The organism is Oceanobacillus sp. FSL K6-0118 (genome assembly GCF_038006665.1).
GTDB classification, from domain to species: domain Bacteria; phylum Bacillota; class Bacilli; order Bacillales; family Amphibacillaceae; genus Oceanobacillus; species Oceanobacillus caeni.
The window spans coordinates 2,619,628-2,677,298 of the sequence record NZ_JBBOVR010000001.1 but is presented as its reverse complement, the minus strand read 5'-3'; the positions used below and the strand labels follow the sequence as shown (position 1 = coordinate 2,677,298).

Genomic DNA, 57,671 nt, shown 5'->3' with positions numbered 1-57,671 from the left:
CTGGGCTACACACGTGCTACAATGGATGGTACAAAGGGCAGCGAAACCGCAAGGTCAAGCAAATCCCATAAAACCATTCTCAGTTCGGATTGTAGGCTGCAACTCGCCTACATGAAGCCGGAATCGCTAGTAATCGCGGATCAGCATGCCGCGGTGAATACGTTCCCGGGTCTTGTACACACCGCCCGTCACACCACGAGAGTTGGTAACACCCGAAGTCGGTGAGGTAACCTTTTGGAGCCAGCCGCCGAAGGTGGGACCAATGATTGGGGTGAAGTCGTAACAAGGTAGCCGTATCGGAAGGTGCGGCTGGATCACCTCCTTTCTAAGGATATACGAAAAGTGGAAGCACCCGGTTAGCGACGTACAAACTGCGCCTGGCCATGTCAGGTGGTCCGATGTTGCCGCGCAAAGCGGCGATTTTAATCGGACATTCTTCTACCGAAGGAGATAAAGGAAACACGATGAGCGAAAGCGAATCGATGTTGACTTATCGTACGGAGGTAAAGGAAGTTTGCTAGTCGCTGGGTGCTGCAGCTGGACATTACGGAACATCCAGGTTTGGATGAAACATACTGTGCTGTTTGGTTCAGTTTTGAGAGAGCAAATCTCTCTGAAACTTTGTACCTTGAAAACTAAATAAGAGTAAACAAGACATCAAATTTTAAAGCAAGGCTATATAATAGCACGCTTATTCATTGTAAACTTAGTTAAGTGAATAAGGGCGCACGGTGGATGCCTTGGCACTAGGAGCCGATGAAGGACGGGACTAACACCGATATGCCTCGGGGAGTTGTAAGTAAACATAGATCCGAGGATTTCCGAATGGGGAAACCCACTGTTCGTAATGGAACAGGACTTATGTCTGAATACATAGGGCATAAGAGGCACACCCAGGGAACTGAAACATCTCAGTACCTGGAGGAAGAGAAAGCAAATGCGATTTCCCAAGTAGCGGCGAGCGAAACGGAAACAGCCCAAACCAGAGAGCTTGCTCTCTGGGGTTGTAGGACACTCCACAAGGAGTTACAAAGAAATTCTTTAGATGAATCAACCTGGAAAGGTTAGCCAAAGAGGGTAACAGCCCTGTAATCGAAAAAGAATTTCCTCCGGAGTGGATCCTGAGTACGGCGGAACACGTGGAATTCCGTCGGAATCCGGGAGGACCATCTCCCAAGGCTAAATACTCCCTAGTGACCGATAGTGAACCAGTACCGTGAGGGAAAGGTGAAAAGCACCCCGGGAGGGGAGTGAAAGAGTACCTGAAACCGTGTGCCTACAAGTAGTCGAAGCGCGTTAATGCGTAACGGCGTACCTTTTGTAGAATGGACCGGCGAGTTACGATTGTATGCGAGGTTAAGTGGAAGACACGGAGCCGTAGCGAAAGCGAGTCTGAATAGGGCGATTTAGTATGCGGTCGTAGACCCGAAACCGTGTGATCTACCCATGTCCAGGGTGAAGGTCAGGTAACACTGACTGGAGGCCCGAACCCACGTATGTTGAAAAATGCGGGGATGAGGTGTGGGTAGGGGTGAAATGCCAATCGAACACGGAGATAGCTGGTTCTCTCCGAAATAGCTTTAGGGCTAGCCTCAAGATGATGAGTACTGGAGGTAGAGCACTGATTGGACTAGGGGCCCTCATCGGGTTACCGAATTCAGTCAAACTCCGAATGCCAGATACTTAAACTTGGGAGTCAGACTATGGGTGATAAGGTTCATAGTCGAAAGGGAAACAGCCCAGACCACCAGCTAAGGTCCCAAAGTATACGTTAAGTGGAAAAGGATGTGGAGTTGCTTAGACAACCAGGATGTTGGCTTAGAAGCAGCCACCATTTAAAGAGTGCGTAATAGCTCACTGGTCGAGTGACTCTGCGCCGAAAATGTACCGGGGCTAAACGTATCACCGAAGCTGTGGATTGTTCTTACGAACAATGGTAGGAGAGCGTTCTAAGTGCTGTGAAGTCAGACCGTGAGGACTGGTGGAGCGCTTAGAAGTGAGAATGCCGGTATGAGTAGCGAAAAAAGAGTGAGAATCTCTTTCACCGAATGCCTAAGGTTTCCTGAGGAAGGCTCGTCCTCTCAGGGTTAGTCGGGACCTAAGCCGAGGCCGAAAGGCGTAGGCGATGGACAACAGGCAGATATTCCTGTACCACCTCATGACCGTTTGAGCGATGGGGGGACGCAGTAGGATAAGGAATGCGCACGGATGGATGTGTGCGCCCAAGCAGTGAGAAAGTCAGGTAGGCAAATCCGCCTGGCCATTTCAAGCTGTGATGGGGAGGCCTTCTGGCCGAAGTTCCTGATTTCACACTGCCGAGAAAAGCCTCTAGCAAGGTCACAGGTGCCCGTACCGCAAACCGACACAGGTAGGCGAGGAGAGAATCCTAAGGTGAGCGGGAGAACTCTCGTTAAGGAACTCGGCAAAATGACCCCGTAACTTAGGGAGAAGGGGTGCTCTACGGAGTAGAGCCGCAGTGAATAGGCCCAAGCGACTGTTTAGCAAAAACACAGGTCTCTGCGAAGCCGAAAGGCGAAGTATAGGGGCTGACACCTGCCCGGTGCTGGAAGGTTAAGGGGAAGAGTTAGGGCTTTTGCCCGAAGCTTAGAACCGAAGCCCCAGTAAACGGCGGCCGTAACTATAACGGTCCTAAGGTAGCGAAATTCCTTGTCGGGTAAGTTCCGACCCGCACGAAAGGTGCAACGACTTGGGCACTGTCTCAACGAGAGACCCGGTGAAATTATACGATGCGTGAAGATGCGCATTACCCGCGACAGGACGGAAAGACCCCGTGGAGCTTTACTGTAGCCTGATATTGAATGTCTGTGCAGCTTGTACAGGATAGGTGGGAGCCTTAGAAACGTGAGCGCCAGCTTACGTGGAGGCATCCGTGGGATACCACCCTGGCTGTATGGACCTTCTAACCCAGGACCGTGATCCGGTTCGGAGACAGTGTCAGGCGGGCAGTTTGACTGGGGCGGTCGCCTCCCAAAAGGTAACGGAGGCGCCCAAAGGTTCCCTCAGAATGGTTGGAAATCATTCGCAGAGTGTAAAGGCAGAAGGGAGCTTGACTGCGAGACCTACAAGTCGAGCAGGGACGAAAGTCGGGCTTAGTGATCCGGTGGTTCCGCATGGAAGGGCCATCGCTCAACGGATAAAAGCTACCCCGGGGATAACAGGCTTATCTCCCCCAAGAGTTCACATCGACGGGGAGGTTTGGCACCTCGATGTCGGCTCATCGCATCCTGGGGCTGTAGTCGGTCCCAAGGGTTGGGCTGTTCGCCCATTAAAGCGGTACGCGAGCTGGGTTCAGAACGTCGTGAGACAGTTCGGTCCCTATCCGTCGTGGGCGTTGGAAGTTTGAGAGGAGCTGTCCTTAGTACGAGAGGACCGGGATGGACATACCGCTGGTGTACCAGTTGTTCCGCCAGGAGCATAGCTGGGTAGCTACGTATGGAAAGGATAAGTGCTGAAAGCATCTAAGCATGAAGCCCCCCTCAAGATGAGACTTCCCATCATTTTAAATGAGTAAGATCCCTCAGAGACGATGAGGTTAATAGGTTTGAGGTGGAAGCGTGGCGACACGTGGAGCTGACAAATACTAATCGATCGAGGACTTAACTAAATTCTTTTGATGTCTTGATTTACTCTTATTTAGTTTTTAAGGTATAAATCCTTAATTTAATATGAATGTCTGGTAGCGATGGCGGAGAGGTCACACCTGTTCCCATACCGAACACAGAAGTTAAGCTCTCCAGCGCCGATGGTAGTTGGGGATTCCCCCTGCGAGAGTAGGACGCCGCCAGGCAAATTTATAAAAAGCCAGGATACAAATTTATTGTATCCTGGCTTTTTATAAAGGAAAGAAAATTAAAATTTTGATCTACCACAGCATTCCTAGCTGTAGTATTTTTAATATTAGGGTCTGTTATATAGGTAAATGTTGATAATGATCCTGCTACCTCTCTGAAACCTTGATATAATCAATATTTGGAGAAGTTATCAAGGTGAGTAAGTTTAAAAGGAATGTTATTATTTTCTAACTCCTGTTTTAATACCTTACAATACGGACAACTTGTCATTATATAAATTTCAATCATAATCATTACCTCCGAACAATTTAAATTAGCAGACTATTATGTTATCATAAAGAAAAATATAGAAATTAAGGAGACTCCTTACATGAAACGATACAGTATAATTAGTTACACAGCATTAATTTTAGGTTTAACTTCCTTCCTATCGTTAACTCCGCTGGCAATATCTAGGGGTTTTTCAACCTTTTTGTTAGTTTTATCGATTAGTGGTTTAATCTTATCCCTATATGGATTATTTAAAAAAACAGAACAAAAATCCCTTTTGTTAGTAGCACTTATTACCTAAGCATGGTTCCCCACCACCATCTTATTTATAATGTGGGTAATGGTTTAAAAAAGATTTGCATCCTATTAAACTCATAAAACTCATACTACCACCCAGATTGTTTTAGTTCAATAATCAACATTTAGAATAATTAAAAGCTTAAAGTATGGTGGGTAAAGCTCTTTGTAGTATTAAGTTTACATAAAAACACAGAATATCGGTATACTATGTTAAAATTAATTAGAATATTGGGAATTATACGAAGGAAAGGGAGAAATGAACATATGAATATATTAGTGTTTGGTGCAGGGGCAGTAGGTGCTTACTTTGGTGGAAGAATGTTAGAAGCAAACTATTCTGTATCATTTTTTGTTAGAGAAAAGCGTGCAAAGCAGTTAAAAAAAGAAGGCTTAAAATTAATAAGCCCAGAAGGTGAGTTTGAAACAAAAAATGTTACCCTATATACGTCTGAGAAAGAAGTGAAAAATATTGATTTAGTTATTCTAGCAGTGAAGGGATATCATTTAGACAGTGTCATTCTACAATTAAAGTTGATTACGGAACAAACTGGAGCATTTGTGTTACCATTATTGAACGGATTTGAACATATCGATAAATTAGATCAAGCAGTTGGCAAAGAAAAAGTATTAGGTGGATTCGCATATATTTTCGCTACTTTAAATCAACAAGGTCATGTTGTTCATGGGGGAAATAGTAGTTCCATTAAATTTGGTTCACGACATGAATCTCAAATGGATGTTTGTAATCATTTAAATTCAATGAATCAGCATGTGAAAACAAATTTATTATTAGACGAAAATATCATAAAAGAGATGTGGAGAAAATATTTATTAATTACCGCTTTTTCTGGCATTACGTCTGCAACACAATTACCTTCAGGATTTACCATAAATTCAGAGGCTACATTAAATGTTTTTAAAAATATTTTAGTTGAGATGAGTTTTATTGCTAAAAAAGAAGGTGTTATCTTTGCGGAAGAGGAAATTGCTAAGATTATATCTTCATTTAAAAGATATCCAGAAAATACTACCTCTTCTATGCATCAAGATCTACGAAAAGGACTACCAATTGAAGTCAACCATTTACAAGGGGGCGCTGTCCGCTATGCTCAAAAACATAATATTACTATCCCGGTAGTTGAGACTATTTATGGAATATTAAAGCCATATGAGAATGGTAAACCTAATTAATTAACTAAAAAACGTTTGGATTAATTCCAAGCGTTTTTTTATGCGAATTTAACTAATACATCAAAGCAACTGCAAATGATGAGTAACGGAAAGAAGATTATTCTGAGGGATTCCGGTACTCATTACGGTGATTAGTGCCCCGAACGCAAAAAAAGGATTAGCAATTTGTATAATAATCATTCCATAAAAAAATAGCATACCAGTAAATTTGGTATGCTATTTTTATTCAGTGTTTTAAGGTAAACTACTTATCGCTAGTTTTGTTAGTTTTCTTTTTACGGTTAAAGGAATTAACGATGGACGCAATTGCACCATCACCTGTAACGTTCGTTGCTGTACCAAAACTATCTTGAGCTAGATATAGGGCAATCATTAGGGAAACCATTGTAGGTCCAAAACCAAGCATACTTTCAAGAAGTCCAGCAGCGGCCATAACTGCCCCACCTGGAATACCAGGTGCTGCAATCATTGTAACACCTAACATTAAAATAAATGGGAAATAAGCGCCAAATGTCTCAACTTGTCCCTGCAAGAATAAAACAGCTAAAGAACAACTAACGATAGTGATAGTACTTCCTGATAAATGTATTGTAGCAAACAGGGGTACTGTAAAATCTACTATATTGTCGTCTGCTTTAAGTTTTTTTGCATGTTTAAGTGTAACTGGAATTGTTGCTGCTGATGATTGAGTTCCTAATGCAGTAAAGTAAGCTGGTGACATTGTTTTTAACATTTTTAAAGGATTTTGCTTACTTAGTGTACCAGCAACCGTGTATTGGAAAATTAAATATAAAAAGTGAAGTATGATAATCATGACAAATACTTTTATAAATACACTTAGTATAACAGCTACTTGACCGGAATAAGTCATATTTGCGAATATCCCAAAAATATGAATAGGTAAGAGTGGGATTATAAACTTCTCAATTACTAATTGAACAATTTCTTTAAATTCAATCATCGTTTTTAGAAGGGTGTCTTGTTTAATTGCTGCCAATCCAATACCTAGGATGAAAGATATAAGAAGTGCTGTCACTACATCCATTGGTGCTGGCATCTCAACTGTTAAAAAAGGTTTACTTAATCCTTCAGATGGATCTGTAAAAGCTTTGAGTGTTTGGTTGCTAAGTATTGTTGGGTACAAGCCTTTGGCTACGAAAAAGGCGAATAAACCTGCGATGATGGTTGATAAATACGCTAAAAAGGCACTTATTCCTAATAACTTCCCAGCACCTCGACCCATTGAACCAATTCCTGGGGTTATAAAACCAATGATTATAAATGGTATAATGAAACCTAAAAAGTTTCCAAATAGTCCATTAAAAGTAGCAAACAAACGAATAAAAAACTCATTTGCAAATGAACCTATCAGGATACCTAAAACTATTGCGATAATTATACGTGGTAAAAGTCCTATCCGTTTCAAAAGTAACTCTCCTTATTTTTTAATACATACTTTTTTATTTTACTATAAAGCTCGACAAATGCATAGATATAGAATGAAAAAAACACGCCAAAATAAGGCGTGCTTTTCTAATACTACTGCATTTGTTGCTGGTTTCCACCTGTGCCGCCCATGCCACTCATAGCAGACACAAATGGAAGTACTTTTTGTACGGTTTGTCCTAAACCTTGATTTTTCTTGGTCATTGTGTAGTAAGTTGCAGCTCCTACACCGAGAGATGCTATAATTGGTAACCAGTTTTGATTTTTCATTTGCATCCTTATCACCCTTTCAAGTTGTTCAAGACAGTATTATCTTGTGACAGAATAGAGTGTTCATGCTAGGTATCATCTACCAGTTTGTCGTTGATTCTTGAGCTGCGTTCATGCCAGCAAGTCTTCCAGTAACAAACGCAGATGTAATATTATATCCTCCCGTATAACCGTGAATATCTAATATTTCACCGCAAAAGTATAGACCGTGCATCTGTTTTGATTGCATTGTGTTTGGAACAATTTCTTTTATGGATACACCTCCACCTGTTACAAATGCTTTTTCTAAAGGAAGAGACCCATTAACAGAGAAGGTAAAATGTTTCATGGCATGTACGATATCGCGGATATTCTCTTTAGAGACATTGGCACATTTTTGTTCATCACTTATTTGGTGTTGTTGTAAAATAAAGGATTGAAATCGTTCAGGTACGATTCCCTTTATTGTGTTTTTAAATGCCTTTTTCGGATTATCATGAACCAACTTAATCATATTTTGAATGATCTTTTCTTCTTTTTCATCGGGTAGAGTATCTAAAACCATTGTAACTTGATTTCTTCCACGCATCAGTTCTTTTACTACGAATTGGGAGCATCGTAAGACAGCAGGACCAGAAATACCAAAATGCGTAAATATCATATCCATACGATGACTGATGATTGGTTTATTCCGTTTGTTTAAAACAGATAGCTTAATGTCTCTTAACGATAATCCTTGTAATACTTTCGTTTGGATAAATTCCTCATTTGATGTTAGGGCTACTTCAGTTGGATATAGTTCAGTTATAGTATGTCCTGCTTTTTTTGCCCAAGCATAACCATCCCCTGTTGAGCCAGTGTGGGGTACAGCTTTTCCACCAACCGCAATTACGACCGATTTTGTTGTTATTTTGTGACCATTTTCTTTTAAGATGATCGTATGTTGATTTTCATCAAAGTGAATAGCTTCTACTGGGGAATTTAATTTTACTTCTACATGCAGTTCTTTCATTTTGTTAATAAGGGCATCTACTACGGATTTAGCAGAATTAGATTTCGGAAACATTCTTCCATGATCTTCTTCTTTCAAAGCTACACCCATTCCTTCAAAGAAATCAATGATATCGTAATTATTAAAAATAGAGAATGCACTATACAAAAATTTTCCATTCCCTGGTATATGTTTAATTACTTCTTCTTGGGGTAGACGATTTGTTACATTACATCTTCCACCGCCTGAAATAGCTAATTTCTTTCCTAACTTTTTCCCTTTTTCAAGTAACATCGTTTTAGCACCATGTTCAGCAGCTGCAATTGCAGCCATTAATCCCGAAGGACCGCCCCCGATAACTATGACATCATAATTCAACATTCTTCATTCCTTTCGGTAGTATCATATCATTACCATACGTCGTAACTCAATTCCAACTCGTTTTAATAAGATAGAAGCGAGAGGACTGCTTCAATATTTAGGACTATTTGTAACTTTTTATCAAAGAAGTTAGAAAAATCTTCACAAGTTTACGTTGTAACGTTATCAATCCTACTATGAGATGTGTTAAAATAACGTGTATGTATATCCTACTTAAAGAAAAATGAGAATCAGGTGAAAATATGTCGAATATAGTAAAAGGTGCATTTATTTTAACATTGGCATCTTTTTTATCTAAATTTTTAGGGATGATTTATGTTATCCCATTTAATGCTCTAGTAGGTACCACTGGTGGGACGCTATTTAGTTTTGCCTATACACCTTATAGTATTTTTATAAGCCTTTCTACTGTTGGAATTCCTGTAGCTGTTTCGAAATTTGTATCTAAATATAATTCATTAGGGGATTATGAAACAAGCTATAAAATGTTCAAAATAGCAAGTAAGATCATGGCGATAACAGGTATTGTCGCTTTTTTAGTGTTGTTTTTCAGTTCAGAATGGCTAGCTCACTTGATGATTACAAGTGATGATCCTGTTGGGATAACAGTTGAGGATGTTACCTTTGTAACAAGAATGGTAAGTATAGCCCTATTAATCATTCCCGTTATGAGTATTTCTCGAGGTTTCTTCCAAGGGTATGAAACAATGATGCCAACAGCAGTTTCTCAAGTGGTTGAGTCAATCATTAGGGTCTTATGCATTTTAGTCGGTTCATTCGTCATTATCAAAGTAATGGGTGGGTCTATTGTTACAGCAGTTGGTTTTTCTACTTTTGCTGCATTTATTGGTGCTCTAGCATCTTGCATTGTTTTATATATTTATTGGAAGAAAACAAAGCCAACCATCAATCAGCAGCTTGAAATGCAACAAAAGTCATATAATGTTTCAACGAAAGAGTTATTAGTAGAATTATTCCAGTATGCTGGTCCTTTTATATTGGTAGGATTGGCCATTCCATTATATCAATTAGTGGATCAGTTTACATTTGAAAGAGCAATGGTTGCTTCAGGGTTAGAGGAAATATGGGAATCGACTTATTCTTACATTAATTATTACGGGCATAAGATTGTCATTATTCCGATGACGATAGCAACAGGTCTGTCGTTATCTATATTACCTACGTTAACTAAGTCTTTTACGCAAAATGATCGAGAACTTTTAAATAATCAAATCAATCAAGCATTGCAAATTGTTTTTGTGCTTGTAATTCCTGCAGCAGCAGGAATTGCTATTTTATCTAATGAAACATATGGCGCATTATATGGACTGAATGATATTGCAGGACAACTGTTAGCTTGGTATTCACCAGTCGTCTTATTGTTTGGGTTATTCAGTGTAAGTGCAGCTATTCTACAAGGGATTAATGAACAACGTTTTGCAGTAATCAGTTTATTAGCAGGTCTACTTGTAAAAATATTATTAAATGTTCAACTAATTCATTGGTTTGGGGCAAAAGGAGCAATATTTGGAACGGCTTTAGCCTCAGGAATTGCAGTTTTGCTTAATTTGGTTCATATCAAAAAATCGATTAATTTTAGTTATAAGCAGCTTTTCAAACGTACAATACTTATTCTGATTTTTACAGCCATTATGGTAATTGCCATTTGGATAGTGAAAATAATTCTAGAATTTATTATTCCAGCGGACACTCATATGGGTGTTATCATTCATCTTATGGTTGGGGTAATGGCCGGTGGTGGAGTATATTTATATCTTGCACACATTTCTACATTACTTGAACGAGTTTTAGGAAAACGTATTTCAATAGATCTGATTAAAAGAAAGCGAAGTAGATAAGATAATATGGAGTGAATGTACGATGCGTTTAGATAAGTTATTAGCTAATATGGGTTATGGTAGTAGAAAAGATGTAAAAAGCCTACTTAAGAAAAAACAAGTATTCGTTAATGCAGTAGTAGTAAAAGAAGGTAGCAAACATGTTAACCCAGAGATAGATATCGTGGAGGTAAATGGGAAGCAAGTTGTATATAAGAAATATATTTATCTGATGATGAATAAACCACCAGGTGTTATATCAGCTACCTTTGATCATAAAGAAAAAACGGTTATTGATTTATTAACGGAAGAACATCAATATTTTGAACCATTTCCCGTAGGAAGGCTGGATAAGGATACAGAAGGCTTACTATTACTAACGAATGATGGAGAGTTAGGGCATCGTTTAACTTCCCCCAAAAAAGAGGTAGGGAAGACCTATTATGCAAAAATACAAGGAATCGTTACCGAGTTAGACGTAGAAGTTTTCAAAAAGGGAATCGTTATAGATGATGGATATCAATGTAAACCTGCCCATCTAGACATCCTTCATAGTGATGAAGTTTCGGAAGTTGAGATTACCATCACAGAAGGAAAATTCCATCAAGTTAAGAGAATGTTTGAAGCAGTTGGGAAGAAAGTGGTCTATTTAAAAAGACTCCAGATGGGAAAACTAAAGCTAGACGAAAAGTTAGCATTAGGTAAGTACCGTGAATTGAGTGAAGAGGAGCTAGCTTATTGCGAGAGCCTTACATAGGAGGAAGAAAATGGGCCAATCCCCACATTATTTCATTGCTATTCAACTATCTAAAGAATTACAAAATACTTTCGCTTTATGGCAAAATAAGTTGCAGGGTGTATTACCATATAAGCAGTGGTATAACAAAAAAGATTTGCATATTACATTGAAATTCCTAGGGGCAGTAAATGATGAAAAATTAGAAGAACTAACAACTCATTTAAAGAGAGTAGAAGAACTACCTGCTTTTAGTCTGGAAGTGGGTACATTGGGTACGTTTGGTAATCCAAAAAGTCCACGTGTACTGTGGGCTGGAGTTGAAAGGGTAGAACCATTAATTAAAGTCCAACAGATTGTTGAACAAGGTGCATTCGAAGTTGGATTTCCTAAAGAAAATAGGAATTATAGTCCCCATATAACATTAGCAAAGAAATGGAACGGCAAAATTGGTTTTTCGTATGGTGATGTTTTGGAAAAATTGAAGAAAGAATTTACTTCAAAGGCTACTATGCATGTTAGTGAAATAACCTTGTTTCAAATACATCCAAATCGTAAACAAAAGTATGAACCAATCAAGAAATATAAATTACGTTAAAATACCATAGAATTAAATAGAAGAAGGAGGTGGAGAAAACGGCGCAATTGATTAAATTACAAGACTATATATCCCGTTATGAATGGGATACATACAGATACCCAACACAGTTTATTCGTGTTAAGAAACAAAACTGGAAAAAGTTACATCGGATGTGGTCAAATCCTGATATGTACACACCAAATATAGGGCTTGAGGAAGATATTAAAGAACAATCTTCTGCTTTCGCAAAATGGAAAGCATTTATTAGAAGAAAATCTAATCAAGAACTAGAAAATCAAGTTAACCCAAGAGAGAAATTAAATGAATTACCAGAAACAGAGGAGAAGTTAAAGCATTACTTTTTAGATGAAATATTTTTGTTTCAATTGAAATGGGCAACATCAACTGTGAACCGTATTTCCTATGTTCATAAAAAATATTATACAGATCCATTATTAAAGTATCTCCTACAACGCTTTCCGGATACTTATCTACTAATGTATAACCCTGTTTTTAATGTAAAAAGTGTTCCTGTCGATTGTGAAATTCTATTGGTTTCACCAATCGGTATCGAGATTTTATACTTTTTAGAAGTAGACGAACAAGCTGTCATTATGGCAGGAAATGAAAGGGTCTGGACTATTGAAAAAAATAATGATGTTTCTAAAATTTTAAATCCCAATATTGCTTTGAAACGTACGGAACAGATCATTAATAGTATATTACTCTCGCATGAGATAGAATTTCCAGTTCATAAAACGGTTATATCTCGTACAAATTCTATTCTTTTTACAAATGAACCATATCAAACTAAAATCGTTGGAAAAAAGGAATATCCTACTTGGTTTAATAATAGGCGTAAATTAATATCAACATTAAAGAGTAATCAATTAAAAGCTGCCGAGGTTTTATTGTGTCATTGTCAATCTACCTCTGTTCAGCGTCCAGAATGGGAAGATGATATCAGTATCCAAACTATCGGTGATTTGGAAGAATGATCCTGTATCATACATCGTTAACCAACTTCCAGAAAAATAGGTTAAAAAACTTCCCTAACCGCTAAAATAATACAAAAATCAACAAAACGAATAAAAAATCTCATGAAATGGTTGTAATTTAGATTTTATACCTATAAAATATGAAAAGAAATGCTATTTTTGAAAGATGTGAATACAACATGTTGGAATGGATCGAACAAGCATTAGGAGATGGCTGGAAGTTAACAACAGCGGGGGGGTTAACTGGTGAGGCTTTCTTTGCGAAAAAAGATAATAAACAGTTATTTTTAAAACGAAATTCCTCTCCATTTTTAGCTGTTTTATCTGCTGAAGGAATTGTTCCTAAGCTTGTCTGGACGAGGCGAATGGAAAATGGTGATGTCATAACTGCACAAGAATGGTTGGAAGGACGGGAATTAAAACCAAGTGATATGAAGGATGAAAGGGTAGCTAGCCTTTTACACAAAATTCACCATTCCACTGAATTACTAGATATGTTAATGCGGATAGGAATTATACCTTTAACTTCAGATGATATATTCCAAACAATTAAACAACAAATTTCTCAATTGGATTTACTTAAAGAAAATGTAGATGTTCAAATTGCTTTAAAACATCTTGAAACATTATTACCAAAAACAAGAGGTCAAAAACTTGTTGTATGTCACAATGACCTAAATCATAATAACTTATTAATGTCCAAAAATGGAAGCTTATATTTAATCGATTGGGATAATGCAACAATTGCTGATCCCGCTTCTGATTTTGGTTTAATCTTAAAGTGGTATATTCCTAGAGACGAGTGGCGCAATTGGTTAAAAAATTATGGAATTGAGAAAGATGATCATATATTAGAAAGAATGTACTGGTATTTAATTCATGACAGCTTACATTACTTAATATGGCATTTAAAACGAAAAGAGCCCGCAAAAGTGATGGAAAGATTGCGGGATTTAAAGGAATTAAATGATCAAGTGGAAGAAATGTTCTAAATGGTTTTAGCCATTATAGCTTTGTATTTCGTATTGCACTCATCCAAGTTTCTAAATTATCTTTATTAGCTGTAATGTGATCTTCTACATTATTAGTGCCTTCACCTTGAATTCCGTAGTTATAGATCTCAGGAAGTAATTGTAGTAGCTGTTCATCTGTTATTTCTTTTTTTGCCATCATATTTTTTACTAATCGTTTAATTTGCTGATATTCTGATACTTCAGCACAACAATCTACACATTGTTCATCAAGAATGTCATGCAACAATGTTAATAAATGATTTGAATTTAGTGTCATCGGAATCACCTCATGACACTATTTTTTGTCATTTTTTATTTTCTATACTCAAAGTAAGAAACTTACTAAATAAATACAACAAAGGCATTCGTCACCCAAGGCGAATGCCAATCTTTCTAACCATTACATCCATGTAAAATATAAAAAAAGAGAGGTAAAAGAATGCGTCAACGTAATAAACCATGGGCTGATGACTTTTTAAAGGAAAATGCTCAGTTAATTATTCCGAATCCTAGCGAGTATAAAGGGAAATGGAGTACGTTATTTGGAAATAATAATCCCATTCATGTAGAGGTTGGTACTGGTAAAGGACAATTTATTGTTGGAATGGCTAAACAGTATCCTAATATCAACTTTATTGGGATTGAGCTAGCAAAAAGTATTGTCGTGACTGCTGCACAAAAAGTGTTAGAAGCTGGCTCCTCAAATGTATTATTATTAAATGAAAATGCCGGTGATTTAGTAGAAATTTTTGCAGAGAACGAGGTTTCCACTATTTATTTAAACTTCTCCGATCCATGGCCGAAAAACCGTCATGAGAAACGGAGATTAACTTACAAAGCATTTTTAGACCAATATAAAACAATATTAAAACAGTCAGGACAGGTCATATTTAAAACAGATAATCGTGGACTGTTTGAATATTCTCTTGTAAGTTTAACGGATTATAATATGAAGTTGGAAGAAGTAAATTTGGATTTACATGCTATCCAAGATGAATCAAATATCATGACTGAATACGAAGAAAGGTTCTCTGCTAAAGGTCAACCCATTTATCGATTAAAAGCTTCCTTTTAACAGTAATAGCCCAGATTTCTAGGAACAAGCTTCGTTTTCTCCTTAAAGGAATATAGTATAAATGTCTAATTCATTAGAGGAGGAAAACGATGGAAATGAGTAATAATATACGACCTAATCACTTAGCATGGCACGAAACTCTTGAAGTTCACGAATTGGTTGTGTTTCAATCCATATCACTAATGAAATTAAAAAGATTTATTAAAGAGGTTCGTGATTCAGAACTCAAGTCCATTTATGAGCATGTGATTAAAGGACTAGAAACGAACTTGAAAGAACTTCTCGAATTTTATGCGTTAGCACCAACAGAAGAATTAAGAGATAGAAATTTAGACGATGGATTTTTTTCCGGAGACTTATTGGCTTTTGCAAAGACTTCCGTACGTAATTATTCTAATGCTATTACAGAAACTGCTACACCGATTTTACGGCAAACGTTGAATAAACAATTACAACGTTCTATCCAAACTCATGAAATGGTGTTTAATTATATGTATAAAAATGGGTATTACCCTGCATATGATTTGGAAAAGTTATTAAAACATGATGTTCAACTTGCAAATAAGGCTTTAAAAATGAAATAGTAATACAAAAACCTGTAACAAAGAAGGAATTCTTCTTGATACAGGTTTTTTTGGGTCTTGATTAATTAGTTATTGCGCTTATCATTGTTGTCACGTTTGCGATTACGATTGTTGTCATCATTGTTGTTGTTATCGAAATCGTTGAACTCATTCTCGTTCGCAAATTCAACACGGTTGTTATCGTTGTTGTTATTGTTGTTATTGCGGTTGCGGTTATTATTGTTAGCCATTTTAATCGCCCCTCCTAGATAAGTATTTGATGAAATTCCTCCAACGAAAAGGGCCCTTTCTCTTTAGATATATTTCATCGACAAATTATATTCTGCCCAAAAATAAAAAAATAAACCTTTTCATTCGACAATTTATTACAATCCGCCAAAATATTAAGAGAACACTGTATTATCTACTCCGATTTTTCTTCTATAACATGAATACCCGGATAAACCATATTTAGTTGGTTAATATAATGATGGGAAAAATATAAAATAGGTTGGTGAAATGAATGTACAAACTATTGTCTCATAATGATTTAGATGGGGTCGGTTGTGGAATCTTGGCTAAACTCGCTTTTGGAAACAATGTCAAGGTTCGTTATAATTCTATTGGTAGTCTAAACAAAGAGGTTGAGTGGTTTTTAGAAAATGAAAAAGATGTATTCTTATTTATAACGGATTTATCTGTAAATGAGAAAAATGAAAACCGATTAGAGGAGTATTATAAACAAGGTGGAAAACTTCAATTAATTGACCATCATCAAACGGCACTATCATTTAATAAATATGAATGGGGTCATGTTACTGTGGAAGATGAAGAGGGGCGTTTAACTTCTGCAACAGCTTTATTTTATGAATATCTATTGAAACATAAATTTCTTGAATCATCAGAGGCTGTAAATGAATTCGTAGAACTGGTGAGGCAATACGATACTTGGGAATGGGAGAAAAATAACAACGAAAAAGCACAGCGTCTTAATTCTTTATTTTTCCTTGTTTCCATTGAAGAATTTGAAGAGGTGATGCTCGAGCGGCTCCAGTCCAATGAACATTTCTTTTTTGATGAATTTGAGGAAAAGATTCTTGATATGGAAGAAGATAAAATTGAACGATACATACGAAGAAAACGTCGTGAGTTAGTTCAGAGAAAAGTTGGAGAATTGTATGCGGGTGTAGTATATGCGGAGTCTTATCATTCAGAATTAGGAAATCAATTGGGAAAGGAATATCCTCATCTAGACTATATTGCAATTTTAAATATCGGTGGAAGGAGAATGGGTTTTCGAACCATTCATGATCATATTGATGTTTCGGAAGTTGCTGCTCGGTTTGATGGTGGGGGGCATGCGAAAGCAGCAGGATGTACAATGAATGATCTTGCATTTCGATTATTTGTGGAGGAGACGTTTGAACTTGATCCATTACATGAGGATGCGAAAAGGAATCGCTTTAACTTGAAAGAATCATCTTTTGGAACATTATATAAAACAAAATCCGATGATATTCTGTTTATCATCCAGGTAGAAGAAAACTGGGTAATTGAAAAAGATAACGTGAGGTTGGAACAACAGTTTTCTAATTTTCGACAGGCCGAGATGTATATAAAGAGAAACTTTCAAGCGTGGGTGGCAAAAGATGAAGTATTTGTACAATACTTAATGAATGAGGTTAAGAAGAAAAAAAGAGAAGAGTAAATGTAAATGGCGCTTTCCTGTTAAAAAAGGATAAGCGCCTTATTTTACCTAATCGCGGTCTTCATAATCTTTCTTAATGTAGTCTACATTATCTTCCTCAGAAAATTCTGTTTGAGGATGAGTATTCAAAACACTAAATGGTTCCTGATGGTTATATTGTTTGTATAACACCTTCTCTTTCATATAAACATGAAAAAGACCTTCACTGATTGCTATGAAAAAGGCAGCAAAACCTGATACAATTCCAATAGGTGTCGTTGGATAAATAAACATACTTGATAATGCCCAAATCCCTACAAAAGCCAAGGCAAAGTCAGCAATAGTTGCAATGAAATTGTTAAACCTTGGTAATATAAGAAGATCACCTATTATATAATTGATTCCAGTTACTAAGGCACTAATAAGAAGAATTTCACCTAATGTTGCCGTTTCAAAAATGGCTAAAAGGGAAAATAAAATAACAGAAGTTACAATAAATTTAATTCCTAATGCTTTTATATGTTTCATCATATTATCCTTTCTTTTTTTCTTAGTATTAGAAAAGGTGATAAAAAATATGCAAATAAGGAATTCTAAATGATAGGGGAGAAATCAATGAAAGATGTTATTGTTTCATGGAGCGGGGGAAAAGATAGTGCTTATGCAGTATATACCCTATTAAAAGATAAAAAATATAATATAAAAGGATTATTTTCCACTATTTCTGAGAAAGAAAAACGGCTACCGGCCCATGAGGTTAAATCGGTGTTTATTCGAGAACAAGCTAAATCAATTGGATTGCCCTACCATGAAGTAATCCTACCTGATCATCCGAGCAATGAAGTGTATGAACAATTAGTTGGTAATCAATTAAAGAAGTTTAAACAGCAAGGTATAAACACCGTTGTTTATGCTGATTTGCTTTTAGAGGACATGAAATTATATCGTGATCAGTTTATGAAGAAGTATGACGTTGAAGGGCTTTATCCTTTATGGAAAAAAGATACACTACAACATGCAAGAGATTTTGTTTCAGAAGGTTTCCGGGCAATCGTCACCACCGTTGATTTGGAAAAATTACCAGCAAAGATGATTGGAAAAGTATTGGATCACGATATGATTAATTCCTTTCCCGATTACGTTGATCCCAGTGGAGAGTTTGGGGAATTCCATACTTTTGTTTTTGATGGTCCAATGTTTAATTATCCTATTAATGTTCAAACTGGTGAATTATTTACAACAATAGATGGACGTTATCTACATATTAATATAAATAATAAAGGCATTCGCTAAAGATAAATAGCGAATGCCAAGTTTTCACAAAAATCTTGTACAGGGAAACGTTAATTTGAAGATGTCGTATTCCCATCTGTGTTTGATTGATTATTACTTTGGCTTCCAACCATAGATTGGACCTGATCAGTTACTTGTTGGACATTCGGGTTGTTTAACGTATTTTGTACCATATTAGAAACCTGTTGTGGTAATTTCTGTAAGGTACCATTTTGCATTCCTTTACTTATTCCATAAATTGCTGCACCTGCCGCACCTATCGTTAGTAGGGAAGTCATCATACTACGGTTGTTATTCATGGAATCACCCTTTGTCAATTTTAGCTTCTCTAAATGGAAGCAAACTTAGTTTGATACGAATAGTATAGGTATATACCTCTCATTGTTTACCATTTTTGTTTATCATACTTCATCATACTCATCATATATTAAACGGGTAACCTGAGTAGATTCTCCTTTTTCAACTTCTTCATTTGTAGCATTTTTTCCATAGGAATCTTCAGGGTCTATTCCAGGAGCCTGTGCAGAATTAGGAACTCGTAATTTTTGTAACTTATTTTTTTTATCCATCTTTTCTCTCTCCTAATGTAATAAATAATTTTGTTCCATTAAAGCTGTAGCAATTTGTTCTTCTGTAATAATATCATCATTAAATTCAATTTTTATTTCACCATCTTCCGTGTCAATTAAAACTCTTTCCATTCCGTCATATTCATTCAAAATCTGTTCAATTTGTTGAATAACTTGACCAGTTGTAGCCTCTTTGACAAATAAAGTTATTTCCGCCATGTATATACTCCCTTAATTGAAATAATCTATATTATTATTCCAAAATCTTATAAAAACATGTTTAAAATAAAGTAATGGTGATATAATGGAAACAAACGTTCTGTTCAAGGTGGTCTTCCTATGATAAAATTATTAAATCATTCCCTACAAACTAGGGAAAAAATAAAGATCATATATTATTCGAATGATAAAAAGTTCACGCAAAGAACCATCAAGGTTATTAAAATGAACGATTCAAATGTTCTTGCATATTGCTACATGAAGCACAGTGTAAGGGTATTTAAGTTAGACAATATTTTAGCTGTAGAATCAGTTTATCGAAAACCTGGATAATCAATTCTGTTAGAAAATTTCTTGACTTTTTGAATCGTAATTTGTATGATGAAATAAATAATAGAATCTTTAAATCGGTCCTGTGAGGCTGGTAAGGTTGAACGTGATAACCAAATTAATAAAGGCGAAATAATATATTATTATTTCGTTCTCTCTTCATGTGCACCCTTGCCAAAATTCAGGCAAGGTTTTTTGCTTCGGGAGCATACTAACCTAAGGATTCTATACAAGAGGAGAGAATAATATGTCACAACGAGAAATCCAAGTGGATGAACGTTTACCATTTTTACAAAGTTTACCGTTAAGTTTCCAACACTTGTTTGCAATGTTTGGTTCTACTGTTTTAGTTCCAATTTTATTTGGCATTGATCCCGCTACGATTCTTTTAATGAACGGTTTTGGAACAATTTTATATATTTTTATAACAAAAGGAAAAATACCAGCTTATTTAGGTTCTAGTTTTGCCTTTATCTCACCAGTAACAGCGGTATTAACAGATGGTGGGGGATATAGTGCTGCATTAGGTGGATTCTTCGTTGTTGGTTTGGTTTTAACACTTGTGGGGCTATTGGTTAAAGTTGTTGGGACAAAGTGGATCGATTTTATTTTTCCACCAGCAGCAATGGGAGCAATCGTAGCCGTTATCGGTTTAGAACTTGTCCCAACTGCAGCGGGTATGGCAGGCTTAGTAAGAGAGCCAGACGTTTCAATTGATACGACTACTATAATAGTGGCTTTACTAACTTTAGCTTTCACTATTATATATTGGGTTACGATGAGAGGATTCCTGAAAATTATTCCAATTTTACTTGGAATTGTAACAGGTTATATGATCGCAGCTATCTATGGAATAGTAGATTTCTCTGCTGTAAACGAAGCAAAATGGATTCAAATGCCAACTTATTATGGGATTGAATTTAACTGGTCTGATATTATCATTATTTTACCTGCAGCATTAGTATTAATTCCGGAACATATCGGTCACCTTGTGGTAACAGGAGATATTGTAAAAAAAGATTTAATCAAAGATCCTGGCTTGGATCGTTCTTTATTAGGAAACGGAATTTCTACGATGATATCAAGTTTCCTTGGTTCCACACCTAATACTACGTATGGTGAGAATATTGGGGTTCTTGCTATTTCTCGTGTGTACTCGACTTGGATTATTGGGGGAGCAGGATTATTAGCAATTGTACTTTCATTCTGTGGAAAGCTTGCTGCGTTAATTCAGTCTATTCCTACCCCGGTTATGGGCGGCATTTCATTACTTCTGTTTGGAATTATTGCTGTGAGTGGTCTACGGATGTTAGTTGAACAAAATGTAGATTACAATAATTCACAAAACTTAATTTTGACCTGTGTTGTGTTGGGTATCGGAATTAGTGGAGCATCTCTATCAATTGGTACAGTATCGTTATCTGGTATGGGCTTAGCAACAGTTGTTGCCATTTTATTAAGCTTGTTCTTTAGACTTCTCGATCTTCTTCATTTATCAAATGAATAAGTACACCTTTTTCAAAACTCTACAGCTATCTGTAGGGTTTTTTTGATACCTTAAAATAGATGTTAACCTATATGGTTCTGTTATATATACCTCTTACCAGTGTGAAGTGATAACCATATGATAATGAAGAAGAATAATTTTTGGAAAGAGGGAGGGAATATTATGTTTCCAAATAGACCAATGCGTCCAATGGGACCAGGTAATAGAAGGCCTTCAAGACCAATGCGTGATCCATTTTTATTTGGTAGTCCACCTAGAGAGAGAAGAGGTAATAATCAGAATTCAAATCTTAGAAATGTAATGTCTGCATTTCAAACAGAAGATGGAAATATAGATTTAGAAAAAATTATGGGGACTGCCAATCAAATTAATGGTATTTATAAACAAGTCAGTCCAATGCTTTCAAAATTTATTAAAAAGTAGGTAATAAACACTAATCCGCAAATTGAAAACACCCCGCTGGCAATTGCCAAAGCCTTTGGCGATTGCCGAGTTTTTTAATAGTTAACACTTAGAATAAATTAGTCAAATCTAGTGGCAAACTAACTTGGAAATAACTTAATGGAAAGGAAAAGGAAATGATGTTTGCTAAAAATACTAAACAACGGAAATGGGCAATGTTGCAAAGGTGGGAGGATCTATTATTTGTACATTGGGCGGTTTCACCAGAACTACTGAAGAAGCATCTGCCTCCAGGATTAGAATTAGATCTTTGGGGAGGCGACGCGTGGATAAGTATAGTCTCATTTAAAGTTAGTAAAGCACGTTTACGCTATTTACCTAGAATTCCTTACATAACACCCATGTTACAAGTAAACGTCCGTACATATGTCATGAAAAATGGAGAAAAAGGGGTCTATTTTTTTACTATAGATACCAATAAACTTTCAGCAGCTACTGGTGCTAGGTTATTTACATTACCTTATTTTAAGGCGAAAATGAAAATGAAAAGCAGGCTCGGGTTCATTACTATGATTAGTACAAGAAATAAATCGAATGCAAAATGGAAAATACGCTATAAAAAGCAAGGGATTCCTACTTATCCCAATCCAACAAGTATTGACCATTGGTTATTGGAAAGGTATGTCGCTTGGAGCTATAAATATGGAAATCTATATAGAGGAGATATTAGGCATAGTTGTTGGAAAGTACAACAAGCAGAGGTAGAAATAAAAGAAAATTCCTTATTAGCATGTTTATTAATGGAATGGAAGAAGCAACAACCGATTATTCATTTTTCCAAATCAAAAGTAGCAGTGAATTGGATTCCAAAAAAGATAGAATAAAATGGTGAAACCTTTATTAGTAAAGGTTTCACCATATTCATCTTACTAATCTAATGGAAGTCTTCTTGATACGTTGGGAAAAAGTATTTGTGACTTTACTCTTATTGTGCGTAAGTGTTCACTTGGAACAAATCGATTAAATCTACCTTTGGGTTATTTTCTTGGAACCAGTTAAGGGCAAATTCATTTTGGAAGAGAACAAGATAGTTATCATTTCGATCCCTTACGAGCATTCTACGTTCATCAAAAAGAGATTCATTGATAGGCTGTTCTGGATTTAACCAACGTGGAATTCTTTCCCCAATCGTATCGAACATTACTTCTACGTTGTATTCATTTTCCATCCGATATTTAAATACGTCATATTGCAAGTCACCGACAGCTCCTAAAATATAGGATTCCGTCCGTTTATCTCTAAACAGTTGGATGGCACCTTCCTGTACAAGCTGTTCAATTCCTTTTTTGAATTGTTTTGATTTCATCACGTTTTTTGCCGATACTTTTTTAAACAATTCGGGTGGAAATTGTGGAAGTTCATTATATTCAAAGGTATCTTTTCCTGCAATTAATGTATCACCAATTTGATAAGCATTGGGGTCGTATATTCCAATAATATCTCCCGCATACGCTTCGTCTACCGTTTCTCTAGTAGAAGCAATGATTTGTTGGGATTGTGATAATTTTAATGTTTTACCGGTTCTAGCTAGCTTTACACTCATTCCTCGCTCGAACTTACCGGAACATACTCTCAAGAATGCAATACGATCCCGGTGAGCAGGGTTCATATTAGCCTGTATTTTGAAAATAAAACCAGAAAAATTAGGGTTATCTGGTTGAACAATTCCATCTGTTGTCCTTCTAGGTTTTGGTGTAGGAGCCATATTAATAAACGTATCAAAGAATATCTCTACACCAAAAGGGGCTAATGCGCTACCGAAGAATACGGGTGTTTGTTCTCCTTTTAATACGGCTTCCATTGAAAGAGTATTGCCTGCCTCGTCAAGTAAAGCTACTTCATCTCTCGCAGCTTCAAATGTAGTATTATTAGTCAATTCTGTATGTTTGTCAAGTTCATTAAAAGGGATGATAGACTCTTCTTCATTCCCGTTATATTTTACAAATTGCTGCCCGTTGCGATCGAAAATTCCAAGAAATCCTTTTCCCATTCCGGCTGGCCAATTCATTGGATATGTTTCGATATCTAATACTTCTTCAATTTCTTCTAGTAATTCGAAAGTTTCTTTTCCTTCTCGGTCTAGTTTATTAATAAAGGTAAAAATTGGAATACCACGCATTCTACATACTTTAAATAACTTAAGGGTTTGTGCTTCAATCCCTTTCGTTGAGTCAATAATCATGACTACACTATCCACGGCTGTTAATGTTCGGTACGTATCTTCACTAAAATCCTCATGCCCTGGGGTATCAAGAATATTAACTTGAAGATCATGGTAATGAAAGTTCATTACACTTGATGTTACAGAGATACCACGTTGTTTTTCAATTTCCATCCAATCTGATGTAGCGAATTTTCCTGTTTTTTTACCTTTAACTGTACCAGCAGTTCGGATTAAATTTCCAACTTGTAGTAAACGTTCAGTTAGAGTTGTTTTTCCAGCATCCGGGTGAGAGATAATAGCAAAAGTCTTTCGTTTATTTACCTCGTTTTTAATCATATAAAAATCCCTTTCATCTTAAGAGGTTGTGGACCACACATGTTAAGTTTTTTATAAACGTCCAGCTCCAGCGCCCAGCGACTAGCGAGACTTCCTTCACCTCCGTGCGATAAAGAAGACTTGCCGATGGTGAAACCAGAGGCTTAGTCGCACTTATACCCTTGTGGTGAAAGTCAACATCGACTCACTCCGTTCGTCGTGTTTCCTTTATCTCCTACGGCTCAGTCCAGTCCGTACGTCGCTAAACGGGCGCTTCCGCTTTTGTTCTAGTTTTGCGGGATTCAAATCACATGTTAGAAACGCTCCTTCTATCATAAAATGATCACCTTAATTAATATACTACATAAAAACACAATTTGTAACGCAAGAATATACGATAAACTTTCATATGTTAAATGCTGGTAGAGACTGGGAAAGTTTTGACAATTGTTAAATTCATATGTTCATCCAAATGATTTATTGTTATAATTATTATTTGTAAAGTCTTTGTAAATTATTAGGTTTTGAGGAGGGCTAGCAAGCATGAAGATAGAGGTTAATGGAAACTCTCTAGAACTGATGATAGGTGATATTACAAAACAATCAACAGAAGCTATTGTAAACGCCGCTAATGGGACGTTAATGGGAGGCGGTGGTGTTGATGGTGCTATTCATCAGGCTGCTGGTAGCGAATTGGTAGAAGAATGTAAAAAGATTCGAGAAGAAGATTTAGATGGAAATTACCTTCGTACAGGTAAAGCTGTAATAACACAAGGATATGATCTCCCTGCGAAATTTGTAATTCATACAGTAGGACCTGTATGGGATGGTAATAACCAAGTGGCTAGTGAACAATTAGAAGAGTCTTATTTAAATTCTCTTAACTTGGCAAAGGAAAATGGAATTACTAGTATTACTTTTCCATCTATTTCAACCGGAGTGTATCGTTATCCTGTACAACTGGCTTCGGTAATAGCCCTACATACAATTGTAGAGTTCCTTCAAAATAATAGATTTGGTGATGTTACAATGACATTGTTCTCTGAAAGAGACTATCAAGTATACAAAAAAGCATTAAAAGGTGTTTTAGAAAAAATTGAACATGTAGTATAAGAACAAAGGCGTTGGGGCCGGACGTAGCTATTTCTGTATCTAAGTTATTCATAGCCATTCAAATTTTCTAATTTCATAGATAATAAAAAATCCCTTCAAATATGAGGGATTTTTTACTTTCTGATTAAAATTCCTGCCTTTTCCAATTCTATGCAGGCACTCTCTAGTTTATTTTCGTATTTTTTTCAAGAAAATGGAATATCATGCAACAAAAGTTGAAAGCTAAAAATATTTTAATATAGAAAAGGTTATGATCATTATATATTTAATTAGTGGAAAATTCAGGAAGTGCTAGCACTTCCCGAATTAGATTGTTTTTAATAGTAATTTTTTCAGTAGTGGGGCAAATTGCTCTGGTAATTCGGAAACACTTGGAATCATAAGTCTTTCTTTTCCATAAATATTTTTCATCGTTAAATCCTCTGCTTCATCAATCTCTCTATCAGCTAAAAACATACCAATTACTTCAATTCCTTGTTTCCGTGCTTCTGAAACTGCTAGATGGGTATCTACTATTCCGTTTTGGTCATAACCAGATGCAGCGGGTTCTCCGTCAGAAAAAACGAGAAGAAACTTATTTTTTTCTTGTCGAGCAACAAGGTCCTTCGTCATTACACGAATACTGAATCCATCACGATTATCTTCTTGTGGTTCAAGTTGCATAATTTTCGCACCGTTATTTTGATAGAAAGAGTCGTGATAGGTGTGAATCATATGGAAATAATTAGGTTGATAATTTTCCGTCACTTCCATTGCATCTTCCCAAAAACCGATAATAGAGTGAGGAATTTTAAATTGCTTTAAAACTTCATGAAAAAGAACGATCCCTCGTTTTGTTTCTTCCATTTTACCTTGCATCGATGCCGAACAGTCTACAAGCAAAGTAAAAACCGCATCAAATTCCTTTGATTCCAAATCTTTTTTATAAAAGACCCGCGGATGATCATCCAGTATAATCGGAAGTAATTTTTTTGACAATCGGCCGTAAACTAAATCTTTTCTTGGAGCATTCTTTTTATGTTCCATTGTTTTCTTAATCGTATTAGCAAGTTTTCTTATAAGTGGTTCAATATCTTTCCTATATTCTTTATACGTATTTATATCTTCATTGGTCGGATTGGTAGCTTCTTTCACGATTTTTACAGCGTCTTTATTTTCCTCCCCGAATTCGAATTCCCCACTTTTTCCTTGTTTAGATTCTTGTTTATCTAAAGATTCAACATCGGAGTAGTCTTTATTTTTCGATTGACCCGAAGATCCTTGAATGGTTCCCATAGCTTGGTCTGCATCTTCTGTTTCTCGTGCACCACCGCCCATAATATTTGTTTTTGTTCCAACTTCTAGTTCGAATTGAAGAAATGTTTGTTTTCTGTCACTATTTTGATTTTCACGATGCCAACTGGAAAAACGTTCATCCATATATTCATTCTTATCTTCATCCAGTTCTTCTTTGTCATCATTTTTTAATTCATCCGTGCGCGTGAGTTCATCAAATAGATTATCCTTTTCCATTTGCTCTACATGACCTATTGGGAAAATAAAATACTCATAGATGGTATCTTGATATATAGAATTTAGAGGAAACACAATTTGCTCACAAATTCGAACAATATCATACGTTGTTTTCGCTTCAAAAACTAAATAGAGATACGATTTTATTTTCTCAAGCTGATGGAGCTGTGCTTCATTAGCTCGTGGAAAACTCGGATCAGGACTATCAGCTTGAATTAATAAATAGATGAGACAAAATAATTCATCTAATGCTAATCCACGGGTTACATGAGAATTCAACTCATTTTCAAATTTATGTTTTAAGTATTTTCTCCGGATAGAAAATACCTCTTTGGTACCGGGACGTTCTTTTTTTATGATTTCCTCTAGTCTTATATCTTCAAGTAGGGCAAATAATTGGGATGAAAACTTTTTTAAATCCGTTTCCTGTACGAGCTCTAAATATTCCTTCATGGCTTTCGTACTAGAATAATGGAAAGATCCAATCGTACGGAGAAATACATCAGATTTAAAACCAGCCTCTTTATAATCTTCTTTTGCCGTATCCCACATACGACTAGCGGTTACTTTGTTGTCAATAATATCGATATACGAACCGAAACTATATTCAAATGCGGTTTTTTCATTTTCAGTTAGAACGGATGATAAATCTTGAAGTTGCATAAAAAGATCTGTATCTACCTTGCTATTATGAAAACGATACATGATTAATGCTCCTAACTAAAATAATGTTTCAGTTAAATTGTATATGAATTCACGTTCTCTTTCTTCATTCAGTTTATCGATAATGGCTCGTTGAATCGCACGTTTAGGCGGGATTACAACACTTAAATCACAAGCATCTAAAAGTGCACGGATTGAAGCAGCATCTTCTGATAATTTCCCTTGATAAACTGCTTGAATGAAGTCAGCTGATAATTTGACAAATAAATCAATGGTTTTATCGTCTTTGAGTTCGGTGTTCGTTTGAATCAATTGTTTTAATTGTTCTCCCTTGATATAAGGAACTTCAATCACTACGAAGCGGTTTTTCAATGCCTCATTCAAAGGTACAGTTCCTACATATCCCTCATTAATTGCGGCAATTACGCCAAATCCATCTTTTGCAGTTACCATCTCATTTGTAAAAGGGTTGGTTATGGTTCTCCGGTAATCAAGAACACCATTAATTAACGGTAAAGTTTCCGGCTTAGCCATATTGATTTCGTCGATGTATAGGAATGTACCATGTTTCATTGCGTTAATAACCGGACCAGGGATAAATTCGATTACTTGTTTTTCATCCTCATAAGATAAAGTTTTGAATCCTAATAAGCTTTCCGAATCCAAATCGACAGAACAGTTAACACTGAACATCGGTTGGTTAAATAGATTGGATAATGTTTCGGCGAATTTCGTTTTACCTGCCCCAGTTGGTCCTTTAAGTAAAATGTTTTTCCCCATACTTAGTGCAGTAATGGCATCTACTAATAAATCTATATTTGGTGGCATATATCCACCTTGGCGAATGAGTGTATTTAATGGATTATTGGTCTTTTTATTTTTTTCGAGAATCGCTTGAATCGATTCTGGTAACGAATAAGTTAAGTTCATGTTCATACTCCTTTCCCCAACATTGTAAGGTTTTTTTCATTCCTTGTCACTTTCCCATGCTGTATTCTTATTCTGTTGAATATTATGAAATTTGAATGTGTCTTTACAATCACCTTCTTTTCATCGAAAATAGAAAGATAGTGAAAAAAGGAGTTTTATAGATGGATCAATATCTTTCTTTTGAGGAAATACAAGATAAATGTAGTCGTTTAAGTGACGTTTATGAAATAGATGAAGATAAGTTTTATCAAATAGTTGAAAAATGGGCTAATCAAGAAACTTCTACGGAAGAAAAAATATTGAACAGTTTTATAGAATTATTACAAATGGTTAGCGAAGAAATGAGTAATATGGAGAAGGCAGTACAGATGGAAGCAACGTGTAGAATGGGGTGTGCATTTTGCTGCTATTTTCCAATTATTATTAATGAAATGGAAGCCAAAATAATGAAAAAGGCAATCGAGAATTTTCCGGAAGAAAGAAGAAATAGGATTAAACACCATTTATCTAATTATTATCAACAATACGGAGAGAAGCTAGAATCCCTAACTCAACTTGATTTTAATGAAGATAAAGACTTTAAATTGAAATATCGTCGAAGTCTTGTACCCTGTCCGCTTCTTGATACCAAAACAAATCAATGTATGGCTTATGAAATTCGTCCAATACCTTGCCGAACGTATGTAAATTATACTGATCCTGATGTTTGTGAGCAAAACGTAATGCCGAAGGAAACCGTGAGCTTTGAATTTTTATATGAACAATATATGGGAGCATTAAATGAATTTATGCAATTCCTTTATGATGAAGGAAATACAGCTTTTATTCAATATCCAGATGATGTTTATCAAACAGATTATTTAGCTAGTTGGCTACGTTCGATGTGAATATCTTGTAGTACAAGGAACCCTATAAATAAAATTACTAAAAATACAAATGCTATACGTATCGATTTTATTTTGGGGTGATGGTAAATGATAATTCGAATTATAAATAGTGTTACATTGACATTGATTATTGTTGGTGCGATTAATTGGGGAGTCATTGCCTTTTTTCAATTAGATTTTGTTGCGGCGCTTTTTGGAGGGCAAGATGCGTTTTTGTCAAGAATCGTATATGGGGTTATTGGTTTAAGTGGTCTATATTATTTAACAAAAACACTCTATCCAATTGGCATTATTCCTACGGTTGATACGATAGATGGAAATGTCAGATATAGTACAGAAGTCGCCGAGGAATATGAGGGAAATAGGAGAGAAACGGAAAAAGATGAGGAATAGCCTTTCATAAATAGAAGGCTATTTTTTTATTGTCTATTGGATTCTTAATTAAACTCTTAAAACAAGAGTGCCGGGCTCTTTAAAAAAAGTATATAATATATAGATATGTATGAACTTTGGGGGAGAAGTGATGGATCGGATTAAGAGGTATATGGTGCTTCATCAGAAAGATATTTTGCGGGATATACAGTTTCTTGTGGAAAGGGATTCTCCTTCCACGGATAAAGAATTGGTGGATGCTTGTGAACAACGTATACAAAAGTTGTTTTTAAGGTACTTTGGTTATAAAGCTGAAGAAATAAAAGAAGAAAAGTATGGAAATCATTTGCGATTTACAATGGGTAAGGGAAAAGAAACCATTCTTATTTTATCCCATTTTGATACCGTTTGGGATAAAGGAGATTTGCCCTTTAAAATAGAAGGAAATAAGGTTTATGGACCAGGCGTATTAGATATGAAAGGTGGACTTGTACAAGCAATTTGGGCATTAAAAGCGATTAAAGATTTAAAAATAAAATTAACAAAAAAAGTTGTTTTTCTTTGTACTAGTGATGAGGAGATTGGCAGTCCTACTTCAAGAAAAATTATTGAAAAAGAAGCTAAAAGCAGTAATTATGCGCTTGTAACGGAACCACCGGTATCAGGAACCGGTGCGTTAAAGACTGGGCGAAAAGGTTCAGCCAGATACTTTGTTGAGATTAAAGGGAAATCGGCTCATGCCGGAAACCATCATGAATTGGGCATTAATGCAATTGAAGAAGCGGCAAGACAAATATTATTTTTGCAATCCCTAACTAATTATTATAAAGGAACAACGGTTAATATTGGTTCCATTAAAGGCGGCGGTAAATTAAATGTTGTTCCAGACCAAGCAGTATTTGGGGTAAATGTACGGGCAAGGACGAAAGAAGAGCAAAATAGGATGGATGATTTAATTAAAAATATAAGACCAACAAGAAAGGGGATTTCGATAAAAATTCGCGGTGGGATTAGTCGGCCACCAATGGACCGAAATAAAGGAACAAAAAGATTATTTAAAATAGCTAAAAAAGTCGCAACAGACCTCGGTCTAGAATTAACAGAAGCTTATGTTGGTGGTGGTAGTGATGCTAATTTCACGGCTAATTTAGGAGTGCCAACTTTAGATGGTCTTGGGGCTATTGGTTATGGAATTCATGTAAAGGATGAACATATCCTTGCAAGTGAAATTCCAAGACGAACTGCCTTATTATGTAAACTAATTATCGAACTATAGGTAAAAAAGCAGTTTTATCGTAAAAACTGTTTTTTTATGTGGAAAAATAGATTTTCTAGAATTAGAGTGAAATATAAATGTAATAAAACTATAACAATCATGACATTTTAAAATGATATACTGTCACCATATTAATCTATTATTTTTAATATAAAAGGGAAGCAGGGGGAAAAAGTTGAATAAAAAATTAACTGCAATTACCTTAGCTACAACATTGGTTCTAGGGAATTCTTTTTTTGGTATTAAAAGCCATGCTGAATCAGAGAAAGACTTACATAGCATTCAAACAGAACGAAGTGACATCCAAGAAAATTTATCAGCTACAGAAGAAAAAATGAATGGTATTATTTCTGAAATAGACTCATTAAACAAAGATATTCAACAGGTAAATCAAGTTTTAACTGAGAAACAAGCCCTAATTGACAAAACGGATAATGATATTCACTCGACAACAGAAGAAATCAATCAACTTCAAGAGGAAATCAGTAAGTTAGAGAAGAGCATTGAAAAACGCTATAATATATTGAAAAATAGAGCTTCTTCCTATCAATTATCTGGTGGATCTGTTAATTACTTAGAAGTTATATTTGGCTCACAAGACTTCGGAGATTTTGTTAGTCGGGTATCAACAGTAAATAAAATTGTAGAATCAGATGCGACTTTAATGGAACAATTAGATAAAGATATTCAAAAAGTGGAGGAGAATCAAAAACTCTCCGTCAAGAAACTTAATGAATTGAACGAAATGAAAGCTGAACAAGAGGAAGCAATCGTCGTTGTACAAGAACAAAAAGAAAAAAGTGAGAATGGTAAAAACGCATTAGCGAATAAACAAGGTGAATTACAAGAATTAGTAACAGAACTAAAGAGTAAGGATCGTAACCTTGCGTTTCTTGAAGATGATATGAAGCAAAAAATAGCTGCTGCGGAAGAAAAGGCAAAAGAAGTTAACAAAGAGGAAAATAAACAGGTAGAAGTAACTAGTACAGATAATAGTACTAGCAAAACTAGCGTTTCCTCTAAACCAAAAGTAGAAGAAACAAATAAAGAGGAAACAAATAAAAAAGAAGAAACGAATAAAGTAGAAAAGACTACTGAAACTAGTGCATCACCTAAACCGAAAGCAGAACAAAAAGACACTGTAGAAAAGGAACCTGAAAAAAAGGTTGAAAAAGAAAAGAAAACAATAACTGTTAGTGCTACCGCGTATACTTTAGAAAGTGCGGGAGGGTCTGGAATGACTTCTACCGGAATTGATTTAAGAAAGAATCCAAATGCGAAAGTTATAGCTGTAGACCCTAGCGTGATTCCACTTGGATCTGTTGTTCATGTAGAAGGCTATGGTTATGCAATAGCAGGAGATATTGGAAGTGCCATTAAAGGAAATAAAATAGATGTCTACGTTCCAACACATGAAGCAGCAGTTAATTGGGGCGCCCGTACAGTTAAAGTAACGATTCAATAGAAAGTTAAAGAAAATATGGTATGTTATTTAAACGAAAAAACGCTTGGATATAATCCAAGCGTTTTTTATATCTAATATTTGACATCATGGCAATCACAGAGGAGAAACTCCGATTTTGTTTTAACCGTTTACTAATCTTTATTGCGCTTATTCACGGAAAACAAATTATAGTCTAAAGTGATTGTATTTCTCTTAGGGATTACATATAATCTAAATTAAATGGTCACAATTTTTTGAATAATAGGAGGCCGATGATGAAAAACGCAAAGCTTAATTGGGTGCGCTTGCCAATTACGAGATTGGAAAACTGTCGGGAATTAGGTGGTTATAGTACGAGTGAAGGACAACAGACGAAATGGCATTCTTTATTAAGATCGAGTCACGTGGGTAAATTGAATGATGAAGATATTAGCTTTTTAAAGGCTTATGGTGTGAAAACAATTATTGACCTAAGAAGAGAAGAAGAATTAGAGTTGGAACCAAATTCATTGTCTGTAAGGGGTGATTTTGATTACCATCATTCACCATTTATTACAAAGAGTATTTATGATATTACCAAATATAACAATGTAGATTCGGACTATTCAATGGGGGACTTTTACATAGAACTATTGGAACAAAAAGCAGCAGTGAAAGAAATTTTTCAAATTATTTCTGAAGCGAAGGATGGATGCATACTTTTTCATTGTCGTGTAGGTAAGGATCGTACAGGAGTTCTAGCCATGTTATTGTTAGGGTTGGCTGGTGTGGAAAAGAAGGATATTGTTGCAAATTATGAGGTATCATACTCTGAACTAGAATCCCTACATGATTTAGAACTCAATTCCTCTCGTCATTATATTTATTCCCACCGTGAATATATCTTACAGGCATATGATTATATTATCCATTACCATGGAACATTTGAGAATTACTTACTTTCTGTAGGCATATCTAATGAAGCTATCCAAAAGATTCGAAAAAGGTTCATACACTTTAATTGATACTAAAAACTACTATTCAAATAGCGAATAGTAGTTTTTTATGTTAAAATGTTTTATCATGTTTGATTCGGGGTAATATAACATGTATCGACATTTGTGCCCTTTTTTCAAATGAATCTAGTAAATAAAGATTATTGAGGTGAATGTTTTGATTGACTGGATAGAAGGAATTAATTGGACAAAATTACTTTTAGATATTGGAGTTATTGCCCTTAAATTAATTGCAATAATTATTATCTATTACATAGTGAAGTTTATAGGGAAGCGCGCTATCAAAAAGGTATTTGAAAAATCAACTAAAAAAGTAACCACCGGAAGAGCTCAAACATTGCAAGCATTATGTATCAATATATTTACATACTTCTTGTTATTTATTGTAATTGGAATTATATTTGAACTTTTTGGCTTGGACATTAAAGCATTATTAGCTGGTGCAGGTATTATTGGTCTTGCTATTGGATTTGGAGCTCAAGGTTTAGTAAGCGACGTTGTAACTGGTTTTTTTATTTTATTAGAAAAACAAATTGACGTGGATGATTATGTATCAGTTGCTGGAATTGATGGGGTTGTGGAAGAAATTGGATTAAGGACTACTAAATTAAGAGGGTCAGATGGAACGGTACATTATATCCCAAACCGGAATATAGGAACGGTAAGTAACTATTCTCGTGGAAATATGCGTGCACTAGTTGATATTAGTATTTCCTATAATGATGATATCGATAAAGCAATTCAAGTATTGCAGGATGTATGTAATCGAATTCGGGAAGAGGATGACAATATTGTGGAAGGTCCTAACGTGATTGGAGTACAGTCAATAGAATCATCAAGTGTTGTTCTACGTGTTATTGGTAAAACGAAAACAGATACACAGTTTGATGTAGAAAGGAAATTAAGAAAAGCGATGAAAGAAGCACTAGATCAAAACGGTATTACTATTTCCTAACCTTACCAATTATTAGTTCATAAAATAATTCGAGTTTCATTGGCACCTTAGGTAACTTGTCCCTAAGGTGTTTTTTCTTTCGAATTAATTCCAATAAATCGTTCAAACTAATTTTAAAAGGAGGGTTTTGAGATGAGTAAAGGTAAAAAGAAAAAGAATAAGAATAAAAAAGAACTGAACGAAATGAAAGACGATAAGAAGTATAGAACGAATCGTCCTCCAGGAAATTAATTCTTCGTATAAAAAGATTTAAAAAAAGATAGTAAGGAGCATTTATATGTCAGAGCAAAATAAGAATAGAAATAAAGATAAGGGAAAACAAAGAAACGTTATCAAGTATAATACAGAGCCTAAGCGTGAAAGAGATGACGTAGAGTTTTCTGAAGACAGCGAGTTTCTTAATTTAAACGGTAAGGAAAATAAAAGAAAACGCAAATAAAACTTGGTTTGAAGCATAAAGATGTATCATTCTTTATGCTTCTGTTTTATAGGATGAACTTTTTTAAGAATTACTCCATACTTCCTTAAATAGTAATTAAAGACTACATTCATTAGGATATTGATGTTATTTTAATAAAGGAGTAGAATGGGGATTTATATAGATCAATAAGTGGGATGGGATGAAGATGGATAAATGAAGAGTTGGCTTTATAATCGTTTGTTTATTTTTTATACTTTTGTAATTTTACTTTCATTAATCAATCATTTTTGGGGGCAGACATGGTTAGATTATATGATTGGAATATTAGCAATTCCGATGTTAATCGTTTCGTATCCTGGAGCTTCAAAGTTATTTAAGATTCTTGGTACAGCTTTTATGTTTGCAGGCATTTTTTTCTTTTATTCTGCAAATCTATCAATATATGAAATTCCGTTATTGTTAACATCCAATATGACAATGCTAGGCTTTCTTCTCGTTTTACCATGGATTAATAGCGTTGTATACGTTGGAAAATATGATAAGCAAATTAATCAGCTAATGGTAAAAAAGGTTGAAAATCTTGGAAGTCTTTATGTTAAAGGAACCTTTACAAGTTACATTTTAATGATGTTTTTAAATTTGTCAGGTATTAATATTGCACAAGAAGTATTGAAGGAGAATTTGAATAAACTAAGTAAGAAGGTAAGGGATACATTCATTTCAAAAACAACAGTACGTGCATATGTCCTTGCGTTAATATGGAGTCCAATGGAAATCATTGTTGCAATTACCGTAGGAGCTACTGGTGTTAATTATCTAAAGATTCTACCATACTTATTATTAGTATCCTTCATCGCCCTAATAGTAGATGTGATAGTGGGAAAATGGCGTTTTAAAAATATTCCTTTTGAATCACCAAAGGAAACCATACCATTACCTTCAAAAGAAATTGTTAAAAAACTAATACAATTATTTGTTGCACTATTTTTGTTTTTAGCGTTCATTTTAATGGTAAGTAATTTGTTCAATCTGAATTTTATTATTGCTGTAACATTAGTTATTTTACCTTTTTCCGCTATTTGGGCACTCCTTATTAAACGATGGTACCATTTTAAAATTTTAGGTTATAAATTATGGAAGACACAAACCAATAAAATGCAAAATTTTGTAGTCTTATTTATTTCTTTAGCTTTCTTTTCAAATAGCTTAAATGCAACTCCTGCGTTAAAAGTAATCCAACAACCGTTTATGCATTATGCAAATAGCCCTTTTATCATTTTTGTTTTAATTTTAATCACCTATTTTTTAATGTCTTTAATTGGAGTGCATCCAATAGGAGTAATAGGGGTCTTAGTAGAGATATTAGCACCTTTATTCAATATCATAAATCCAACTAGTATTGCAATCGTACTTATCGTGTCAGCACTTGCAACTTCCAGTTCAAGTTCTTATGGAATAACAGTTACTCTAACTTCTATCAATACAAACCAAAATCCATATTTAATTACATTACGTAATCTTCCTTTTACATTTATATTTGGATTTATCGGTATTTTAATCGCAATGTTAATTCTATAGTTTGGAAAATCAAAAGCTCTCATTTGGATATACTAAATAACGGATGAGTTTGTATTTTTATTTAAAGGATGATTTGACATGAACATAAGAATGGAAATAATCTATAAAACATCTAAAGGTGTAGAAGTCAGATTTTCTTCAGATGAAATGAAAATGGAAAAGGCAATTTTAATTGCTGAAGATATGGAAAAAACTGGTCGGTTAAAAGAAGTTACTTTTATCGATGTACAGGATCGGACTTGGTCATTGAAAGAACTCAAAAAGTTTTTGGAGGGAATTCAAACCGAGCCTCATCATATATCTGTATATTTTGATGGTGGATTTGATGCAAAGTCAAAGAAATCGGGGCTTGGCTGTGTTATTTATTATGAACAAGATGGTAAACATTTTCGTAAAAGAAAGAATGCATTTGTTGAAGAAATAGAAACCAATAATGAGGCTGAATATGCCGCTTTATATTTAGGATTACAAGAATTGGAAGCACTAGGTGTACATCATTTGCCAGTCAAGTTTGTGGGGGATTCTCAAGTAGTCATCAACCAGTTAAGTGGTGAGTGGCCTTGTTACGAGGAAACTTTAACGAAATGGGCCGACAGAGTAGAGGACAAAATGAAGCAAATGGGAATACACCCTGAATATGAGGCCATTTCAAGGAAACAGAATCGTGAAGCGGATCACCTAGCATCGCAAGCGTTAGAAGGGTTGGAGATTGCTAGTAATATTCAATTATAACTAAGCGGAAAGTGCAGTTGAATTTTACTGCACTTTTTACTTTAGAGACAGAAAAGTATAAAGGTGTTACCTGTCTTATAAGGGGTTCACTCAGCTTAAAGTGAATGTCGAGTTTTCTAAAGTTAAATAAAATTTGTTTGCGACAAATTAACACAAAAGTTGTATAAATGAACAGATTGTATTACCATTTAAAGTGGAAAAAAATAATACATATAGGCTTTAGTTTAAATGAAAAGGAGAATATTATGAAGATAGGTATTGATAAAATAGGATTTTACACACCTCATATATATGTGGATATGAATAAATTAGCAGTTGCAAGAAATGTGGAACCTGAGAAGTTCACCATTGGGATTGGACAAGATAAAATGGCGGTTCCTCCAATCACGCAAGACTCTGTAACACTAGGTGCCAATGCTGCTTTAGAAATTATTGATCAGGCGGATAAAGAGGCCATTGATTTTGTTATTTTTGGTACGGAAACAGGTATCGACCATTCTAAATCTGGTGCTGTTTATATTCACCACTTGTTAGGATTAAAACCGAATGCACGTTGTGTAGAGGTTAAACACGCTTGTTATGGGGCAACTGCAGGTATTCAAATGGCGAAAGGGCACGTTGCGCTAAATCCTGAAAGTAAGGTATTAGTTATTGGCTCTGATATTGCTAGATATGGTTTAAATACCGGTGGAGAATCTACTCAAGGTGCGGGTGCTGTAGCCTTATTAATTAGTGCAAATCCAAGAATCATGACATTGGAAAATAATAGTGTTTCATTAACAGCTGATATCATGGATTTTTGGCGTCCGCTATATTCAGATAAAGCACTTGTTGATGGAAAGTTTTCAAATGAACAATATATTTCATTCTTCCAAAAAGTATGGGAGAAATATAAAGAAGAAACCGGAATGGATTTGGAAGACTTCGAAGCTATGTGTTACCATTTACCATATACCAAAATGGGACTAAAAGCGATGAGAACCGTTCTGGAAGATGCATCTGAAGAAGTTCAAGAACGATTAAAAGAACATTATAGAGTTAGTACATTATATAATCGAAACGTAGGTAATATTTATACAGGTTCCTTATATTTAAGCTTACTTTCATTGCTTGAACTTAATGATGATATCAAGGCAGGTTCAAGAATTGGTATGTTTAGCTATGGTTCAGGAGCAGTTGGGGAATTTTTCTCTGGAATACTAGAAGAAAATTATAAAGAACATTTATTAGTAAAAGAACATAAAGACTTATTTGAATCTCGTAAAGAAGTAACAGTAGAAGAATACGAGCAAATATTTGAAAAAACGTTGCCAACAGATGGTAGCAACATCGAATTAGATATAAATGAAGATTCCGCTACCATTTGCTTATCAGGTTTAACGGATGATATGCGTCAATATGTAAATAAAATGAGATAAATATGAAAAAACTCTGTTTTGATAATAAGAACAGAGTTTTTTTGATAGGAGGTACCATTAATGCTTATTCATAATAAAGATGTAAAAGGTGCAATAGATTCTGAAACGCGTTGTAAGCATTATCATGACGATAATGACCGTATCGCGATTAAATTTTATTGTTGTAACGAATATTTTCCTTGCATTGCTTGCCATCATGAACATGGTTGTGGAAAACAAAAAGTATGGCCTCGTGAAAAATTCGATATGAAGGCGGTGTTATGTGGTTCGTGTGGTACGGAATTAACGATAAAAGAGTATTTAGAAAGTAAGTCCATTTGTCCGATATGTTTGAATTCCTTTAATCCTGGATGTTCGATTCATTATCATTATTATTTTGCGATGTAACTATGTTTAGTAGAAACACACGAATAATTCATGCATAAAATATAGCAGTTATTATTTAAAAAAACGTTTATTAAGAAACCTAATCCTGGAGGAGTTAATATGGCGTTTTTCCCTGCTTCGGAATATCAAGAAAGATTAACAAAAGTAAGGAACCGTATGGCTGAAAGGGGTATCGACGTATTATTAGTGACAGATCCCGCTAACATGAATTATCTAAGTGGTTATGACGCATGGTCGTTCTACGTACATCAATTGCTAGTCATTTTTATAGAAGAGGATCAGCCGTACTGGATTGGAAGGAAAATGGATGCAAGCGCTGCTTCGCATACATCTTGGCTAGATCAAAATCATATTATTCCTTATGGGGATGATTATGTTCAATCAGATTTAAAGCATCCAATGGATTTTGTAAGCGAATTCATTATGTTGAAAAATCGTGGAAATAAAAAGATTGCAGCTGAATTTGATGCGTATTATTTTACGGCAAAAAATTTCTTAAAATTAAGCGAAAACCTACCAAATGCAACATTAGTAGACGGAACAAACTTAATAAATTGGGTTCGGATCATTAAATCAGAAAACGAACTAAAATGTATAAAGAAGGCAGCAAAAATTTCAGAAATTGCAATGCAGGCAGCGTTTGATTCTATTGAAATTGGGGGAAAACAATCTGATGCTGTAGCTGCCATATCCCATGCCCAAATAAGTGGAACAGATGAATTTGGTGGAGACTATCCGGCAATTATTCCACTTTTACCAACAGGTGATAAAACTTCAGCTTGTCATTTAACATGGACGGATGAACCATTTAAACAGGGAGATCCCGTGATAATAGAGCTTTCTGGTTGTTATCAACGCTATCATTCTCCTCTTGCGCGTACAATCATACTCGGAATCCCTGATGATAGGTCGAAACATATTGCTGAAGTTGTAGTGGAAGGAATTAATACGACGTTAGATTGTATACGCCCTGGTATGACATGTGGGGAAGTAGAATTGGTATGGCGTAAGGTCATCGAAAAACATGGAATTATAAAGGATTCAAGATTAGGCTACTCGATGGGGCTAAATTATCCACCTGATTGGGGAGAACATACCGCAAGCCTAAGGGAAGGGGATCGTACCATTTTACAGCCAAATATGACATTCCATATGATTCCTGGTATATGGCTTGATGATTTTGGTATTGAAATCAGCGAATCTTTTCGAGTAACAGAAAAGGGATGTGAAGTTTTAGCGGACTTTCCTAGGGAACTTTTAGTTAAGCCTAATATCCGGCTTGCTTGATTTAGAGTTACCCGTTGCATATGGATAAAGCATCTCTCAAAGCTAAAGAGAATGCTTAGGTTAATTTTCTATGCCAAAAAAGGGAACAATTCCAACATTAATTGAAATCGTTCCCTTTAAACGTTAATTAATTATTTATTCAAGTTTTCCCATACCGTTCCATTAATTAAATTGGGCGGCTTTCTTCCGTTTAATCCTGCTTCTAAATTTTTTGCTGCTAACTCCGACATTTTTAATTCTGTTTCATACGTTGATGAACCTATATGAGGCAAAGTAACTACATTTTTTAATTTTAGTAGTTCATTATCTTGCTGAATTGGCTCCTGTTCATATACATCGAGTCCAGCTGCTAAAATCTCATTATTTTTTAAAGCGTCAATTAAATCTTGTTCAATAATAGTCCCACCGCGAGAGGCATTGATAAAAATGGCAGTATCTTTCATTAATTGGAATTCTCTTTTTCCAATAAGTCCTTTCGTTTCATTCGTTAAAGGGGTTATCAAACAAATAAAATCAGCTTCTTGTAGCAATTCATCTAATTTCATAAAAGTAGCGTGATAGTTATTTTCTGCTTCAGGTTTACGTGTGCGGCTATGGTATAAAATATCCATATTAAAACCATTGTGAGCACGTTTTGCTATTGCATTTCCAATCCGCCCCATTCCGATAATGCCCAATTTTTTATGATGAACATCTACTCCATAATGTTGTTCTGTTAATGATTCCGTCCACTGACCGGATTTAACGAAATGGTCTAATTCAGAAATCCTTCTTGCGGTTGCTAAAATTAAACCAAAGGCCATATCAGCTACTGTATCGGTTAAAATTTCTGGTGTATTGGTAGCCATAATATTTCGTTTTGTTAGTTCATTGATATCTAAATTATTGTAACCGACTGACACGTTACTAACGATTTTTAAATTAGGAGCTTTCTGAAGTAACTTTTGGTTTACAGGTAAGCCTAAACCAATTATTCCCTCCGCCTCTGACAGAGCATCCAAAAATTTAGGGTCTGTATTTGGATCAATGTTTTTAAAAAATTGTACATCATGGTTAGCTTTTAGAGCCTCTAACACAGGCTTTTCCACTCTTTCGTATGCTAAAATTTTCAAATTATATCCCCCTCAGTTGCACTTATGCAGGAAGAAAGTTTTATACTCCTAACCTGCTAAAAATAGATTGCATACGTTCAAAATAAAGGTAACGATATCATTAGTCAAGATATACTTTCTTCCTGTATTTAGTCAAGCATCTGACTCATACGTTAGTAATGAAAGGATAATGAAAATATGTGGATATAGGAGGAAAGTGTATGGATAAAACAGTACGAGAACGGGCAGTAAGACTCCCACCCCAAGATCCTGGGGAGACAAAGAAGGTAGGTTTAATTAGAGGAGATGGAAAATAAATGTTAGAGCCTTTATTCGAAAAACTTTACCTATTTTGACTTATCATTTGTGTTAAGTACTAAGTTGGAAATATAATAGGAGATAGACTTTAAATAGAAGGAATTTTAAGATTAGGAGGTTTTACCTCATGTCAAAAATGTTATGGAATGGCTCGATTATCGATCGTGATTCTCTAATCGATATTGAAGATCGAGGGTATCAATTTGGCGATGGGATATATGAAGTGATTGGTGTATATGATGGGAATTTTTTCATGTTAGAAGAACACCTAGAAAGATTGGAAAGAAGTGCAAAAGAAATAAAATTAACACTTCCACTTCATTCAAACGATTTGATAAAGAAACTTAAACAGCTTATAGAAGTCAATCAGCTAAAGGAAGGAATCGTATATTTACAAGTTACTCGAGGAACTGCAGAAAGAGGGCATCATTTTCCTTCTAACAATACAACACCTAACCTTGTAGCTTATACGAAATTGGAGGAAACGATGAAAAAAGAAGAAGATAACGGAGGGATCGCTGTCTTAACCGAAGATATCCGTTGGTTACGTTGTGATATTAAAACATTAAATCTTCTTCCAAATGTATTGGCTAAACAAAAAGCAGTTGAACATCAAGCAGTGGAGGCTATTTTTTATCGAGGAGATATTATCACAGAGGCTAGTTCTTCAAATGTGTTTATCGTGAAAGATGGGGAAGTTTATACTCATCCGGCAAACCACTATATTTTGAATGGGATTACAAGGAGAAAGGTCATTTCCATTTGTAAAGATTTACAAATTAAAGTGAATGAGGAGACATTTACAGTTCAAGATTTATTCTCCGCTGATGAAGTATTTGTCACAGCCACAAAACTAGACGTAGTTCCAATCCTTAAAGTAGATGATAAAATTATTGGTACAGGATCTCCAGGGAAGGTTGCAACAGAAATCATTCGTGCTTTTCGTAATACGATTGAAGAAATGATTGAAACGAGCAACAAATAGCTAAGGGGGTCATGATCCTGCCAAATTTAGATTCACGGGAAAATACGGTGGCGGAAATTGATTTAGCTGCTTTTCGTTATAATGTGAAACAGATTCAATCGTTATTAAATAGGCATTGTATTTTATTAGCTGTAATTAAAACAAATGCGTATGGCCATGGAATTAAAGAAATTGCGCATGAGGCAGTAAAAGCCGGTGTAGAGCGATTAGGAGTGACTACTGTTGAAGAAGGTATTTTGTTAAGGGAAAGTGGCATCACGATTCCTATTCATCTATTAAGCCCGATTAATCAATATGATGCTTTAAATGTCGTTACTCACGAATTAATAGCTTCTGTTAGCTCAAAGAATGTTACAAAGGCGATTCATGATGCCGCAATGAAGCAAGAAAAAATAGCTACTGTACATTTAAAATTAGATACTGGTTTACACCGGTTTGGTATTGAACCAAAAAAGGCTTTAGATTTTTGTGCAGCTAGTTATTTTTTATCAAATTTGTATTGGGAAGGTATTTATACACATTTTTCAAATGCCGATGAGGGTGACTGGGTTACAACAGAAACACAAAATCGCTTATTTGAAAAAACGGTAGAGTTATTAGAAGGAGAAGGATATCTTTTTCCTTTAAAACATGTAGGAGCTTCTACGATAGCAATTGAGCGTGTCGATATGTGTTGGAAAATGGTGCGCCCGGGTATTGCCCTATTCGGTTATCAACCAGATGAGCGTCAAAAGAAATTAATAGATTTGAAACCGGTTTTAACTCTTAAAACCAAAATTGTCCAATTGCATCATTTACCTTCTCATACCAAAATAGGTTATGGTGGTACTTATGTAACGAAGCAAGATGAGAAAATAGCTATCATACCTGTTGGTCATGGGGATGGTTATAAACGAGGGCTATCAAACAAGGGGTATGTTCTTGTAAGAGGAAGATTTGCTAAAATTGTGGGAACCATCTCCCTTGATCAAACATTTATTAATGTCACAAATGTACCTAATGTTCAAGAAGACGATGAAGTCATTTTGATCGGTACACAAGGAAAACATACAATTTCAGCAAGGGACATTGCAAAATGGACTCATAGTAATATAGACGAAGTATTGGCAAGTATCATGCAGCGTATAAAAAGAAAATACATTTAGAGGTTGTATTCAGGGAAAGGGAGAAGTAAGATGAAGCATTTCAATATTGCACTTATTCCTGGAGACGGAATTGGACCAGAAGTAGTAGCGGAAGGGATTAAAGTCTTAAAAGCAATTGAAGAAGCAGATAAGACAATTTCCTTCACGTTCAAAGAGTTTCCGTGGGGATGTGAATATTATTTAAAGAACGGAAAAATGATGGATGACGATGCCCTTGATATATTAAAAGACTATGATGCTATTTATCTAGGAGCTGTAGGTTACCCCGGAGTTCCTGACCATATTTCGTTAAGAGATTTATTAATTAAAATCAGAAAAGGCTTTGATCAGTATGTTAATTTACGACCTGTTGAACTTTTGCACCCGGACTTAACACCACTTAAAAACAAAACGGAAAAAGATATTGATATGCTCGTTATTAGGGAAAATAGCGAAGGGGAATATTCCGGTGCAGGTGACTGGCTTTTTAAAGATAAACCAGAAGAAGTTGTACTTCAAACAGGAGTCTTCTCAAGAAAAGGTACAGAGCGTATTATCCGTTATGCATACGAAGAAGCACGCAAATCGAACCGTACGTTAACAAGTATTAGTAAAGGAAATGCTTTAAATTATTCCATGGTATTCTGGGATCAGGTTTTTGAGGAAGTTGGAAAAGAATATCCAGATGTAAAAACATATTCTTATTTAGTGGACGCAGCTAGTTTATACTTTGTTTCACAACCAGAAAGATTTGAAGTGGTGGTAACTTCTAATTTATTTGGTGATATTGTAACGGATATTGGGGCTGCTATTACAGGTGGAATGGGGCTGGCAACAGGAGCGAATATTAATCCAGAAAGAAAATATCCTTCTATGTTTGAACCGGTACATGGTTCAGCACCAGATATTGCTGGGAAAGGTATTGCTAATCCAATTGCTGCTATTTGGTCTGTTAGTCAAATGTTAGATTTCTTTGGACTTGAGGAATGGGCCGAAGCAGTTCTTAACACAATTAAACAAATCTTAAAAGAAAATACATATCTAACACCAGATTTAGGTGGTTCCGTTTCAACGGACGAGTTAGGTAGTCATTTTGTTGAATTACTTATAAAAAATAGGGGGTAAGATAAAGCTCAGGGGAACCTCTCTGAGCTTTATTTTACTTCAATATCATATTTCTTTAATTTTTTATAAAGGGTAACGCGTGATATACCGAGTCTTTTTGCTGTAGCTGATTTATTTCCGTTCATTTGATTTAGCATTTGTTCAATTAACTGTTTTTCTTTTGGGTACGTACTGCTAGTAAAGGCATTAGATGATAATGGGGTAAAATGCCCATGCTGCAATAGTTGGTCCATATCTGTTTTGTGAATGATAGACTGATCTGACAGAATGATCATTCGTTGTGCAACATTTCTAAGTTCACGAACATTTCCTGGCCAGTGGTATTCGTTCATTACTTGTACTGCATCTTCTGCTAGGATTGGAATAGTAGATTGATATTCTGAAGCAAATTGTTGGAGAAACTGTTGACATAATTCTATGATATCATCGGTTCTTTCCCTTAATGGGGGCATTTTTATTTGGATAACATTCAAGCGATAATATAAGTCAGGGCGGAATTGTTGATTGTTCATTAAATTTTCTAGATTTTGATTGGTGGCCGCGATAAATCTTACATTTATTTTTCTTCCTTTTGTTTCACCAATTCTGTAAAGTTCGCTTTCTTGTAAGACTCGGAGTAGTTTTACTTGCATTTCAAATGGAAGTTCTCCTACTTCATCTAAAAATAATGTTCCACCTTCTGCCATTTCAATTTTTCCCGCTTTCCCTTTCTTGTCTGCACCAGTAAAAGCACCTCCTACATAGCCAAATAACTCACTTTCAAAAAGTGCACTAGGAATGGCTCCGCAATTAACAGGTATAAATGGACCATTCTTTCTACTACTGGCCTCATGGATGGCGCGTGCGCAAACTTCCTTACCAGTCCCACTTTCTCCAAGAATTAATGTAGTGGCATCCGTATTTGCCGCTTTTTTTGCTATTTGAATAGTTTCGCTTAAGGCTGCACTATTTCCAATTAATTTAGAAAAAGGTGATGTTTCATCTAAATGAAGCATCTTTTGTTTTAATTCATTTAATTCCTCAGATTTCGTGTGAAGGTTATCATTTAATCTAACAATAGAGGTAATGTCTCTTTCCAAAGAGACGGCTCCTATTAATTCTCCTCCTTCATTAAATACAGGTGAAGCATTAATTACAACGTGTTTATCATTTCGTGGACGATGGTAAGTATTTTTAACAGGTATTCTAGAATGAAGAACTTTTAAAACCATTAAATCTTCATTATGAAAAAAATTTGTAATCCTCTTGTTTAAGATTTCTGACTTTTGTATATTGTACGTTTGTACAGCAGCATCATTCCAGAAGAGAACTTCTTTATGTTGGTTAATGACAGTAATCGCATCATCCTCAGCTGATAAAATTGCCTCTAAATAAAAATGATCCATGTGATCCCTCTCTTTCAAAGAATGCCATTATTGTTAATATATTGTAAGTTCTGTTTACATATGTGTAAATAAAATTTACACTCTCCTATATATTCTTTGACGTTCGAATTAGACGCATCTTGTTTACGGGAAGGGTTACATTATTTTTCATCCCACCTAAACGGGCAGTAAGACTTCCACCTCAAACTTCAGGGGAGATCAACTGCCCGTAAAGGTTCGATAAGATTGATTAACCATCAGTAAGGATGAAGGAATTCCCTCACAAATGGAAGTTTTCTTTATAGATAAAAATAATTGGCACAGTTTTTGCATGTAATAAATGAGAGAGAAATATAAAAAGAATAAGGGAGGCTTTAATATGGTATTATCTTTTAAACATGAGCCATTTACTGATTTTAAGAATGAGACTAACCAAGAAGAATTTAAATTGGCATTGAAAAAAGTAGAAGGAGAACTTGGCAAAGATTATCCTCTCATTATTAATGGGGAAAAAATTTATACTGAAGATCAATTGGTATCTGTAAATCCCGCTAATAAGAAACAAGTTATAGGAAGGGTTGCTAAAGCTACGAAAGTACATGTGGATCAGGCATATGAAGCTACTTTAGAAGCATTTAATAGTTGGAGAAAAATATCCTTTCAAGCACGTGCGGATATCCTTTTTAAAGCAGCTGCCATCGTACGTCGTCGTAAGCATGAATTTTCTGCATGGTTAGTTTATGAAGCAGGAAAACCTTGGGATCAGGCTGATGGGGATACTGCAGAAGGTATTGACTTTTTAGAGTATTATGGAAGACAAATTTTAGAACTATCACAAGGTAAGGCGTTAAATAGTAGGGAAAATGAGCATAATTCCTATTTCTATAAACCTATGGGACCTGGTGTAGTTATTCCACCGTGGAATTTTGCGTTTGCAATTGTTTGCGGAACTACAGTTGCCCCAATTGTTGCAGGCAATCCAGTATTATTAAAACCATCTGAATATACTCCTGTAATTGCCTATAAGATGGTAGAAGTGTTAGAAGAGGCAGGACTTCCGAAAGGGGTATTAAATTTCATTCCGGGGGACCCAGTAGAATTAGGGGATTATTTAGTAGATCATAAGGAAACGAGATTTATTAACTTTACAGGTTCACGCCAGACTGGTACTAGAATCTATGAACGTGCTGCAAAAGTGCAAGAGGGGCAACAACATTTAAAACGTGTTATTGCTGAGATGGGTGGAAAGGATACTATTATCGTCGACAATAGCGCAGATTTAAATTTGGCAGCAGACGCAATTGTTCACTCAGCATTTGGCTTTTCGGGTCAGAAGTGTTCCGCCTGTTCAAGAGCGGTTGTGCACAAAGATGTTTACGATGAGGTGCTTGAGAAAGTAATCGCAAAAACAGAAGGGTTAACCATCGGTAACCCAACAGAGAATAACTTCTATATGGGGGCCGTTGCAAATAAAAAGCAGTTCGAAAAAATTAGGACTTATATTGAAATTGGCAAGAAAGAAGGTAAGTTGATATTTGGTGGTCAGTCGGATGATTCAATAGGATATTTTGTTAAACCAACGATTTTTAAAGATGTAGAACCAGATGCAAGAATAATGCAAGAAGAAATTTTCGGGCCGGTTGTGGCTTTTACTAAGGGTGAGGATTTTGACGATTTAATAGATATTGCAAATAATACGGATTATGGATTAACCGGAGCGGTAATTTCCAATAATCGTGAACATTTAGAACGAGCCAGATACGATTTTCACGTAGGTAATTTGTACTTTAATCGGGGATGTACAGCAGCAATTGTAGGTTATCAGCCGTTTGGTGGGTTTAAAATGTCAGGTACAGATTCTAAAGCAGGGGGCCCCGATTACTTGTTACATTTCCTAGAAGCGAAGGTAGTTTCGGAAACTTATTAAAAGTGTGGGTTCAAAAAGGCGGATGAAAAGGACCGAGGTCGGCTAAAAGCGCAACGTCCAATTGCAAAGCTGCCCCTACACAGGGGAGATGTGAGTTAGCCGTAAAGTCTGTTTTTAGTCGGCCTTCCTAATTCCTCTATTTAAAAAAGCTTTTCGTATTCATCCAAAACCAAAAAAGGAAGATGCGGAGTGGTAAATCTTTCAAGAGATTTCTTTATCGCTTTATCAAATAATAAGTTTTTAAATAAAAATGCGAAACGTTGGGGATTTCGATTAGGAGCGAATAAATTTGTTCCCGGTACAGAAATCGATGAAGTTATAGGAGTAATCAAGAAACTAAATCAAGCGGGCATAAGCTGTACTCTCGACCATTTAGGAGAGTTTGTCTTTTTAAAAGAAGAAGCAATAAAAGCAAAGAAACAAATTCTATATACGTTAGACAGAATTTACGTTGAACAACTTGATTGTCATATATCCGTTAAATTAACGCAACTTGGATTAGATATTAATTCAGCGTTTTGTGTAGAAAATATGCTTGAAATTCTAAATAAGGCAAACCAATATAATATATTCATTAATATTGATATGGAAGATTATTCTCACTATGAACCTACCCTAGAAATTTTAAAGGAATTACGGAAACACTATGAAAATGTAGGGACAGTCATCCAATCTTATTTATATCGTTCAAAAGGAGATCTTGAAAAATTAAAAGATGTTCGAATTCGAATTGTTAAAGGTGCTTACAAAGAAAATAATGAAGTCGCATACCAAACAAAGGATGAAATTGATAGAGAATTTATTTCACTTGCAAAGGAAAGATTGTTGGGTCATTCCTTTACTTCTATAGCTACTCATGACCATCATATTATTCAGGAATTAATCCATTTTATAAATGAAAACGGTGTCAGTCAAGATAGATTTGAATTTCAAATGTTGTATGGGTTTCGAACGGAATTACAATATAAACTAACAAAAGAAGGTTATAATTTCTGTACGTATATCCCGTTCGGAACAGATTGGTTTGGTTATTTTATGCGTCGTTTAGCGGAGCGCCCTCAAAATATAAATTTAATTGTAAAAGATAAGTTGTACACGAAAGACAATCGATTAAAAAAACAGCCTATTGTTACAAGTGCTATTATAGTATTATCGTTTATTTTTTGGAGGAAAAAATCGAAAAGATAGGAGAAAGGAAAAAGATTCCTATCTCCTAAGACATAAATAATGATTATATCACTTGTTTTCGTGTTTCATCTATGGAAAAATGAAAGAATGTGTGAAGATCAACTGCTTGTATGGCTTTGATAAGCGCGACTAACCATCAGTGGGGGAAGAAGGCCCCCCACCGATGGAAGTCTTCTTTATTTCATGTTATGTTGGCAAATAAAATTATTCATAAAGGGGAGAAAAAATGACGGATATTACGTATCAATTAATAGCAATTATTATTTATTTAGCTGGAATGGTTTCTATCGGATGGTATGCATATAGGCGTACGAAGGACTTTAGCGATTATATGTTAGGTGGGCGTGATCTTGGTCCAGCAGTTTCAGCTCTAAGTGCCGGAGCGGCTGACATGTCCCAGTGGTTATTGATGGGATTACCCGGTGCTATTTATGTTGCAGGTTTAGTAGAAGGTTGGATAGCAATTGGTCTAACAATTGGAGCATGGCTTAATTGGTATTTAGTTGCACCGCGCTTACGTGTTTATACTCAAGTGTCAAACAACTCCATTACCATACCAAGTTTTCTTGATAACCGTTTTAAAGGAAATTCCAAATTATTAAGGATCGTTTCAGGTATCGTTATTTTAGTATTCTTTACGTTTTATGTATCATCAGGAATGGTTGCAGGTGGCGTGTTTTTTGAAAGTTCCTTTGGTTACAGCTATCATACTGGGTTAATTATTGTTGCACTTGTTGTTATAGCTTATACTTTCTTAGGTGGGTTTCTTGCAGTTAGTTACACTGACTTTATCCAAGGAACAATTATGTTTTTTGCACTCATCATCGTTCCAATCGGCGGGTTATTTTTAAACGGGGGAATTGGTGAAACATTAGACTCCATTCGTTCGGTAGATATCAATTTACTTAGCTTTTTTGCAACTGCATCGGTTGCTGGCGTTATTTCATCTTTAGCATGGGGACTCGGATATTTTGGTCAACCACATATCATTGTTAGATTTATGGCGATTAAAGATGTGAAGGAAACAAAATCGGCAAGAAGAATTGGCATTGGTTGGATGATTCTATCTTTAGTTGGTGCTGCTGCAACAGCACTAATAGGTGTTGCATATTTCCAACAGAACCCAAATGTTACGTTAGATAATCCAGAAGCTGTTTTTATCGTGATGGGCCAAATTATTTTCCATCCATTTATTGCAGGGATTATGTTAGCTGCGGTACTTGCCGCAATTATGAGTACTGTATCTTCACAATTACTCGTGACCTCCTCAGCTTTAGTAGAAGATATCTTTAAAACTTTAGTTAAAAAGGAAGTTTCCGATAAAACATATGTAAATTTGGGCCGTTTAGGAGTTTTAGCTGTTTCCATCATTGCTGGTATATTTGCTTGGCAACAAAATGATACCATATTAGGTCTTGTTTCCTTTGCCTGGGCTGGGTTTGGGGCGTCATTTGGCCCGATTATCTTACTTTCATTATATTGGAAGAAGATTACTGGAACGGGTGCCTTAGCAGGAATGATTGTTGGTGCAGTAACAGCATTTATCTGGGGATCTACGGCACTCTCAGGTTATTTATATGAGATTGTACCTGGATTTATTTTAAATTTAATTGTAGCTTACATCGTAAGTATCCTAACATTTAAACCAAATAAGGAAATTGAAGATGAATTCGACAAAACGTTGGAGATTCTAAATAAGAATTAATTAAAACAATAAAAAATTGGGGTACTGAAAAGGTATCCCCATTTTTTATTTTCTTTCAAAAGGTAAGTTAACTATTTTCTTCAGAAATTGAGTTTTTAACAATGATAGTTGAATAGGATATATGAAGTGAAAAGATTGTATAAGGAAGTATTATGCAGGGTGAAATACAGGGGGAGATAGAAAGGTTTAATTTTCCGTCTCAGTTAATTGTTTTTTCACTTGGTCTAATGCTAATTGAAGGATCTTTTCTTGCGTTACATGAGAGTTCGTAATCACATTCGTATGATATAGTTGTCCTTCATAGTCAACAGTTACATTAACTTGAATCATTCACATCACCCTTTCTTTAAGATAAGTAATTATAACATATCTCTATTTTTATGTCAATATTCAGAAATTTTAAGTTTACCTTTTTTTCCCCTATAAGAACATGTTTTCGTCATATTGAGATTCTTTAGGGAAAACTTTTTGCAGTTTCAATGAAGAAGCAAGTTTTTTCCAATACAAATAAACATACTACGCAGTATGTCTATTCTGACTATTCAATTAATTGGTCTAAAGTTGAAATGTTAGTTGTCGTGAATCTTTTGGCTTTTCTATGTATTTAAAATGTCGAATCCCATAAGCATCTTTTTTCAGTATGGCTTCCATTCCCGCCGAAAAACGATATAGAAACATCTTAATTTGATCCTTTGCCTTTATGCCCTTTGCCCGTTCAATCACACTATGAAAAAATCCATTTTGCTTTTCTATTTTCAGTGTCATAAACGTAACCATGATGGACAAGAGTAAAAACATTCTCTTCAGTCTGGGCAAGGTACGAACTCGAATATTCTCTAATTCAAATTCTTGCTTTTGCACGCGAAACATTTCTTCGATACGCCATCTAGTAATATAGGCTTTTAAAACAGAAATTACCTCTGCTTTTTTCTGGATTCGCTTATTTGTAAGCAGCACCATCGGCTCTTTGCCATATCCATACACAACAATCATCGTGAACTTTTTTCCCTTAAGCGAGGGGATTTCTACAGTAAGATGAGAGACTTTCAAATCATAGACGGTTCCCTTTATTTCAGAACGAAAATTGATTTTCCCTTTTCTTCTGATTGCCAAATCATGTACGGAGAACTTTTTATTCTGATACAATAAATTTCGATTTTTCTTCAACCGAATGATAAAGTTATTCTCCTGCTTGAGGATTTTTTTCATGACTTCTATATTGTCATACCCACGGTCCATGACGAAGGTTGCTTTCTTCTCGCCTAAAAGCTGATCTACGTAATCCAAGCCCTTGTATGTTTCATCATTCTCGCTGATAAATCCCTTTTCAGCAGATGAGTATAAATGAGAATAAACTGAAATCGGATGCTTTGTCCTCGGAGCCACGGCAATCATATTGGTTGTCCAGTATCCATTGCCAATTTTCCCTGTCGAACCATCTCTCACTTGCCCAAGAGCTTCCATTTTACAGGCGGTGGGTTTCACAATCTCAGAGTTATCTACCAGAATCAGATTATCTTCTTCTTGCAGGAAAGGTTTTATTAGTTCTTCATAGTTCTCCAACAGCTCGGTTGTTTCATGAAACTCATCCATACGATTGGAAAGTCGCTTGACGGTTTGTATCGTATCGATGGGCTCTTCTAGAGTGCGTGCAATGTTGGAAAGCAAAACAGATTTGCTTTTTGCCATGCCAAATAAAATATCTAGGATAAAGTTTTTATTGGGTTTTTGCATTCCTTCTGTCAATTTTGAAGAAAAATCATAAATGGAACGTTTAGTAGTGTAAATTGCCTGGCTAAATGTGTTATAATTGGTCATAGAAAAAGACTCCTTTTTATGCTGTATATTTTGTTTTGTCCAAATAAAATTTTAGCATATTTAGGTAGGCTTTTTCTTTTTAATTTCCAATAAATTACGTACATTTTGATTAAAAAAGACTAAAATAGGCATCGAAAAGTCCATTTATTAGGTTGAACTTTTCAATGCCTGTTTTTTGTTGGAAGTCAATCTTTATTTTTAGGTAAACTTAAATCAGAAATTTAGACGTATAACGAATTGAAAGAGTTAAAAAGAAAGGAGGAAGGTTAAATGTACGCGCGATTTACCCCACCTCAACGGGCAATAAAACTCCTCCCCCAAGACTCTGGGGAACAAAGAAGGTAGGTGGGAGATCAGCCGGCTGTAATGGTCCGATAAGTGCGACTAACTATCAGTGGGGGATGAAGGAAACCCCCATTGATGAAGGTCTTCTTTATTTTCCGAATAATTTCCCCATAAAGGACTTTTTATTCGTTGTTTCCTCGGTCGTAGCCGCAATTAGTTTTTGGGTTTCTAATTTTTCGGTAATAGTTCTCATTAAATCTTTATCTCGTTCATTTAACCACTCATTTATGATGTTTTGTTGTTGATCAAGTCTTTCCATTAAAGAAATAATCATTTCATTTTGTTTTTCTATTAATTTTTTCATTTCAAGGATTTCTGTTGAAATTACATTTTCTTCTTTAATAAGTTTGGGGGTTTTTGGAAGGGCTGTAATATTTACAATTTCTTTCTCTTTCCATTTTCCCATAACAATATTGGTGGCTTGTTCTACAGTTACATGAGGATTCTCTCTTAAATCCTTTAGATGCCGTATTTTCTCTATATCTTTGTCTACAAACAATCGGGCGTTATTCTTGGTTTTAAGGAATTCATATCCAGCCTTCTCTAAATGTTGTGCATATTTTCTAACTGTCGTCACGCCCATACCCAACATAGTCGCTAATTCAGCTGTAGAATAAGTCTTCTCTTTACATTCTACATTTTCATGCATAGAATCACCCCATAATAAATAATTCAACATGAAATGAATTAATCCTTTTAGAAGTGGGGGTGTATTGTGTGACAAATTTTGATAAAATCTTTATTTTTTCATTAAATATGATTTGATTTTGTAACTTAATGGCGGTTAATTATTCTCAATTAAGGATATTTTAATACATCCGGGATTATACCTCGGTGTATTTTTCTTAATAATTCTTGAATCCCAACTTTTGTAATTCTCTCATTAACCTTGCAACTGGTAAACCAACGATCGAAAAATAGTCACCATTTACCTTCTTGACTAAATAAGCACCTAGCCCCTGAATTCCGTAAGCACCTGCTTTATCCATTGGTTCACCTGTTTTAACATAATTCCATATTTCATTTTCTGTTAATGGCCAAAATTCAATGAGGGTTCTCTCATAAAAAGAAACAATTTGCTTGCCTTTTATAATCGTAACCCCTGTTAATACATCATGCTGTCTCCCAGATAATTGATGAAGCATTTGAAAAGCATTTTCTTCCGTCTTAGGTTTTCCAAGTACTTGATTATCTAAAAGCACCATTGTATCTGCACCGATTACATACGCCTCTGGATGACTTTTGGCAATAGAAGAGGCTTTCTGATAAGAAAGTGATTGAACTAAATCTTCGGCTGACAATGTTCGATCTATCGTTTCATCTACATTACTTACTACGACATCAAATGAAAGATTCATATTTTGTAGTAATTCTTTTCTTCTCGGAGACCCGGAAGCTAATATTAAACGTTGTTCCATTTTATCTTCCTTTCTTATTATCATCTTATCCTCATTTTCATTCTATACTAAAAGAGATTGTTCCAAAATAGTGAAGATTTAGTTAGTTATTGCAGAATATTCTAAATTAAATTAAGATATGTGTAGAGAGGGGATGAATGGATTGGAAAAATTGAAGGTCGGTAGAGCAAACTTAACTTGGTTAAACGGCGGTGTAACATTCTTAGATGGTGGTGCTATGTTTGGTGTAGTTCCTAAGGCATTGTGGAGTAGATTATATCCATATAATGATAAAAATCAAATCGAATTAAGAGCCGATCCCTTACTATTACAACTAGATGGAAAAAATATCTTAATTGAAACGGGATTAGGGAATGACAAATTTACAGAAAAGCAAATCCGAAACTTCGGTGTTTTAGAACAATCATCTGTCGAAAAGTCTTTGAAAGAATTAAATTTAAATGTGGATGATATTGATATCATTTTAATGACTCATTTGCATTATGATCATGCTTCAGGATTAACGAGAAAAATGGATGAAGATGAATACGAATCTATTTTTAAAAATGCAACGATTTACACATCTGCAATAGAATGGAATGAAATGAGAAATCCGAATATTAGATCTGTCAATACATATTGGGAAAGCAATTGGCAGCCTGTTGAAGAACAAGTAGAAACATTTGCAGATGAACTGGAAATTTTAGAAGGCTTACGGATGATCCATACAGGCGGTCATAGTGATGGACATGCTATTATAGTTTTTGAAGAAGGAGAAGAATCCTTTATTCACCTGGCCGATATAATGCCTACACACGCCCATCAAAATAAACTTTGGGCAATGGCTTACGATGATTACCCTGTAACATCCGTTCATGAAAAGGAAAACTGGATGGAGTATGGTTACAACAGAGGATCATGGTATACCTTTTACCATGATGCATATTATCGTGCAATTAAATTTAATCAAGAAGGTAAGAAAGTAGATGAAGTGAAGCGAGAGCGTTATGAATATTGATAATGAATAAGAAATTGGCAATTATATTGCCAATTTCTTATTCAGTTTTGTTAGCTGATATGATTCCACCTGTTTCAACATCCACGTAGAATTCGTATTGTATATTTTCTCCGTTAATATTTCTTGTTATACCACCACGGTAAGCTTGATACGGGAGACCATTCTTTTCAACAGATTCAGGTTTCATATAAATCCAAGAGCCATTAATTGGACCTGACTTCTTAAAAAGTTCTTTTGCGTTTTTTAATGCCGTTTCAGGACTTACTTTTTGACGTACTTGTACTTGTTGATTTGTAATATATCCGAAAGTAAAACCAATTGCTGCAGCTAAAAGAATATTTCTCTTTTTCATTACTAAACCTCCTAGTCTGTTCATTGTAGGTACACCTATAGAATATGTTTGCTTTCTATATAAATTAGTATACATTATCTATTTCTAAATGGAAATGAAGACTCTGAATGGAATAAATTAAACTATTTCCGTTATACTTAAAGAGGATGTTCAAAAAGTATGATACATATAAATGGAGGGGATGAAATGAATCAAGAAACACTTGATCTTTTTAAAAAATTAACAGAGCTTCCAGGTGCTTCTGGGAATGAGCATGCTGTTCGTGCTTTTATGAAAAAAGAATTAGAAAAATACTCCGACGAAATCATTCAAGATAATTTGGGCGGTTTGTTTGGGGTGAAACATGGTAACGGACCAAAAGTAATGGTTGCGGGTCATATGGATGAAGTTGGGTTCATGGTAACACAAATTACAGATAATGGAATGATTCGTTTTCAGCCACTTGGAGGTTGGTGGAATCAAGTTTTACTTGCACAACGAATGCAAGTCCTAACTAAAAATGGACCGGTAATAGGAGTAATTGGATCTATTCCTCCACATTTATTGTCTGAAGCACAACGTAAAAAGCCAATGGAAATTAAAAATATGTTATTGGATATTGGTGCTGATGATAAAGAGGATGTTAAAAAAATTGGGGTTAGACCTGGAGATACGATTGTGCCAGTAACGCCGTTTCAACCAATGGCTAACCAAAAAAAAATACTAGCGAAAGCTTGGGATAATCGCTATGGATGCGGTTTGTCAATTGAATTATTAAAAGAGTTACAACATGAGACTTTACCAAATGAATTATATTCTGGAGCAACTGTACAAGAGGAAGTTGGATTAAGAGGATCAAAAGTTGCATCAAACATGATAAAGCCTGATATTTCATACGTATTAGATGCTTCTCCAGCTAACGATGCTTCCGGGGATAAGACGGCCTTTGGCCAATTAGGAAAAGGTGTACTAGTAAGAATTTTTGATCGAACAATGATTACGAGTCAAGGTATGAGAGAATTTATTTTAGATACGGCGGAATCAAATGATATTCCATATCAATATTTTGTCTCACAAGGTGGTACAGATGCAGGCAGCATTCATCTTTCTCATGAAGGAGTTCCAACGGCGGTAGTAGGAATTTGCTCGCGTTATATCCATACATCTGCTTCGTTAATTCATATAGACGATTATGCTGCAGCGAAAGAATTACTTATTAAATTAGTAAAAGCAACAGATCAAAACACAGTTGATTTAGTTCGTGGGAAATAAAAAAGGTAACTGCTGTTTTAGTGGACAGCAGTTACTCTTACGTTAAGGTGGTTTAGAATTGAATATTATTGTAGGTTCCAAAAATCCAACAAAGATTAAAGCGGTAGAAGAAATATTTCCCGAAGCTAAACTGACCCCACTGAATGTTCCTTCTGATGTTTCAGCACAACCTTTTTCCGATGAAGAAACAAGAAAAGGTGCAATGAATCGTGCAAGGCATTGTCTGAATTCCTCCTCAAATGTGATCGGAATAGGTCTTGAAGGTGGAGTCATGTACGTAGGAAATGAGCTTTATTTATGTAATTGGGGCGTACTTATGACAGAAGACCAAACTTTCACTGCAAGTGGTGCTCGTATTTTTTTACCAAAGGAAATTGACCTAAAACTACAAGAAGGCATGGAATTAGGCGACATTATGGATGATTATTCGATGCGAAAAGAAGTGAGAAATAAGGAAGGTGCAATTGGAATTTTTACAAATGACTTAATATCGCGAAAAGAAATGTTTAGTCATATAATGAAACTATTACGTGGCCAGTGGGAATATTGGGAAGAACATAATAAGAACTAGAATGGCACACATTCTAGTTCTTATTATTATTCATAAATATATGCTATTACTTCTAAGGCTTGTTCTACCGTTTCAACTGTAACATTCGCTTTATTAGATAATTCTTTAAGAGGATGAATCAATGATGTAGGTC

General features: G+C 35.4%; 58 protein-coding genes and 3 rRNA genes (2 of these 61 only partly in view). 40 read left to right on the top strand and 21 right to left on the bottom strand.

Features of this window, described 5'->3' with window-relative positions:
• From MHI02_RS13715 to rrf, 3 genes are all read left to right on the top strand, one after another.
• Positions 1-325 (top strand): 16S ribosomal RNA (locus MHI02_RS13715); it begins 1,241 nt to the left of the window's first position.
• Between the two features lie 383 nt (positions 326-708).
• A 23S ribosomal RNA gene (locus MHI02_RS13710) occupies positions 709-3,625 on the top strand.
• 68 nt (positions 3,626-3,693) lie between these two features.
• Positions 3,694-3,808, top strand: a 5S ribosomal RNA gene (rrf, locus tag MHI02_RS13705).
• Together the 16S, 23S and 5S rRNA genes form the textbook arrangement of a ribosomal RNA operon.
• A gap of 175 nt (positions 3,809-3,983) precedes the next feature.
• Here the strand turns inward: rrf and MHI02_RS18565 are convergent.
• The gene (locus tag MHI02_RS18565; protein WP_157851568.1) at positions 3,984-4,100 is read right to left on the bottom strand and encodes a glutaredoxin domain-containing protein; all 117 of its coding nucleotides are present in this window, start codon (positions 4,098-4,100) and stop codon (positions 3,984-3,986) included.
• Positions 4,101-4,182: 82 nt separating this feature from the next.
• Between MHI02_RS18565 and MHI02_RS13700 the strand changes: the two genes are divergently transcribed.
• Positions 4,183-4,383 (top strand): hypothetical protein, encoded by a 201-nt coding sequence (locus tag MHI02_RS13700; RefSeq protein ID WP_047184453.1) that lies wholly within the window; start codon positions 4,183-4,185, stop codon positions 4,381-4,383.
• 263 nt (positions 4,384-4,646) lie between these two features.
• The gene (locus MHI02_RS13695; RefSeq protein ID WP_168380768.1) at positions 4,647-5,573 is read left to right on the top strand and encodes a ketopantoate reductase family protein; all 927 of its coding nucleotides are present in this window, start codon (positions 4,647-4,649) and stop codon (positions 5,571-5,573) included.
• A 244-nt stretch (positions 5,574-5,817) separates the two neighbouring features.
• On the opposite strand, the gene MHI02_RS13690 is transcribed toward MHI02_RS13695, so the two are convergent.
• From MHI02_RS13690 to MHI02_RS13680, 3 genes are all read right to left on the bottom strand, one after another.
• Positions 5,818-6,999: a dicarboxylate/amino acid:cation symporter gene (locus tag MHI02_RS13690; protein ID WP_047184451.1), complete on the bottom strand. Its 1,182-nt coding sequence runs from the start codon at positions 6,997-6,999 to the stop codon at positions 5,818-5,820.
• 113 nt (positions 7,000-7,112) lie between these two features.
• A complete protein-coding gene (locus MHI02_RS13685) occupies positions 7,113-7,295 on the bottom strand; it encodes a hypothetical protein (RefSeq protein WP_047184450.1) in 183 nt (60 codons plus the stop codon).
• A gap of 73 nt (positions 7,296-7,368) precedes the next feature.
• Positions 7,369-8,637 (bottom strand): BaiN/RdsA family NAD(P)/FAD-dependent oxidoreductase, encoded by a 1,269-nt coding sequence (locus MHI02_RS13680; protein ID WP_145524078.1) that lies wholly within the window; start codon positions 8,635-8,637, stop codon positions 7,369-7,371.
• 245 nt (positions 8,638-8,882) lie between these two features.
• Between MHI02_RS13680 and MHI02_RS13675 the strand changes: the two genes are divergently transcribed.
• The 5 genes from MHI02_RS13675 (at position 8,883) to MHI02_RS13655 (ending at position 13,784) form a co-directional block, all read left to right on the top strand.
• Entirely contained in the window at positions 8,883-10,499 is a 1,617-nt protein-coding gene (locus MHI02_RS13675; RefSeq protein WP_060669053.1) for a putative polysaccharide biosynthesis protein, read from the top strand.
• A 22-nt stretch (positions 10,500-10,521) separates the two neighbouring features.
• The gene (locus MHI02_RS13670) at positions 10,522-11,235 is read left to right on the top strand and encodes a pseudouridine synthase (protein ID WP_341165983.1); all 714 of its coding nucleotides are present in this window, start codon (positions 10,522-10,524) and stop codon (positions 11,233-11,235) included.
• Positions 11,236-11,245: 10 nt separating this feature from the next.
• Positions 11,246-11,812 (top strand): RNA 2',3'-cyclic phosphodiesterase, encoded by a 567-nt coding sequence (gene thpR, locus MHI02_RS13665; RefSeq protein WP_060669051.1) that lies wholly within the window; start codon positions 11,246-11,248, stop codon positions 11,810-11,812.
• A 47-nt stretch (positions 11,813-11,859) separates the two neighbouring features.
• A complete protein-coding gene (locus MHI02_RS13660) occupies positions 11,860-12,792 on the top strand; it encodes an NERD domain-containing protein (protein ID WP_225344160.1) in 933 nt (310 codons plus the stop codon).
• Between the two features lie 179 nt (positions 12,793-12,971).
• Positions 12,972-13,784, top strand: coding sequence for a phosphotransferase family protein (locus tag MHI02_RS13655; RefSeq protein WP_060669049.1), 813 nt, complete (start codon positions 12,972-12,974; stop codon positions 13,782-13,784).
• A gap of 13 nt (positions 13,785-13,797) precedes the next feature.
• Here the strand turns inward: MHI02_RS13655 and MHI02_RS13650 are convergent, their stop codons facing one another.
• Entirely contained in the window at positions 13,798-14,082 is a 285-nt protein-coding gene (locus MHI02_RS13650; protein WP_060669048.1) for a YtzH-like family protein, read from the bottom strand.
• A 162-nt stretch (positions 14,083-14,244) separates the two neighbouring features.
• Between MHI02_RS13650 and trmB the strand changes: the two genes are divergently transcribed.
• Together trmB and MHI02_RS13640 are read left to right on the top strand one after the other, a co-directional pair.
• Positions 14,245-14,880 (top strand): tRNA (guanosine(46)-N7)-methyltransferase TrmB, encoded by a 636-nt coding sequence (trmB, locus tag MHI02_RS13645; RefSeq protein ID WP_060669047.1) that lies wholly within the window; start codon positions 14,245-14,247, stop codon positions 14,878-14,880.
• Positions 14,881-14,969: 89 nt separating this feature from the next.
• Complete coding sequence (locus MHI02_RS13640; protein ID WP_047184443.1) at positions 14,970-15,464, top strand: spore coat protein; 495 nt, start codon at positions 14,970-14,972, stop codon at positions 15,462-15,464.
• 65 nt (positions 15,465-15,529) lie between these two features.
• Here the strand turns inward: MHI02_RS13640 and MHI02_RS13635 are convergent, their stop codons facing one another.
• On the bottom strand, positions 15,530-15,694 hold the full coding sequence (locus MHI02_RS13635) for a hypothetical protein (protein WP_341165982.1): 165 nt from the start codon (positions 15,692-15,694) through the stop codon (positions 15,530-15,532).
• Positions 15,695-15,966: 272 nt separating this feature from the next.
• On the opposite strand from MHI02_RS13635, the gene MHI02_RS13630 reads away from it, so the two are divergent.
• Positions 15,967-17,151 carry a DHH family phosphoesterase gene (locus MHI02_RS13630; protein ID WP_341165981.1) on the top strand — a complete coding sequence of 395 codons (1,185 nt, stop codon included), beginning with the start codon at positions 15,967-15,969 and terminating at the stop codon, positions 17,149-17,151.
• A 48-nt stretch (positions 17,152-17,199) separates the two neighbouring features.
• Here MHI02_RS13630 and MHI02_RS13625 read toward each other — a convergent pair whose 3' ends face one another.
• Positions 17,200-17,661 (bottom strand): YndM family protein, encoded by a 462-nt coding sequence (locus MHI02_RS13625; RefSeq protein ID WP_083452624.1) that lies wholly within the window; start codon positions 17,659-17,661, stop codon positions 17,200-17,202.
• Between the two features lie 84 nt (positions 17,662-17,745).
• On the opposite strand from MHI02_RS13625, the gene MHI02_RS13620 reads away from it, so the two are divergent.
• Complete coding sequence (locus tag MHI02_RS13620; RefSeq protein ID WP_341165980.1) at positions 17,746-18,423, top strand: Dph6-related ATP pyrophosphatase; 678 nt, start codon at positions 17,746-17,748, stop codon at positions 18,421-18,423.
• Positions 18,424-18,473: 50 nt separating this feature from the next.
• Here the strand turns inward: MHI02_RS13620 and MHI02_RS13615 are convergent, their stop codons facing one another.
• The 3 genes from MHI02_RS13615 to MHI02_RS13605 form a co-directional block, all read right to left on the bottom strand.
• On the bottom strand, positions 18,474-18,722 hold the full coding sequence (locus MHI02_RS13615; RefSeq protein WP_145524075.1) for a hypothetical protein: 249 nt from the start codon (positions 18,720-18,722) through the stop codon (positions 18,474-18,476).
• Between the two features lie 102 nt (positions 18,723-18,824).
• Positions 18,825-18,992 (bottom strand): hypothetical protein, encoded by a 168-nt coding sequence (locus tag MHI02_RS13610; protein ID WP_168380770.1) that lies wholly within the window; start codon positions 18,990-18,992, stop codon positions 18,825-18,827.
• 12 nt (positions 18,993-19,004) lie between these two features.
• On the bottom strand, positions 19,005-19,211 hold the full coding sequence (locus tag MHI02_RS13605; protein WP_145524076.1) for a hypothetical protein: 207 nt from the start codon (positions 19,209-19,211) through the stop codon (positions 19,005-19,007).
• A 120-nt stretch (positions 19,212-19,331) separates the two neighbouring features.
• Here MHI02_RS13605 and MHI02_RS18560 point away from each other — a divergent pair, with 120 nt between their 5' ends.
• The 4 genes from MHI02_RS18560 (at position 19,332) to MHI02_RS13590 (ending at position 22,334) form a co-directional block, all read left to right on the top strand.
• Positions 19,332-19,544, top strand: a complete 213-nt coding sequence (locus tag MHI02_RS18560) for a WYL domain-containing protein (RefSeq protein ID WP_445668983.1) — start codon at positions 19,332-19,334, stop codon at positions 19,542-19,544.
• Positions 19,545-19,788: 244 nt separating this feature from the next.
• A complete protein-coding gene (gene uraA / locus MHI02_RS13600) occupies positions 19,789-21,048 on the top strand; it encodes a uracil permease (RefSeq protein ID WP_145524077.1) in 1,260 nt (419 codons plus the stop codon).
• Between the two features lie 162 nt (positions 21,049-21,210).
• Positions 21,211-21,471 carry a YppG family protein gene (locus tag MHI02_RS13595; RefSeq protein ID WP_047184011.1) on the top strand — a complete coding sequence of 87 codons (261 nt, stop codon included), beginning with the start codon at positions 21,211-21,213 and terminating at the stop codon, positions 21,469-21,471.
• A 158-nt stretch (positions 21,472-21,629) separates the two neighbouring features.
• On the top strand, positions 21,630-22,334 hold the full coding sequence (locus MHI02_RS13590) for a YqjF family protein (protein WP_052771621.1): 705 nt from the start codon (positions 21,630-21,632) through the stop codon (positions 22,332-22,334).
• 101 nt (positions 22,335-22,435) lie between these two features.
• Here the strand turns inward: MHI02_RS13590 and MHI02_RS13585 are convergent, their stop codons facing one another.
• A complete protein-coding gene (locus MHI02_RS13585) occupies positions 22,436-24,010 on the bottom strand; it encodes a peptide chain release factor 3 (protein WP_047184009.1) in 1,575 nt (524 codons plus the stop codon).
• A gap of 522 nt (positions 24,011-24,532) precedes the next feature.
• Between MHI02_RS13585 and MHI02_RS13580 the strand changes: the two genes are divergently transcribed.
• The gene (locus MHI02_RS13580) at positions 24,533-25,102 is read left to right on the top strand and encodes an O-acetyl-ADP-ribose deacetylase (protein ID WP_060669232.1); all 570 of its coding nucleotides are present in this window, start codon (positions 24,533-24,535) and stop codon (positions 25,100-25,102) included.
• 306 nt (positions 25,103-25,408) lie between these two features.
• Here MHI02_RS13580 and MHI02_RS13575 read toward each other — a convergent pair whose 3' ends face one another.
• Together MHI02_RS13575 and MHI02_RS13570 are read right to left on the bottom strand one after the other, a co-directional pair.
• A complete protein-coding gene (locus MHI02_RS13575; RefSeq protein ID WP_047184217.1) occupies positions 25,409-27,319 on the bottom strand; it encodes a vWA domain-containing protein in 1,911 nt (636 codons plus the stop codon).
• A gap of 15 nt (positions 27,320-27,334) precedes the next feature.
• Positions 27,335-28,207: an ATP-binding protein gene (locus tag MHI02_RS13570; protein WP_060669234.1), complete on the bottom strand. Its 873-nt coding sequence runs from the start codon at positions 28,205-28,207 to the stop codon at positions 27,335-27,337.
• Between the two features lie 161 nt (positions 28,208-28,368).
• On the opposite strand from MHI02_RS13570, the gene MHI02_RS13565 reads away from it, so the two are divergent.
• The 12 genes from MHI02_RS13565 to MHI02_RS13510 all read left to right on the top strand — a co-directional run bounded on the left by MHI02_RS13565 (position 28,369) and on the right by MHI02_RS13510 (position 39,959).
• Complete coding sequence (locus tag MHI02_RS13565; RefSeq protein ID WP_060669235.1) at positions 28,369-29,094, top strand: YkgJ family cysteine cluster protein; 726 nt, start codon at positions 28,369-28,371, stop codon at positions 29,092-29,094.
• An 87-nt stretch (positions 29,095-29,181) separates the two neighbouring features.
• Complete coding sequence (locus MHI02_RS13560) at positions 29,182-29,487, top strand: DUF378 domain-containing protein (RefSeq protein WP_083452644.1); 306 nt, start codon at positions 29,182-29,184, stop codon at positions 29,485-29,487.
• A gap of 130 nt (positions 29,488-29,617) precedes the next feature.
• A complete protein-coding gene (locus MHI02_RS13555; protein WP_145524280.1) occupies positions 29,618-30,742 on the top strand; it encodes a M20 family metallopeptidase in 1,125 nt (374 codons plus the stop codon).
• Between the two features lie 175 nt (positions 30,743-30,917).
• The gene (locus MHI02_RS13550) at positions 30,918-32,207 is read left to right on the top strand and encodes a PcsB-like coiled-coil domain-containing protein (RefSeq protein ID WP_341165979.1); all 1,290 of its coding nucleotides are present in this window, start codon (positions 30,918-30,920) and stop codon (positions 32,205-32,207) included.
• Positions 32,208-32,461: 254 nt separating this feature from the next.
• The gene (locus MHI02_RS13545) at positions 32,462-33,190 is read left to right on the top strand and encodes a tyrosine-protein phosphatase (protein ID WP_341165978.1); all 729 of its coding nucleotides are present in this window, start codon (positions 32,462-32,464) and stop codon (positions 33,188-33,190) included.
• Positions 33,191-33,329: 139 nt separating this feature from the next.
• Positions 33,330-34,136 carry a mechanosensitive ion channel family protein gene (locus tag MHI02_RS13540; RefSeq protein ID WP_312030842.1) on the top strand — a complete coding sequence of 269 codons (807 nt, stop codon included), beginning with the start codon at positions 33,330-33,332 and terminating at the stop codon, positions 34,134-34,136.
• A 277-nt stretch (positions 34,137-34,413) separates the two neighbouring features.
• Positions 34,414-34,575 carry a hypothetical protein gene (locus MHI02_RS13535; protein ID WP_341165977.1) on the top strand — a complete coding sequence of 54 codons (162 nt, stop codon included), beginning with the start codon at positions 34,414-34,416 and terminating at the stop codon, positions 34,573-34,575.
• Positions 34,576-34,770: 195 nt separating this feature from the next.
• A complete protein-coding gene (locus MHI02_RS13530) occupies positions 34,771-36,135 on the top strand; it encodes a hypothetical protein (RefSeq protein WP_341165976.1) in 1,365 nt (454 codons plus the stop codon).
• 78 nt (positions 36,136-36,213) lie between these two features.
• Positions 36,214-36,867: a ribonuclease H family protein gene (locus MHI02_RS13525; RefSeq protein ID WP_060669324.1), complete on the top strand. Its 654-nt coding sequence runs from the start codon at positions 36,214-36,216 to the stop codon at positions 36,865-36,867.
• Between the two features lie 245 nt (positions 36,868-37,112).
• On the top strand, positions 37,113-38,285 hold the full coding sequence (locus MHI02_RS13520) for a hydroxymethylglutaryl-CoA synthase (RefSeq protein WP_060669323.1): 1,173 nt from the start codon (positions 37,113-37,115) through the stop codon (positions 38,283-38,285).
• A 60-nt stretch (positions 38,286-38,345) separates the two neighbouring features.
• Positions 38,346-38,672 (top strand): CHY zinc finger protein, encoded by a 327-nt coding sequence (locus MHI02_RS13515; RefSeq protein ID WP_341165975.1) that lies wholly within the window; start codon positions 38,346-38,348, stop codon positions 38,670-38,672.
• Positions 38,673-38,771: 99 nt separating this feature from the next.
• Entirely contained in the window at positions 38,772-39,959 is a 1,188-nt protein-coding gene (locus MHI02_RS13510; protein WP_060669321.1) for a M24 family metallopeptidase, read from the top strand.
• A 131-nt stretch (positions 39,960-40,090) separates the two neighbouring features.
• Here MHI02_RS13510 and MHI02_RS13505 read toward each other — a convergent pair whose 3' ends face one another.
• On the bottom strand, positions 40,091-41,071 hold the full coding sequence (locus MHI02_RS13505) for a 2-hydroxyacid dehydrogenase (protein WP_047184228.1): 981 nt from the start codon (positions 41,069-41,071) through the stop codon (positions 40,091-40,093).
• A gap of 424 nt (positions 41,072-41,495) precedes the next feature.
• On the opposite strand from MHI02_RS13505, the gene dat reads away from it, so the two are divergent.
• Genes dat through MHI02_RS13490 form a run of 3 tightly spaced genes read left to right on the top strand, consistent with a single transcriptional unit; the run spans position 41,496 to position 44,602 of the window.
• Positions 41,496-42,353 (top strand): D-amino-acid transaminase, encoded by an 858-nt coding sequence (gene dat, locus MHI02_RS13500; protein ID WP_047184229.1) that lies wholly within the window; start codon positions 41,496-41,498, stop codon positions 42,351-42,353.
• An 11-nt stretch (positions 42,354-42,364) separates the two neighbouring features.
• Positions 42,365-43,498 carry an alanine racemase gene (gene alr / locus MHI02_RS13495; protein ID WP_341165974.1) on the top strand — a complete coding sequence of 378 codons (1,134 nt, stop codon included), beginning with the start codon at positions 42,365-42,367 and terminating at the stop codon, positions 43,496-43,498.
• A 30-nt stretch (positions 43,499-43,528) separates the two neighbouring features.
• The gene (locus tag MHI02_RS13490) at positions 43,529-44,602 is read left to right on the top strand and encodes a tartrate dehydrogenase (protein ID WP_060669208.1); all 1,074 of its coding nucleotides are present in this window, start codon (positions 43,529-43,531) and stop codon (positions 44,600-44,602) included.
• 29 nt (positions 44,603-44,631) lie between these two features.
• Here MHI02_RS13490 and MHI02_RS13485 read toward each other — a convergent pair whose 3' ends face one another.
• On the bottom strand, positions 44,632-45,987 hold the full coding sequence (locus MHI02_RS13485) for a sigma-54 interaction domain-containing protein (RefSeq protein WP_047184232.1): 1,356 nt from the start codon (positions 45,985-45,987) through the stop codon (positions 44,632-44,634).
• 358 nt (positions 45,988-46,345) lie between these two features.
• On the opposite strand from MHI02_RS13485, the gene pruA reads away from it, so the two are divergent.
• The 3 genes from pruA (at position 46,346) to putP (ending at position 50,786) form a co-directional block, all read left to right on the top strand.
• Positions 46,346-47,893 (top strand): L-glutamate gamma-semialdehyde dehydrogenase, encoded by a 1,548-nt coding sequence (pruA, locus tag MHI02_RS13480; RefSeq protein WP_060669207.1) that lies wholly within the window; start codon positions 46,346-46,348, stop codon positions 47,891-47,893.
• A gap of 189 nt (positions 47,894-48,082) precedes the next feature.
• Positions 48,083-49,081 (top strand): proline dehydrogenase family protein, encoded by a 999-nt coding sequence (locus MHI02_RS13475; protein ID WP_047184234.1) that lies wholly within the window; start codon positions 48,083-48,085, stop codon positions 49,079-49,081.
• 226 nt (positions 49,082-49,307) lie between these two features.
• Positions 49,308-50,786, top strand: a complete 1,479-nt coding sequence (gene putP, locus MHI02_RS13470; RefSeq protein WP_047184235.1) for a sodium/proline symporter PutP — start codon at positions 49,308-49,310, stop codon at positions 50,784-50,786.
• Positions 50,787-50,972: 186 nt separating this feature from the next.
• Here the strand turns inward: putP and MHI02_RS13465 are convergent, their stop codons facing one another.
• From MHI02_RS13465 to MHI02_RS13450, 4 genes are all read right to left on the bottom strand, one after another.
• Positions 50,973-51,116 (bottom strand): BA3454 family stress response protein, encoded by a 144-nt coding sequence (locus tag MHI02_RS13465; protein ID WP_114335155.1) that lies wholly within the window; start codon positions 51,114-51,116, stop codon positions 50,973-50,975.
• A 225-nt stretch (positions 51,117-51,341) separates the two neighbouring features.
• Positions 51,342-52,604, bottom strand: coding sequence for a transposase (locus MHI02_RS13460; protein ID WP_052771644.1), 1,263 nt, complete (start codon positions 52,602-52,604; stop codon positions 51,342-51,344).
• A gap of 433 nt (positions 52,605-53,037) precedes the next feature.
• Positions 53,038-53,598 (bottom strand): DUF3967 domain-containing protein, encoded by a 561-nt coding sequence (locus tag MHI02_RS13455; RefSeq protein ID WP_047186794.1) that lies wholly within the window; start codon positions 53,596-53,598, stop codon positions 53,038-53,040.
• Positions 53,599-53,794: 196 nt separating this feature from the next.
• The gene (locus tag MHI02_RS13450) at positions 53,795-54,391 is read right to left on the bottom strand and encodes a Maf family protein (protein WP_225344044.1); all 597 of its coding nucleotides are present in this window, start codon (positions 54,389-54,391) and stop codon (positions 53,795-53,797) included.
• A gap of 118 nt (positions 54,392-54,509) precedes the next feature.
• Here MHI02_RS13450 and MHI02_RS13445 point away from each other — a divergent pair, with 118 nt between their 5' ends.
• Positions 54,510-55,364 (top strand): YtnP family quorum-quenching lactonase, encoded by an 855-nt coding sequence (locus MHI02_RS13445; RefSeq protein ID WP_047186793.1) that lies wholly within the window; start codon positions 54,510-54,512, stop codon positions 55,362-55,364.
• A gap of 37 nt (positions 55,365-55,401) precedes the next feature.
• On the opposite strand, the gene MHI02_RS13440 is transcribed toward MHI02_RS13445, so the two are convergent.
• On the bottom strand, positions 55,402-55,716 hold the full coding sequence (locus MHI02_RS13440) for a PepSY domain-containing protein (protein WP_047186792.1): 315 nt from the start codon (positions 55,714-55,716) through the stop codon (positions 55,402-55,404).
• 186 nt (positions 55,717-55,902) lie between these two features.
• Here MHI02_RS13440 and MHI02_RS13435 point away from each other — a divergent pair, with 186 nt between their 5' ends.
• Entirely contained in the window at positions 55,903-56,967 is a 1,065-nt protein-coding gene (locus MHI02_RS13435) for a M42 family metallopeptidase (protein WP_047186791.1), read from the top strand.
• A gap of 58 nt (positions 56,968-57,025) precedes the next feature.
• The gene (locus MHI02_RS13430; RefSeq protein ID WP_047186790.1) at positions 57,026-57,538 is read left to right on the top strand and encodes a DUF84 family protein; all 513 of its coding nucleotides are present in this window, start codon (positions 57,026-57,028) and stop codon (positions 57,536-57,538) included.
• 26 nt (positions 57,539-57,564) lie between these two features.
• Here MHI02_RS13430 and MHI02_RS13425 read toward each other — a convergent pair whose 3' ends face one another.
• A protein-coding gene (locus MHI02_RS13425; protein ID WP_060667997.1) for a YtoQ family protein crosses the window boundary here: on the bottom strand, positions 57,565-57,671 show its 3' portion. It continues 334 nt past the right edge of the window; only the last 107 of its 441 coding nucleotides appear in the window; the start codon falls outside the window, past its right edge; it ends in the stop codon at positions 57,565-57,567.

Excerpts from the sequence above, each read along its gene's own strand:
- MHI02_RS13685 (WP_047184450.1), bottom strand. The coding sequence starts at position 7,295 with ATGCAAATGAAAAATCAAAACTGGTTACCAATTATAGCATCTCTCGGT.
- MHI02_RS13545 (WP_341165978.1), top strand. The coding sequence starts at position 32,462 with ATGAAAAACGCAAAGCTTAATTGGGTGCGCTTGCCAATTACGAGATTG.
- putP (WP_047184235.1), top strand. The coding sequence starts at position 49,308 with ATGACGGATATTACGTATCAATTAATAGCAATTATTATTTATTTAGCT.
- MHI02_RS13595 (WP_047184011.1), top strand. The coding sequence starts at position 21,211 with ATGTTTCCAAATAGACCAATGCGTCCAATGGGACCAGGTAATAGAAGG.
- alr (WP_341165974.1), top strand. The coding sequence starts at position 42,365 with ATGATCCTGCCAAATTTAGATTCACGGGAAAATACGGTGGCGGAAATT.
- MHI02_RS13485 (WP_047184232.1), bottom strand. The coding sequence starts at position 45,987 with ATGGATCATTTTTATTTAGAGGCAATTTTATCAGCTGAGGATGATGCG.
- MHI02_RS13535 (WP_341165977.1), top strand. The coding sequence starts at position 34,414 with ATGTCAGAGCAAAATAAGAATAGAAATAAAGATAAGGGAAAACAAAGA.
- MHI02_RS13590 (WP_052771621.1), top strand. The coding sequence starts at position 21,630 with ATGTTTGCTAAAAATACTAAACAACGGAAATGGGCAATGTTGCAAAGG.
- MHI02_RS13530 (WP_341165976.1), top strand. The coding sequence starts at position 34,771 with ATGAAGAGTTGGCTTTATAATCGTTTGTTTATTTTTTATACTTTTGTA.
- MHI02_RS13465 (WP_114335155.1), bottom strand. The coding sequence starts at position 51,116 with ATGATTCAAGTTAATGTAACTGTTGACTATGAAGGACAACTATATCAT.
- trmB (WP_060669047.1), top strand. The coding sequence starts at position 14,245 with ATGCGTCAACGTAATAAACCATGGGCTGATGACTTTTTAAAGGAAAAT.
- MHI02_RS13515 (WP_341165975.1), top strand. The coding sequence starts at position 38,346 with ATGCTTATTCATAATAAAGATGTAAAAGGTGCAATAGATTCTGAAACG.
- MHI02_RS13615 (WP_145524075.1), bottom strand. The coding sequence starts at position 18,722 with ATGAATAACAACCGTAGTATGATGACTTCCCTACTAACGATAGGTGCG.
- MHI02_RS13460 (WP_052771644.1), bottom strand. The coding sequence starts at position 52,604 with ATGACCAATTATAACACATTTAGCCAGGCAATTTACACTACTAAACGT.
- MHI02_RS13630 (WP_341165981.1), top strand. The coding sequence starts at position 15,967 with ATGTACAAACTATTGTCTCATAATGATTTAGATGGGGTCGGTTGTGGA.
- MHI02_RS13675 (WP_060669053.1), top strand. The coding sequence starts at position 8,883 with ATGTCGAATATAGTAAAAGGTGCATTTATTTTAACATTGGCATCTTTT.
- MHI02_RS13455 (WP_047186794.1), bottom strand. The coding sequence starts at position 53,598 with ATGCATGAAAATGTAGAATGTAAAGAGAAGACTTATTCTACAGCTGAA.
- dat (WP_047184229.1), top strand. The coding sequence starts at position 41,496 with ATGTCAAAAATGTTATGGAATGGCTCGATTATCGATCGTGATTCTCTA.
- MHI02_RS13580 (WP_060669232.1), top strand. The coding sequence starts at position 24,533 with ATGAAGATAGAGGTTAATGGAAACTCTCTAGAACTGATGATAGGTGAT.
- MHI02_RS13510 (WP_060669321.1), top strand. The coding sequence starts at position 38,772 with ATGGCGTTTTTCCCTGCTTCGGAATATCAAGAAAGATTAACAAAAGTA.
- MHI02_RS13640 (WP_047184443.1), top strand. The coding sequence starts at position 14,970 with ATGGAAATGAGTAATAATATACGACCTAATCACTTAGCATGGCACGAA.
- MHI02_RS13620 (WP_341165980.1), top strand. The coding sequence starts at position 17,746 with ATGAAAGATGTTATTGTTTCATGGAGCGGGGGAAAAGATAGTGCTTAT.
- MHI02_RS13695 (WP_168380768.1), top strand. The coding sequence starts at position 4,647 with ATGAATATATTAGTGTTTGGTGCAGGGGCAGTAGGTGCTTACTTTGGT.
- uraA (WP_145524077.1), top strand. The coding sequence starts at position 19,789 with ATGTCACAACGAGAAATCCAAGTGGATGAACGTTTACCATTTTTACAA.
- MHI02_RS13655 (WP_060669049.1), top strand. The coding sequence starts at position 12,972 with ATGTTGGAATGGATCGAACAAGCATTAGGAGATGGCTGGAAGTTAACA.
- MHI02_RS18565 (WP_157851568.1), bottom strand. The coding sequence starts at position 4,100 with ATGATTGAAATTTATATAATGACAAGTTGTCCGTATTGTAAGGTATTA.
- MHI02_RS13575 (WP_047184217.1), bottom strand. The coding sequence starts at position 27,319 with ATGTATCGTTTTCATAATAGCAAGGTAGATACAGATCTTTTTATGCAA.
- MHI02_RS13450 (WP_225344044.1), bottom strand. The coding sequence starts at position 54,391 with ATGATAATAAGAAAGGAAGATAAAATGGAACAACGTTTAATATTAGCT.
- MHI02_RS13570 (WP_060669234.1), bottom strand. The coding sequence starts at position 28,207 with ATGAACTTAACTTATTCGTTACCAGAATCGATTCAAGCGATTCTCGAA.
- MHI02_RS13610 (WP_168380770.1), bottom strand. The coding sequence starts at position 18,992 with ATGGATAAAAAAAATAAGTTACAAAAATTACGAGTTCCTAATTCTGCA.
- MHI02_RS13585 (WP_047184009.1), bottom strand. The coding sequence starts at position 24,010 with ATGATTAAAAACGAGGTAAATAAACGAAAGACTTTTGCTATTATCTCT.
- MHI02_RS13435 (WP_047186791.1), top strand. The coding sequence starts at position 55,903 with ATGAATCAAGAAACACTTGATCTTTTTAAAAAATTAACAGAGCTTCCA.
- MHI02_RS13520 (WP_060669323.1), top strand. The coding sequence starts at position 37,113 with ATGAAGATAGGTATTGATAAAATAGGATTTTACACACCTCATATATAT.
- pruA (WP_060669207.1), top strand. The coding sequence starts at position 46,346 with ATGGTATTATCTTTTAAACATGAGCCATTTACTGATTTTAAGAATGAG.
- MHI02_RS13625 (WP_083452624.1), bottom strand. The coding sequence starts at position 17,661 with ATGATGAAACATATAAAAGCATTAGGAATTAAATTTATTGTAACTTCT.
- MHI02_RS13565 (WP_060669235.1), top strand. The coding sequence starts at position 28,369 with ATGGATCAATATCTTTCTTTTGAGGAAATACAAGATAAATGTAGTCGT.
- MHI02_RS13700 (WP_047184453.1), top strand. The coding sequence starts at position 4,183 with ATGAAACGATACAGTATAATTAGTTACACAGCATTAATTTTAGGTTTA.
- MHI02_RS13670 (WP_341165983.1), top strand. The coding sequence starts at position 10,522 with ATGCGTTTAGATAAGTTATTAGCTAATATGGGTTATGGTAGTAGAAAA.
- MHI02_RS13555 (WP_145524280.1), top strand. The coding sequence starts at position 29,618 with ATGGATCGGATTAAGAGGTATATGGTGCTTCATCAGAAAGATATTTTG.
- MHI02_RS13440 (WP_047186792.1), bottom strand. The coding sequence starts at position 55,716 with ATGAAAAAGAGAAATATTCTTTTAGCTGCAGCAATTGGTTTTACTTTC.
- MHI02_RS13635 (WP_341165982.1), bottom strand. The coding sequence starts at position 15,694 with ATGGCTAACAATAATAACCGCAACCGCAATAACAACAATAACAACAAC.
- MHI02_RS13605 (WP_145524076.1), bottom strand. The coding sequence starts at position 19,211 with ATGGCGGAAATAACTTTATTTGTCAAAGAGGCTACAACTGGTCAAGTT.
- MHI02_RS13525 (WP_060669324.1), top strand. The coding sequence starts at position 36,214 with ATGAACATAAGAATGGAAATAATCTATAAAACATCTAAAGGTGTAGAA.
- MHI02_RS13560 (WP_083452644.1), top strand. The coding sequence starts at position 29,182 with ATGATAATTCGAATTATAAATAGTGTTACATTGACATTGATTATTGTT.
- thpR (WP_060669051.1), top strand. The coding sequence starts at position 11,246 with ATGGGCCAATCCCCACATTATTTCATTGCTATTCAACTATCTAAAGAA.
- MHI02_RS13650 (WP_060669048.1), bottom strand. The coding sequence starts at position 14,082 with ATGACACTAAATTCAAATCATTTATTAACATTGTTGCATGACATTCTT.
- MHI02_RS13490 (WP_060669208.1), top strand. The coding sequence starts at position 43,529 with ATGAAGCATTTCAATATTGCACTTATTCCTGGAGACGGAATTGGACCA.
- MHI02_RS18560 (WP_445668983.1), top strand. The coding sequence starts at position 19,332 with ATGATAAAATTATTAAATCATTCCCTACAAACTAGGGAAAAAATAAAG.